This is a genomic window from Chryseomicrobium imtechense (assembly GCF_041475995.1).
Classification (GTDB): domain Bacteria; phylum Bacillota; class Bacilli; order Bacillales_A; family Planococcaceae; genus Chryseomicrobium; species Chryseomicrobium aureum.
This window is the reverse complement of the sequence record NZ_JBGOBM010000010.1, coordinates 56,843-103,743: the sequence shown is the minus strand read 5'-3', so window position 1 is coordinate 103,743 and position 46,901 is coordinate 56,843. Positions and strand designations below refer to the sequence as shown.

Below are 46,901 nucleotides of genomic sequence, written 5' to 3'. Positions count from 1 at the left end.
GAGGTAGATAGGTTCGGGGTGGAAGCGTGGCGACACGTGGAGCTGACGAATACTAATCGATCGAGGACTTAACCAAAAAACGAGATGTGAAGTGACCTGCGCAAGAAACTCCGAGTAGATCGGACGTGCACGAGAAGACGGTCTTCGTCTTATCGGGTGCGGCCGGTCTGGGAGCGTGTTTCTAGGTCACGGAACTCGACAACATTTAGATGTGGCGGCGACTGTCCAGAAATGCCGAGATAAGATGGCAGACACAGCGAGGTTCTACCTCGATGGGGCTGACAGCTTGTGGAGTGTATTTCTAGGAGCCAGAACTCGATTCCATATCTGAACACAATCAATTGTCATTCTATCCAGTTTTGAGCGAACAGCTCAAGGTCTAGTGATGATGGCGAAGAGGTCACACCCGTTCCCATACCGAACACGGAAGTTAAGCTCTTCAGCGCCGATGGTAGTTGGGGGTCTCCCCCTGTGAGAGTAGGACGTCGCTGGGCAACAGAGAAGAAGGTCATCCCGTCAGGGGTGGCCTTTTTTGTGTGCAAAAAAGTAGACATAATCTTTTCCCGCGCTGTTTGTTCATCTGAATTCATCATTTTGATTTTCATGAAAAGTCTTTTTTCATTAAAAAGAAATGCATCCTCTACAAACTTCTACCTAACAAAAGTAGAAATTTCCCTTTTTGTTAGATAGTCTACTTATTTTCTTGATAAGATTTTCATTACTAAAACTGCTAATTTGCATGTGTATAAGAATCGTTTAGAATAACAAAAGATAAAGAACTTTATTAGTAAAAACTTGAATGTCAAAGAACTCTTTCTAGGAAGACCTTAAATGTTCCAATGCCTTTCTATGTACCAACACAAACCGGATCTTACCTATCGATGAGTTGACGGAGCGTTATCATGTAGTAAATGTGTTAGAGAATAAGGGACAGCTCGCCACTGAATACAAAAAGGTAGAGGATATCGTAGAAGTGACGAAACTTGATGAAGGAAAATACGCTGTGACGATCGAAGGTGGAGAAAGCTCGCAACGGACGTTCTTTAAGAAATCCGAGGCTGAACGTTTCATCGATAAATCAGGTATTGCACAGTCTCTCAATACAGACAAATTCTTGAGTCAGACAAAGCACAAAGATGTACCAATACTTGAACAACTCAACTCGAATCATCTGAATGCTCAACTTGCGAAGGTTATTAAAGCAACCAAACCTTCAAGCCAAATCGAAACACGGGATTACGATAGGCTGGCCACTTGTTAAGAATCCTCAGATTCAATCAAAGATGGATTTTGAGAAACATTTAGAGGGTTTAAATCCCCATCTAAGCTCGACTAAAGAGTTGAAGCATACATTTTTACAATTAAATCGAGATACTAAAGAACAAGAAAGAGAGCTTGAAAGATAGTTTTCTCCCCTCAGAAAAAAATTCTGAGGGGATTTTTTTACAGATAGCTAAATCCGCTTATTCATCTAAAAGTTTAATAAAAAGATTTTATAGTAACTAAATAACATTATATAGATTTCAAGTTATATCTAGTATTCAGTTAGAGGTTATAGTTGATTATATTCACAATTAGTTTCATTATAAAATAATAATCAATGAGTTAAATAGAATTCATAATGAGAGCGTAAAATATCTTGTGTAAATAACTATGCAAGGAATTCTTATAGTGTATGAAGTTAATATATGAGGAATTATCGATAGGGAAGTGATTTTATTGAGGTCACTTCCTTTGCTGTTCGTTTAAGTGTACTTATACGAATTGTTTACTTTCAAATTAACTTACTAGATTTCAACAATAAACCGGTTCGTTCAAATTTAATCAAGTGAACAGCAATGAAGAGACAACACTATCAACTGTCTATCTTAATAAACGCTAAGTATGTGATGGTAAGCATTAAATGACGTTGCTGCGCTTACAACAGTAATCTGTGTAGTTTGTTCAATGTACATAGGAGCCCTTTTAACATTTTCATCATCTAAACAATATACATAAGATTTCCTCACAAAGTTAAACTATAGATGTTCTGTGAATTATTCAAAGCTGTATCCGCAAAATTAAAATTTTCACATTTTTTTATACATAACTTAAAGTAAAAGCAAGCTCAAGAATAGCAAGACGACTCATCTAAAACTGAAAACCAATGAGTTCATCCCTTCTATTCCAGAACTTGCTGTTAACTAAAACCAGTATTTTGTTTCATTTCTCTGGAGTGTATCAAGTCCTTCTTTTCATAATTAATCGAGTAATCGCTTTCTCTAACTCGATGATACTGAAAATCACAACTCCGAGTGCTGCTGGAATTATCCAGTACTCAATTCCAAGCGGTACGGTTCCAAATGCAGTGTTCATAAAAGGCACGTAAAGGATGAGCACCTGCAGGAGAATAAGCACTCCAGACACGAGAAATGCAACTTTGTTTTTGAAAAAGTTCTTGTTAAACGCGAAACCTGTTTCATTTCGTACATTATACAGATGGAACAACTGCAGAATGACAATCGTATGCAGCACGACGGAATTGAGCAGTGCCTGATCATTCGTTTCATTTAGCAGCAATCTATAAAACCCAAAGGCAGTACCACCGATTAAAAGAGAGACGAAGATGATGCGGAAAATATAATAAGGTGTAAGGAGCGGTGTTTTTATTGGGCGTGGCGGCTTGTCCATCGCTCCTTTTTCCAGGGGCTCAAATGCTAAAGCAAAAGAAACGGTAATTGCAATCACCATGTTAATCCAAAGAATCTGCACCGGTGTAACCGGCATAACAGTGGCTCCGATTAAAATCGCGATGATAATTAAGAGCGCCTGCGCACCGTTAGTTGGCAGTAAAAACAGAATCGTTTTCTTCAAATTTGCATAGACTCTGCGTCCTTCCTCGACTGCTCCAACTATCGTTTCAAAGTTGTCGTCTACAAGGACCATTTGTGCCGATTCCTTTGCAACTTCTGTTCCTTTTATACCCATCGCAACTCCGATGTCCGCACGCTTCAGCGCAGGGGCATCGTTTACTCCATCGCCTGTCATTGCAGTAACATTGCCTTTTTTCTGTAATGCTTTAACGAGGCGAAGTTTATTATTGGGACTTGTTCTCGCAAACACATCGTTAGATAGAACAGACTCTTCCAGTTCTTCGTCCGACATTTTATCAATTTCTCTTCCTTCAATTCCATTTTTTCCATCACCAATACCTAACTGGCTGCTGATTGCAAGTGCTGTATCAAGATGGTCCCCTGTGATCATCTTGACACCGATACCTGCTCGGTGGCAGTCTGCAACAGCGGAAATTGCTTCCTCACGTGGCGGATCGATGATGCCTGTCAATCCAAGCAAACGAATGCCGCTGGTGAGGTCCGCGTGCTCAATCTCCTCTTTCATCTTGTCCACTTCAATGACCCCAGCTGCAAGTACACGCTCTCCTTTGGATGTTCTGCTGTACATTGCTTTTTCCCAGGGCTCACGTGTGAAGTCCCCAGCTGCTTCTGCCATATCAAACAGACGATCTGGTGCACCTTTTACAAAAATCCGCTTTGTATCCGCCACTTCAATTAACACAGCCATGTACTTATAGTCAGAATCAAAGGGAATTTTAGAAATAATGGAATGTCTCGGAATTGGAGCAGAAGCTTTTTCAGCAACAGTTAATAGGCAACCCTCTGTCGGCTCTCCGCTCATTGTCCACGTTCCGTCCTCTTCTTGCTGCAGAGAAGCATCGTTACATGTTTTCATTGCAGTCAGTAGCTCATATATCTGCGCGTGTTCCTTTACTTGCAATACAGACCCATCCTCGAGTATTTCTCCATTCGGATCGTAGCCAGTGCCAGTCACTTCGTACATTTTTTCATTTGTAAGCAGGGTGGTGACAGTCATTTCGTTTTTTGTCAGTGTCCCGGTTTTATCTGAGCAGATGACAGAAACAGCGCCAAGCGTTTCCACAGAAGGAAGATTCCGCACAATGGCGTTGCGCTTCACCATATTCTGAACTCCGAGAGCCAAAATAATCGAGATGATTGCCGGGAGCCCTTCCGGAATCGCTGCTATAGCGAGACCGATAGTGTAGAGCAGCAAGTCCGTTGGAGCATAGTCGCGGAAAAAGAATCCGAATGCGTAGATGAATAGTGAAGCACCGACGATAAACAAAGCAATTGTTTTACCGAAGCGGTCCGTCTGATTCATAAGCGGCGTTTTCAACTCATCTACTTCACTGACTGACTCATTAATTTTTCCTATTTCCGTATCTTTACCGGTAGCTATGACGACACCGGTTCCGCTTCCTGACGTGATCGATGTGCTCGAGAAAAGCATGTTTGTTTGGTCACCTAATACAGTATCTTCACTCAAAGGACCGGTCTGCTTTCTTGCAGAAACAGATTCACCGGTAAGTGCGGCTTCTTCTGCCCCTAAATTCGCAGCAGTTAGAATTCGAATATCTGCCGGTACTTTATCTCCTGCATTCAGTATCACTATATCCCCTGGAACCAGATCTGCAGCTTCAATTTCCTGGCGTTTTCCTTCTCTGATAACTACTGCATCAAGAGACAGCATGTTTTTTATTCCTTCAAGCGCTTTCTCTGCCTTGCTTTCCTGCAAAAACCCAATGGTGGCATTAATTACGGCTACTAATACAATAATACCCGTGTCAATGTAAGACCTGAGCAGAAATTTAATAACTCCTGCTACAAGCAGAATATAGATCAGAATATCATTAAAGTGTTTGAAAAATTTAACGAAACTATTCTCCGCTTTTTTTTCAGGCAGTTCATTTTTTCCATACGCTTCTAATCGCTCTTCAGCATTTGAAGCGGTGATCCCCTGATCAAAATCCGTCTTTAACTCTTCTACAACGTCTTCTACTGATAGAGAAAACCACTTTTTGTTCATAACTCCTCCTTATAGTGAATTTGACTTTTGATATAATTAACCGAGTATATACAATATGACCGTATATTTGTAAATTGTCAACTCAAGTCGAACGAGGCAAGAAACTCATGAATACCTCAAATGGCGTATTGTAATTCAGTACTTTCCGGGGGACCTGATTGAATACTAGGAGAAAGTCCATAATCTCCTTCTGGGTCATTCGGCTGAAGTCGGTTCCTTTTGGATAGGTGCGGCGAACACGGCCATTGCTGTTTTCGTTGGTGCCGCGTTGGCCCGGCACGCCAGGATCGGAAAAGTAAACGGGAAGTTCCAGGGCCTTCTCCACCTCGACCCATCCGTGGAATTCCTTGCCCCGGTCGGCGGTGATGGATTTCACCATTTTCTTTGGCAGGTTTTTCAACACATGGATGATTGCCTGCGTTGTTTCACTTGCCGTCTTCGCAGCCAGCTTGTAGATAATCTCAAACCGGGTGGTGCGTTCAGTCAATGTGAGGATCTGGCTCTTGTGCGACTTGCCGATGACGGTATCGACTTCCCAATGTCCCACCTGGCTTCGTGGCGCCAGACGTGCATGAATCTTTTTCAGACGGGGCATCTTGCCTCGCGTCTCCACTTCATTGTTCTTTAACTTTCTCCCTTTGCGGATCAGAAGCTTTTGGGACAGCTTGAACAGGCCGAGTGCAGCGTACCGGTAGATGCTCGAGACACTGATAGGAAAGGGTTTCTTATGCGTTTTCCAGTACCGTCCAACGATGCTTTCGGGCGACCAGCCCAACTTCAGTTTGGACAGGATATAATCGACGTCTTCTTGATTAACCGATCGTCTGGAGCCGCAGTTTTCACGTTTGGCATCGTAGTCAGCCTGCGCCAAAAGGGCGTTATACGGCTTACAGTGTTTCAACTCATAGTTGATGGTGCTTTTACTTCGTTTCAACTGTTTCGCCATGTAGGACAGCGATTTTTCTTCTAGGCAATAACTCTCGATTAGCACACGTTCCCGTGATATAATGTGGGCATAGCTCATTTGGGGACACTCCTTTAGTTGATTCGCGTTAACTATTGTGTACCCATTTGAGCTATTTTTAATTTCTAACCGTTCGACTTAATATGATAATCTACAATTAATTAAATAATATTCATGTTTTTTGAAATGTGTGAATTTTTTATGACGTTAGAGTGCTCTTATAACAGGATTTCCAATTTAGAGTGACGCTTTTATTCGAAATAAACGAACTGCAAATGTATAATATATGTATACATATTCCTTGAAGAAAAAAGGGATACCATTCTGACTGGAGGTATAATAATGTCATTTATTCCGTTTGTCGTCGGGATCGTTTATATCATCATTCATTTTTTTGCTAATGTACTCCTCCCGTCAGAAAGATTAAAGCGGATCAGATGGTTTTCTTTTTCCGGGGGACTTGCTGTTTCTTACATTTTCGTATACCTACTCCCAACGCTTCATAAAGAGCAGGCTAATATTGAAGAGCCTTACCGTCATTTGACCATGGAATCGGAGATTTATTTTGTTGGACTTATCGGCGTCGTTGTTTTCCACGGACTTCAGATTGTTATCACACAGAATTATGTATCCCATACCTCCTCGTTTTGGTCCGCGATTTCTTTTTACGCATTATATAATGCCCTCGTTTCCTTTACAGTTCTTTCTTTTGAAGTTTCTGTTATTCAGGCAATCTTTTACTGTATAGCGATCGGCCTGCATTTCATTGCAGTAGCGCATGATATGTGGAGAGAATTCCCTGTAGAATATAATAAATACGGAAAATACGTACTTGCATTGGGAATCGTCGCCGGCTGGATTTTTGCCCTTACTGTAAACCTAAGCCCTATCCTAAATTCAATTGTTTTCGCTTTTATCGCTGGAGCAATGATGTTTCACGTATTTACACATGAGTTGCCAAGCGAAAAAGAAACTCACTTTCCTACTTTCGCAGTTGCTGTCGTCATGTACTCTGCCCTTACGATGTCTTTGAAATTTTTCTTCGAGTGGTAGAAAAAGTGCGATCGGTTTTCGTGTTGTTTTATGTACCTAAGAAAAAGGCTGTTCACATCCCGCAAAAAGCCCTACTATAATTAAGCAGACATCCTTAGAGAATGATAATCATTAAGGCAACCTGCTTATTTATTTAATGCTTGTAAGAAATTATCTTAATATCACTCAGAATTTTTAAATATTAGGTTTACATATGATAATTTATCGGTAGTAGTGTTAAATGGAATAATAGAACAAAAGAGGAAGACGGATGCTGATTGACCCTTTTAAAGTTATCAATGTCTAACGTAAAATAACCGAACAGTTCTTTATGTGATTCTATATTTCTAGTAAATACTGATCTGTCAGTGGTCGAACGCCAGTCTACAAAGATTAAATAAGAAATTAAGAGGGATGACTCCTCAGTGGCAATCAATCCCGGAGTCCAGGTCGTCATTTCCCGGGCCATCTGAGTTTTCCCGAGACCCGGCAACGAAGATGAAAGTGCTCTTCTTTCAGCTTACGTGGGGAGGCTCGGGGAAACTCACCCAGGAAATGGCGGCCTGGATGGAGGGATTGACAGCTAAGAAACACCTCCACCTATCCTCTTCGTTTTTAATTTAATCTTTAGAACAAGCATCGTAAGATGGATCTGGCTTTTTGAAATACATGCCGCTATACCAAACGTCTTAAGATGAATCTAGCAGTTGTTTTTATTCAAAAATAAAAAGCACAAGACACGCTACTCAACGTGTCTTGTACTGAAAACATATAGTGAGAGAAACATATCCGTCAATTAACGACGATCCTTCGTAACATCTTCGAAATCTTGCTGTACTTTTCCTGCCTTTTCTTGAACATTCCCTTTAAGCTGCTCTTTCTTCCCTTCACGCTCAAGTGAACGGTTATCTGTAGCATCTCCTACCGCTTCTTTAATTTTACCCGAAACTTTTTCAAGTTTACCTTCAACTTTATTCGTGAATCCGTCTTTTGCCATTGTAAAATCCTCCTTAAAAGTTCATTCTAGTTTTAATAATACCCTTCTTACCAAAAATCAAACGAAACGAACTGACATCTAAAACGTATACTTAAATAAGTACTAGACTTAGGGGGAAGAAAAATGCAAATGACACTTAGTGAAATACCGTGGGGATTGGTAGCACCTATTCTAATTTTGCAATTTATTCTTATAGTAGTTGCGCTTATTGACTTAGTTCGAATTGAAGCAACAAATGGCCCGAAGTGGGTGTGGGCGATTGTGATTGTTTTAGGTAACTTGATTGGTCCCATCATCTATTTTGCTGTAGGGAGGAATGCGCAATGACAGGAACGATTCATGTAGAGAATTTAACAAAAAAGTTTGGCCAAGAGACGGCTGTAGAAGATGTTAGTTTTACATTGACACCTCATACAGCAACGGCATTGATTGGTCCGAACGGCGCTGGGAAGACGACGACATTATCAATGCTTACGAAACTATTGGATCCGACATCGGGAACAATAGTTGTAGAGGGACGATCAGATTATGATTACCGGGATAAGATTGGTTTTCTATCACAATATCCAAAGTTCTATGGGTGGATGAATACTTTAGAATATTTGGAAATGGCCGCTCGTTTAAGCGGTGTCGATGCAAAATCGGCGCGAGTAGAATCTGAAAAAGCATTGCAATTTGTTGGCCTTGGCGATGTCATGAAGAAGAAAATTGCTGGGTTTTCTGGTGGGATGCGGCAACGACTAGGTCTAGCACAAGCTATTGTACATAAGCCACACTTTTTATTTTTAGATGAGCCTGTATCTGCGCTTGATCCGATTGGTCGAAGAGAAATGCTGAACTTAATCAAAGAATTGCAGCAATCGACCACCATTTTATACTCCACACATATTTTAAATGATGCGCAGGAGATGACGGATCAATTGCTGTTCATGCGCAAAGGGCAACTAATTGAGCAAGGGTCTTTGCGTGATATTCAGAAAAAATACGAAGATGCACATTATGAAGTGCATTTCACAACGGCGGAAGATGCGGCGAGCTTTGTAGACGCCTCGCTCCTTCCCGCACGTCAAGAAGACCATATTGTGTATATCGCAATCGAGCAGGAACAACCTACGATGCAGGAAGTTCTTCATCAACTCGTTACACAACAACATGCGATTACAAAAGTAGAACGCGCACGTGTTAGTTTAGAAGACATTTTCTTAAAGGTGGTGAACGGACGATGAACCAGTTCTCAGTGTTGGCTTTAAAAGAATGGCGCGAAGTCGTCCGCAGTTTCAAATGGCTATGGATTCCAATTGTTTTTATTTTGTTAGGGATCATGGAACCTGTGATTACATATTTTCTTCCGCAGATTTTAGAATCTGCCGGAAACATGCCGGAAGATGCGGTTTTTCAGCTTCCTGATATGACACCTGAACAGATTTTCTTGTCGACATTAGGACAGTACCAATTTATTGGGATGCTTGTAGTTGCTTTTGCTTTCTCAGGATTGATTGCGCGAGAACGAAAGAATGGCACGGCTGCATTTTTATATGTACGGCCTTTGTCGTATCCATCTTATGTTTTAAGCAAATGGGCAGTTAGTAGTGTCGTCCTTATCGGCAGTTTCATTCTCGGTATCAGTGCGAGTGCCTACTACATCATGCTGTTGTTTGGCGAGTTTTCGTTCACGAACTTTTTGGGGCTAGTAGGCGTCTACTCATTATGGATTGTGTTAGCGATTAGCCTAACCCTTCTCATGAGTGCTCTATTTACTCCTGGAATCGCGACCGCCTTGTCCCTGTTTCTTATCGTATTCTTCCCAATGATCGACGGTTTAATTTTCCGGTATTGGCCGTATACGCCTTGGAAACTTGCCAACTATGCAGGAATGATCATGGTCGGTGAAGCGTCAACCTCGGATGTTGTCTGGACGATTGCTATTGCTGTACTTCTAATTGCCGTTTGCGTTACGCTATCCATACTTATTTCAAAACGACGAGCTGCAAGCGTCACTATCTAGGGTGGGATGAAATTGGCACAGAAGAGTCCGGAACGTAATTCAGACCGATTTATTTCGGCGTACAATCGAATCGATCAAGAGATGAAAGAGATAGCAGGGGCAAAAGAACACCATTCTTTTTTCCGTTTAATCGATATGGCCAAAAAGAAAAGCGCTGTTATTCGTCGGTACGAGGCAGATTTGCGCGAATATGGGGACTTGCGAAATGCGATTGTCCACCACCGTACATCGGTAGAATATGTGATTGCGGAGCCACATGATGATGTTGTAGAGAAAATGGAAGAAATCGAGCAAGCTCTTCTTCATCCAAACTCAGTAGGTGAAATTTTTCAGCGAAACGTTCTTACATTTCAATTGGGAGATTCGTTAAGCTACGCTCTTAAAATCATTCGTGAGAAAAAATTCAATCAATTTCCGGTCTATTTAGGCTCAGAATTTAAAGGCTTGATTACGCCTGTCGGAATCACGGCATTTTTGGCCAGCAATATTAAGGAAGACACCATTTCTCTGCGAAAGACAACACTTGCAGATATTCTGGTACATGAGAACAAACGAGATAATCACCGTTTTGTCCGATCGAATACTTCAGCTTATGTGGCGGAGGAAATTTTTAAATCGGAACTTTCTAGAGGCCATCGTTTAGAAGCTTTGTTAATCACTGAAGACGGTGCGTCAGCAAGTGAACTGATTGGTATCGTCACCCCGTTCGACATATTAAAACTAAATTAGCTATTTCCCGGGAAATAATTCAACAAGGAATGACATATGAAAAAATTAGCAGTGTTCATAGCAGTACTAGCAGTTTTAGTTGGTAGTTTTTATTACAGCAATACAGGTCTTTCCGTAACAGAGAAGACACTACAGGTTGGGGAAGAAGGTACTTCCTTAGAAGGTCTTCAGATTGCGCATGTTTCGGACTTACATGACGCCACATTTGGTGAAGAGCAAGTAGATCTGATTGATGCAGTAAAACAGAAACAACCAGACCTCATTTTTATAACAGGCGATTTAATTGATAGTAATCGGTATGATTTGGAGCAAAGTCTAGCGGCAGTTCGGGGATTTGTTGATATTGCGCCTATCTATTATGTCACGGGGAATCATGAGATTGCTACAGATGAAGAAAACGCCATCAAATCAAAATTGTCGCAACTTGGCGTAACAGTGCTATCAAATGAACTCACGACAATCTCTTATCAAGGACAGTCAATTGAGATTTTAGGAATTGAAGATCCGCTGAGTGGCACCTCTGTTTCAGATGTATTATCTCTTCATCCACGGAGTGAGCTTCCAAGACTTACATTGTCGCACCGTCCTGAAGTGTTTGAGGACTATGTCGCAGCTAGAGAGCAGCTCGTGTTTTCAGGTCACGCACACGGGGGACAATTGCGCATCCCTGGAGTTGGTGGATTGATTGCACCTGGACAAGGGCTCTTTCCGTCCTATACAGCAGGTGTTTATGAAGAACAAGGGACACAAATGATTGTCAGTCGCGGGCTAGGAAACAGTCTTTTTCCATACCGTATTTTCAATCGACCAGAAGTCATTTTCATTACACTAGAACGTTAAAAGGCTAGTTCTCATAATTCCAGTTCTACTATTTACGATTTACCTCACAAAAAAGGCAAAGAACTTTGTAAAGAGTTCTTTGCCTTTGAATTTACCTATTGAAATACTACTAGCTGCCTTCTTCAGAATCAGTTTGAGTGAAGGAGTTTTTCTAAATGTTTTACCGTAGGAGTCAGGTTTAACAAGAAATAGGACTCACGCAATCTCCGTGACGGACCACTAGACATTAAATAACCTGCCCCTCCTTGATGCAACATCGTACCGTGAGTAGCTTTGGCTGCCAAATAAGCGACATCAAGCCTTAGCTTGAGTAACTCTTTCCAATCCTCAACACTAGGACCGGCTTTTGCTATAGCGTAGACGCTGTTTTTTAGCGTAACCAATTGTTCCTCAAGTTCTTCAGACTGGATCGGCAAGTAACTATTACACCCCATCTGTTTATTGCAGACTTGGAGAATCGAGTCAATGGATCCTCTCGTGACCCCAAACCCTAAGGGAGTTTGATAAAGAACAAATGCAGGTCGGATTATAGGGATGAATACGTCAGCATCTTCTGCCACAATCCAATTGTCCGGAATCCAAACCTCTTCAAACGAACATGCAAAAGTAGCACTACCGTTGACTCCCAAATACTCCGCTTTTGCCTTTAGAGACAAGCCCTCTGTTCGACAGGGAACAATAGCCATTATGCGTCTCGTGTCATCCACTTCGGCCACTATTCCAAACCAGTGGTCGTCACCTAAGTTCGAGACTGAAGGTAACTTCCCTGAAATGATATAACCGCCGTCCACCTTCTTCGCCCGCAAATGTAGCTTTTCAAGTCCTGCATAATATTTCATCGGGTTTGAGAGCCCTGTGGCACCTAAAATTGAGCCGTTTTCAAATTGTGGCAGTAGATGTTCCTTCAGATGAAGGTTTGTACTTTGACGGATGTAGGTCATCGCAGCCAAATGGCACCAAAAATTAAATGCCGTGGTCATACATACCTTCGCAATCTCCTCTACCATCATCACCTCACGTGAATAGGGAATACCTTCAGAAGAATCGAGGAACCCATTTTGCCCTAAACTTTTTAAAAAGTCAGATGCATAATACGCCTCTGTATCGATTCTCTTCACATACGGCTTTAATTTTTCAGCAATCAGCTCTTGCAAACGGTCTGTGTGTGCCACAGGAACTCCCCCATTTCCATACTTACGATAGTTCAGTCAATGTATCAATCGGTGCCATTACAGCCTCACGCGCCTTCTTAACGGTTGATTCATCAGGAGAATCATAGAAGCATAGACATTTCGTCATATCTTCACACACATAAGTGCGGGAGAACTTCACTTCAGGGACCTCATCATAGTGAACCGAGTTCTTCGATTTTCTTTCTAAGTAAGCATCCATTGTAAGGTTCTCTGGAAGGTTCCACTCTACCAAATAATTTACCGTTTCCGCCTGTTTTTTCACTTCTTCTAGTTCCGTACCGACCAGTCGAACCGGTTTGATCAGAGTGACCGGAACTTCTAGTTTGCGTAATGATTCATTCACTAAAGTTCGCTCTTCAGCTTCGATAATGAAAAAAGCACGTGATAAGTCTTTTGCTACCTGGACTTCGATCAAACCAGCACCTTGAGTGCCAATTTCGTCACGAACAGCTTCTACTTTTTGCTCGAAGGATGCCTTGTCCGTGATAGTGCCATTAAAAACAGATTCGACTAGATATAAAGTGGTCATTGAAATTCCTCCTTTGGATTCAAAATCCAACCATTGAAGTGGGATTTAGATTAAAGATTATTTTAAATGACTTAGTAATAAAAAACAACTCAGTTGTATCAAAATTTTCTATATGATTAAATTAGTAATAATGGAGGGAGCACAACATGCGCGAAACACGATACAATTTGCCTTGCAATATAGCACAGACTTTAAACTTGATTGGGGACCGCTGGACGTTACTCGTCCTCCATGAGATTTTGGTGGGCACAAAGACTTTCAATGATTTAAAAAAACAACTGCTAGGAATCTCATCGAATATACTTTCTGACCGATTGAAGCACTTAGAAAAATCGGGACTCGTCCGTTCATCTCTTTATTCGGAGCATCCACCTCGATACGAATACGCTCTCACAGAAAGCGGGAAGGCACTAGAACCCGTATTTAATGCCATGGTTCTATGGGGAAGCGAGCACCTGGACCCTTGCTATAAAAAGCTAGTCCATACTACTTGTCAACATGAAGTGGAGATTGCCTATTATTGCCCCCATTGCGAAGAAAATGTAACACAGCTCGAAACGACTGTTTTGAGAGATGAAGTAACAGAGTAGAGCAGAGATGCTCTACTTTTTCATGTGGCCCGAATACCCCATTGTCTATTGATCCATCTTTCGAATACCCCTACTACCTTATCTAAAAGCAAACCTAAGACCCCTATAAATACAATTCCCGCCATCACAAAGTCTAGCCGCATGGAATTTCGTGCATCCACAATGAGATAGCCAAGTCCAGATTGTGCCCCGACCATTTCACCAGCTACTAAGAATATCCACGCTGTTCCCACTGCTATATGAAGTCCATTCGCAATGAATGGAAAGGCTGCAGGGAAGATCACCTTAAAAAGGAGCGGAAACCCTTTCACCTCAAAATTCTCAGCCACCTTTAGATAACTGGCATCTACTTTACGGACTGCCCCAACTGTTGATAACAGAACAGGGAAGAAGGCAGCAATAAAGATGATGACGATGGCTGGAATATCCCCGATTCCAAACCATAGGACAATAAATGGGGACCAGGCGATGGGAGATACAGGTCGAATCACTTGGGCAATCGGGTCGAGTATGCTCCAAAGCAGTGGTAGTCTTCCCAATAGGAGTCCTAGACCGACAGCAATAACAACAGCAGATAAATATCCTAGCAGGAAACGATAGAGGCTAACTTGAATGTGTGTTATCAGTGTCCCATCTTGTATGAGACTCAAAATGGCTGCACCCACTGCTAGTGGCGGTGGGAACAATACAGCATCGTAATTGCCAAAGGTATAGACCATTTGCCACACAGCGATGAGGAGTATAAAGCCAATCCCTGCCGGCGCTAAAAATTTTAGTTTCATTTGTCGTCACATCGCTTCATCTAGTAATGAGTGGTCTACAAAATCAGTGTAACTTGGTGGATTGTCCATAAGCCCCATTTCTATGAGACTTGCACGTAATGCTTCATACTCATCTTCTCGAATCACCAGATCATCATACGCGATCCACTCAAATGATAAATCCAATACCTCTTCTTCGACGTTCATATATTTTGATGACATTTCATGTGTATGTTCATCTTTTGCTTCTGCCACTTCGCCGGCAGCCACATAGTAATTGACGAACTCCTGAGCGACCTCTTTCTCGTTTTGAATGAAATCATTACGCAGCACAAGAGTACAATCGATGGAGTTTTCCCAGACATCTTGATCCTGATACAGGACTTTGCCCTTTTCAAGCGAGACGGAAATAGCACCAAATGGCTCAGCCACCACGTAGCCGGCAATACGACCCTCAGCAAGAGCTGCTGGCATCTCTGCAGGTGGTAGTTCGATGACATTCACATCTTCATACGCCATCTGGTTTTGCTGTAGCATTTGGTACAGCAACACATTATGCGTAGAAAATTTATGAGGTATGGCAAAGTTTTTTCCTTTCAAGTCCTGAGCTGTATCGATTGAAGGGTCTGTAACAAATACATTGCCGTCACGATGTCCCAGTGCTACTGCTTTAAGGTCGATTCCCTGCTCTTTTGCTCTCATCGCTAGTGTGACGAGGACAGAAGCCCCATCAATACGGCCTGTATTCAAGGCATCCATCAACTCAGGCCATGAACCAAACTTCACTAATTCCAATTCGAAATTTTTATAGTCTTCTAGCTCTTTTTCGATGTACAACGGTACAGCATGAGTTATGGGTAAATACCCTATTTTGACCACGCGTTTTTCATCGTCTGAACCAGAGGATGAGCTATTCTCCGTACCGCAAGCCGTGAGGACCAGGGCAGATACCAAAAGTAGTGTGAGTAGCAATGTGAATGATTTTTTCATCGGATTCTCCTTATTGAGTTTAGTCATTGGTCAAATATGAAATTCTATGGCCGATTCCTGTCGGCTGAAATGGAATTCATCCAAAATTTGTTTGCGGTATGCATAAAAATCCGGATGACTTCGATCGCGAGGTTTCGACAGTTCAACATGGATCTCATGGTGAATACGACCTGGATTCGAATGCATAATAAAGATGCGATCAGCTAGATAGATAGCTTCATCAATGTCGTGAGTCACCAACACGATAGTAGTTTGTTCCTTGGCTTGTATGTTGAGTAGTTGATCTTGCAGATGGTATCGATTAAATGTATCCAACGCAGCAAATGGTTCGTCCATCAAGATCAGTTCGGGCTGTGGTGCGAGTGCTCTCGCTATCGCGATACGTTGTTTCATACCGCCTGACACTTCATGGGGAAACATTTGGCTCTTGCCTGAAAGACCTACCAGGTCGAGATAATGGCGTGCTCTTTCTGCGCGTTCTTTGGCTGATAGAGAAGAACTTTCGAGACCGAATTCCACATTTTTTAATGCGGATTTCCACGGAAGCAATCCGTAGTGCTGAAAAAGCATGATTGCTTTTCGGCTAGGTTTTGTAATGGGCTCATTCTGCAGCTTCACAAAGCCGTGATCTGGTTTTTCAAATCCTCCAATAATATTTAGAAGGGTACTTTTCCCACATCCACTCTCTCCCAACAGAGCAATAGTCTCTCCCCGTTGGATAGTGAATGAAATGGAGTCAAGAACCTGGTTCACTACTTGGTCAGAGTGAAAAGTCTTTGAAATTTCTTCTACCGATAAAAACGGTGCATCTCCCATACCTATGATCCCAACCTCCCGTTAATTTATTATTCCTATTGATATACTATGATTTAACTTTAGGTTATTTTATTATACTCTGTTGTTTTTTACAACTCATTATTCAGAATATATTAATTAATGTATTAAAATAACCCTAGGGTCTAACGAGGTCTAGGTGTAATCAAGACTTCGGTAGACTCTAGGGTCTTACTGTAGTTATGGGTATATTTGTATCTTCTATAATTCTTTGTTTTTCATCGCCCACCTCATTTGAACCAGCCTTTTTCTTTTGCGCGGGACAGTGCTTCGATTCGGTTGTTGACTTGCAATTTATCGAGGATGACAGATATATAGTTGCGTACAGTTCCGGAAGATAAGAAAAGTACTGACGAGATTTCTTTTGAACTTTTTCCTTCTGCCATCAGTTCCATAATTTGAAGCTCGCGCTCGGTCAAAGGGTTTGGCGCATCGTAAGCAAGCTCCATCAGTTCTGGAGAATACATCTTGCGGCCGTTTAGGATAGAACGGATTGCGTAGGCGAGCTCTTCACTCGGGCTATCTTTGATCAAATACCCGTCGACATCCGCTTGTCGGGCTTTTTCAAAATAGCCAGAGCGAGCAAACGTTGTCAAAATGAGGACTTTGCATGAATGGCCTTTCAACTTCTCTGCGAGCTCTAGGCCGGTCATTTTCGGCATTTCAATATCTGTGATACAAATGTCTGGAGAAAGGTCTTGAACGAGCTGTAAGGCCTCTTCTCCGTCGCGTGCAAGGCCAACGACCTCCATATCTTCTTCAAGCTCAAGCAGGGAGCCCAGTGCGCCTAAGAGCATACGCTGATCTTCGGCTAATACAATTCGAATCATACTCTCTACTCCTTCCGTGGGGCAACATGTGGAACAGCAATTGTGAGACGTGTTCCGTGATGAAGTTCAATCGTTAATGAGCCGTTTACGAATTCAATTCGTTCCCGCATACCAGCGAGACCATTGCCTTCTGTAAAACGTTCTCTATCACCGCTACCTACACCATCATCTTCAATCTGCAGGACGGTCAGTTGTGGGGAGCTGTTTAAAACTACACGACAATAGGTCGCTTGACTGTGCTTGACCACGTTTGTCACGGCTTCTTTTAAACACATACTTAAGATAGACTCCATCAATAGGGGTAAATTTTCATGGACGCGTCCACCTTCTCGGATGAGCTGGATATCTGCGGCTTCGAGCAGTTGCGCGGCAGATTCCACTTCATCTTCAAAGTGGATGGTGCGGATTGTGGAAACGAGCTCACGTACTTCTTTTAATGCAAGACGCGCAGTTTGATGCACTTCTTTTAATTCTTTTTTCGCGCGGTCGGGATCTTTATCTATCAATTTTGAAGCTAGCTCACTTTTTAAACCAATCAGAGAAAGTTTTTGACCAAGCGTATCGTGAAGGTCTCGGGCGATCCGTTGACGTTCCTCGACTACACTCATATGGGCGATTTGTTCATGTGCAGTTTCAAGTTCTCCCGTAAGATAGTCTTGCCGTGCTTTTGAAAACGTCGCAAATGGCAACAAGACGATTCCAATTAATGTAATGATAACAAAAGGCAAGTAGGACATAAAGACATCAAATTCTAAAAAGAAGCCAAACACGACGCTAAGCGTTACGATTAAAACATGAATCCCGTAGAGAATAAAAAATCTTGTCTTGCTTTCGATAAAGCCGATAAAGAAGGACAAGAAGATACTCAAATAGACGTACCCGAACAACAAGGTCATCGCGGCGGCTATTGCCATTTCCAAAAAAACAGCTATGTAAAAGAGTGTGCCTTTTAAAAAGAACGTAAATCGGTACAACAAGAAAAACAGACCAAGTAGACTTAGGCCTAAAACGATTTCTTCCCAGCCTGTCGAGCGAAACAGGAAGAAGAAAGGCAAGACGCAAAACACGATCCAGGCGTAGAGACTGAGCCATGGGGACCGAGGGAATAGCTGATACCATTTGGGCATGATTCGGACCTCCAACTAAAAATTGCCTGGCCAGAGAGCGGCCAGGCAAGCAATTCTCTGCTTCCTCTAGTATACGGTTTGCTTCTTGGGAGGGAAAGGCTTAGCTCTTTACCCCTGAAGTGGAAGTGCGTAGTTGACGTTGCTTCCAGTCTTTGAACGAAATGAATGTTTTTGCTGCTTCGTCATAGAGACGGAACTTTAAAGATGTCAAACTAGTTGCCAAAGTGATTGTTGTCGCTTTGTGTAGAGGTGGAGTCTTTTCATGCGCTTCTTCAAGTAAGTAGTTCGGGACACGCGGGCTTAAGTGATGCACATGGTGGTACCCAATATTTCCTGTCAGCCACTGAAGGACTTTCGGTAGTTGGTAGAACGAGCTTCCGTCTACAGCTGCTTTGACGTAATCCCACTCTGACTCTTCTTCGAAATACGAATCTTCGAATTGATGCTGGACGTAGAATAACCAGATACCAAGAACTCCAGCAACATAAACTGTTGTACCTTGGATAATCGCGAACTCTTTCCAGCCTAATAAGAAACCAGCTAGTGTGTAAAGAATAACCACACTTAGTGTGATGAAGTGTGTGTTCCAACGCTCTTTTGGACGTGCATCCTTACGGTTGATACGGCTTGATACTAAGAATAAGTAAAGGGGTCCAATCCCAAACATGACGATTGGATTGCGGTAAAGACGATACGCTAAACGCAAACCTGGAGAGGCTGCAGTATACTCTTCAACTGTCATGACCCACATATCGCCAGTGCCTCGTTTGTCTAGGTTACTGCTCGTTGCGTGGTGAATCGAGTGCTCGCGTTTCCATTTCTCATAAGCAAATAGAGTCAAAATTCCTGTGATATTTCCCATGATGTTGTTGGCTTTTTTGTTTTTAAAGAATGATCCGTGTGTACAGTCGTGGAAGATGATGAATGTACGTACCATGAATCCTGCTGCGATGACTGCAAGTCCAAGGCTTAGCCAGATTGATACGTCGAACGCCATATAAGCAAGTGCCCATACTAAAAAGAGGGGCGGAATTGTGTTTAGGACCTGTGTAACACTTTTGCGAAGCTGTGATTTTTCAAAGGGAGCGACTTGTTTGCGTAGCTCACGAATGCGTTGCTTATCCATGTGAAGCCTCCTGGTCGTAATGTAGTACTCTAAGTTTACGAAAGATTAGGACCAGATAGTAGAAACAGATGTAAGCAAAGGGAGATGACAGTTGTCATAAAAAAATCTCCGCCGGGGCGGAGATTAAGAACAATTATTTATTTTCGTTGATTAAACGGTTTGTTTCATCAAACTCACGTTCAATCTCTAGGTTTGGTTTATACGTTAAGATACTTACTATGATTGCAACAAGTAAGCTTAGGATGAAACCAGGGACAATTTCATACATGGCGTCTTTCAAGACAGGTACGTTTGCCCAAATGATAACAACAATTGCACCAACAAGCATCCCTGCTAATGCACCTTCAGACGTCAGCTTTCTCCAGTAAAGAGAAAGTAGGATGACTGGACCGAATGAAGCACCGAATCCTGCCCATGCAAACTCAACTAAACCTAAAATTGTTTCATTTTGTTCCCAAGCAAGAGCTCCGGCAACAAGTGCTACTAGAAGAACAGCGATACGTCCAAGTAAGACGTATGTTTTATCCTCTGCATCTGATTTCACAACTTTTTTATATAAGTCTTCAACTAAAGCTGAAGACGTCACAATCAATTGAGATGAAATTGTGCTCATGATTGCCGCTAAAATTGCCGCTAGCATAAGCCCAGCGATGAATGGATGGAATACAGCTTGTCCGAGGACGATGAAAACTGTTTCAGCAGTCGCCTCTGTTAGAGGTGTTTGCCCAGCTTGGTTGAAGTAAGCAACCCCAACTAATGCTGTAGAAATCGCACCTAGTAAGCTGAAAATCATCCAACCAATTCCAATGCGACGAGCAGATTTTGCTTCGCGCACAGATTTGATAGCCATGAAACGTACGATAATGTGTGGCTGTCCAAAATAACCAAGACCCCAAGCGGCTGTTGAAATAATGCCAAGTACAGTTGTACCTGCAAATAAGCTAAAGTGGTTTGGTTCTACAGCTTGAATCGCCTCTACAGTTTCGCTAAATCCACCGAGTGCAATTACACCAATAGATGGTACCAAAATCAAAGCTATAAACATCATAAGACCTTGTAAGAAGTCCGTGTAACTTACAGCTAGAAATCCACCGAACAATGTGTACGCGACTACAACAGCCGATACAATCAGAAGTCCTGTGTGGTAATCGAGACCAAATGAACTGTCGAAGAATTTCCCACCAGCTACCATTCCAGACGATACATAGAACGTAAAGAATAGTAAAATGATGATACCTGACGCAATTCGAATAAGAGAAGATTTACCTTTTAGACGGTTATCCAAGTAACTTGGGATCGTGATAGCGTTACTGGATACTTCTGTGTAGACACGCAGGCGAGGGGCTACATACACCCAGTTTAAATAAGCTCCGATTGTAAGTCCGATGGCAATCCAAGCACTTGTTAAACCAGATAGATAGATTGCTCCTGGTAGACCCATGAGCAACCAAGCGGACATATCTGCTGCCCCGGCACTTAATGCAGTTACTGCTGGACCAAGATCACGTCCACCTAACATATAGTCATTTAAGTTTGTTGTTTTGCGGTAAGCGTAGTAACCAATAGCAAGCATTGCAATCATATAAATGATAATGGCAATAATTTGATAAGTTTCTGCTGACATGATAATACCCTCCTTTTCAAATTTCATAGTAACAAGTATAGTGCATTCTGTATAGAGCATTTTGACTATTATAGTCATATAGGAAATAACCCGATAAAATCTACCTGACAGAAGGAGACATGATATGAAAATTTTACATACAGCCGATTGGCATTTAGGTAAATGGTTACAGGGAATATCATTACTTGATGATCAGCGCCACATGTTGTGGAAGTTGTTAGAAGTTATCGACGAAGAACAACCGGACGTCATTGTAATGGCGGGTGACATTTATGACCGAGCAATTCCTCCTGTAGAAGCGATTCAGCTCTTTGGAGAGTGGTTGCAGGAAGTCATTGAGGTGCGTAAAATCCCTTTCTTAGCAATTACGGGTAACCATGATAGTCCGGGGCGTGTCCATTTCGGTTCGGCATTTATGAAATCGACGGGGCTGCATCTTGCTGGAGACTGGCTGCCCGGAAATCATATCGTCCGTCTTGAAGACGAAGCAGGACCAGTAGACTTTCACCTCGTTCCGTATATGGACCCCGCGCAAGTCAAATTTCGTTTGCAGCAAGAACAATCAATGAGCCATCAACAAGCGATGGAGAATATCCTGGAGACATGTCTGCCGCTAGATAAAAATGTACGGCATGTATTTGTCGGTCATGCGTTTGTCACGCCATACGGAGAGCCGGAAGACAACACGAGTGAAGCGGAGCGACCCCTCGCAATCGGCGGGGCGGAATATGTCTCTGCTCAACTGTTCCATGACTTCAACTACACTGCTCTCGGACATCTTCATCGTGCCCATCATTGTGGGACGGATCATGTACGCTTTGCCGGAAGTCCGATGACCTATGCCATCTCAGAAGCAGGAACCGATAAAGGTGTTTTGCTCGTGGACTTAGCAGCAGATGGAAAAGTGGACGTCTCGTTTCATGCCCTCGAACCGCGTAGAAAAATGCGTCGGATTGAAGGGAACTTACAGGAGGTATTGCAACACGAAGTTAGTGAGGACTATGTCATCGTTAAATTACTCGACGACGGGCCTATCCTTTCCCCGATGGAGCAACTACGCACGGTGTACCCGAACACGCTTCATGTCGAACGCCAATTGGTGGCGATGGATGCTAAACCGTCTGTTGCACTTGCTGAACGAAAGCAGTTAAGTGAAAAAGCGTTGTTCACAGCGTTTCTTCATGAACTGGCGAGTGAAGAGCCGGATGAAGATACAATGGCTCTCTTTCAAGAGGCATGGCACCATGCAGAACAGGAGGGCGACAACTGATGCGACCACTTCATTTAAAAATGACCGCTTTTGGTCCTTACCGCGAACAAGAGACAATTGAATTTTCGGAGCTAGGCGGGCATACATTATTTGTGATTGCAGGTCCAACTGGTGCTGGGAAGACGAGCATTTTTGATGCGCTGTCTTTTGCGTTGTTTGGTACAGGAAGCGGGGAAGACCGACAAGATACGCGCATGTTACGTAGTGACTTTGCACCAGATGATTTGCATACAGCAGTTGAGCTAACGTTCGAAATCCGTGGACGCACCATTCGGATTTATCGGCAAATGGCTCATATCAAAGCTGGAAACAAGACAGCGACTGGTGAGAAATATGAACTTGTCGAAATTACAGAAGAAGGTGAAATTCCTCTTGTCGAGCGGTATACGATTCGGGAAATCAATGCAAAACTGATGGAACTTGTGGGGATGACAGCCGATCAGTTCCACCAAATCGTCATGCTCCCTCAAGGAGAGTTCCGCAAGTTCTTGACGTCGTCCACCGATCAAAAAGAAGTGATTTTACGGAAACTCTTCCGAACAGAACGTTTTCAAAAGATGACCGATTACTTGCGGGAGAAGCGACAGCATCTCGTGGACGTATCTGCACAGCACCGCGCTGTTCAAGGTACACTCGTCAGTCAAGCAGCAGGTTTGTTCCCAGAAGAACCTATATTTATGCAGCAAGAAGTGAACTTGTATCAAATCGAGACCGCTTTGCAAAAAGGAATGGATGAGACCACTGCGCAACACGCTACTTCCAGACAGCAAGAAGATAACGCATGGAACCTGTTTCAGTCGGAACAAAAAAAGCTTCAACAGCTCGAATGGTTAGCTGCTAAACAAGCGAGACTTCAGGACCTTTTAAAGAAGCACGAGACACTTACGAATCAACAACCGCTCATGAAGAAAGTACAAGTGCGTATAGAAGCAGCTGTGCGTGCCGCCGCCATTTCGCATATTCATGGGATGAAACAAAAAGCTTCTAAAGAGTTGTTGGAAAAACGTACACATGTTGAAACTCTTCGCCAGAAGCTTGCACAGACAACGGACACCTTTACAAAGCTGGAAGAAGAATTTCAGGAGTTAAAAAACCAAGAACCAGCACGTCAGGCTTTGCGCCAACAAATCGAGCGATTAAATGAACGGATAGGGCAGCTTGAAAAGCTTGAACACCTCATGAAACAAGAACAAGAACTCGCCACCACTGTTTCGGAAAAACAGGCAGAACACAAGAAGCTTCAACAGACTGTCGAGCACAAAGAGCAGCGACTACAGCATTTGCTGGATCAGTACCAAGAGCTGCACAGCGAGAGTAATGCATTACCGGAAGTGAAAGCAGCGTACCAGTCTCTCGGTGAACAGATTCGATTGGTCGACCGGTACAATGAACAAATGATGGAACGAAAAGCAGCCCAAGAAAAGGTAGAACGTGCGACCGCAGCTAAACAACAAGCCCATCACGACTGGCAAGCCTTTCAAGCAGAGCAAGCTAACCAACTTGCACTGCAGCTTGTGGGACACCTTCATGATGGAAAAGCCTGCCCAGTATGCGGATCTATAGAGCATCCGGACCCGGCTCGGCCAACCACTAATACGGGGAACGGTGATGGACGCGCCCTCGAGCAAAAGCTAGAACAAGCTAAAGCACAAGAGCTACGCTTTACTTTAGAGATGGAACGGCTTGACCAAGATCTTACCAATTTTCAAGCCAACCATTCCGAACTCGTTGATAGTCGGGAACAGGTAGTACTAGAGCAGGAACAAAAAGCGCAACAGATTCAAGTGCTTGAAAACAAGCGCCAACAAGCAGAGGCCTGCATCAAAGAAGGCAAGCCACTTCGTCAAGAAGTAAATGACTTAAAAAAGGCGCTTCCTGAAAAAGAACACCAACTGGCAACCGTCATGCAACAGTGGCAGCAGTTACAAGGCCAACTAGTGGCGCTCCAAGAGTCACAGGACGGGGCATCCCTTCAGGAGACGAAACAACTGTCTGCTTCTAAAACAGCGGAACTGAATGAACAATTGACACGTTGGCAGCAAACGGAGCGGACTTATGGGGAAGTGCGTGATGCCTATCAATCTCTGACCCAACAAGTGAGCTGGGAGACCGAGCAACTCAAGCGTGTTGAAGCGGAAGGCACGCAACTTGAAACAGACTGGGAGCAAGCCCTTGCCGAGCAACACTTCCAGACAGAGGACGACTACCGACAGGCTGTCCTGCCAACTGGAGATATTTCACGTTACCAGAAGGAGCTTCGGGACTATGAACAACAAGTGCAACAAGTCACAACCGAACGTCAACTTTTAGAGAACGAACTGGAAGGATACAAAGAAGACGGCTCTCTAGAAGTACAGAAAGGCTTGGTGAGCCAAGTCAAAACGCAGTGGGAAACGTACAAACAGGAGACGCAACAACTAGCGAACAAGCTACAAACGGCGAATCGCCTCGTTGTTCAGTTCGTTGAATTGAAAGAGAGAGTCGGGGATACAGAGAACAAACTTGCGACAACCACAGCCCTATACGATGCACTCCGGGGACAAAACGCAAAGAAGCTTTCATTTGAGCGCTATATGTTGGTTGCCTATTTGGAGCAGATTACAGAAGCTGCGAATCAACGGTTAGAGTCACTTTCCGGTGGGCAATTCCGTTTGGTCCGTAGCGAGAGACAAGAAAGTCACGGCAAGCAAAGTGGTCTGCAACTCGATGTCTATGACGGATATACGGGCCAGTTCCGTGATGTCAAAAGCTTGTCAGGTGGCGAAAAGTTCCATGCTTCCCTTAGCCTCGCACTTGGTATGGCGGACGTTATGCAAGAGATGAACGGTGGTATTCAAATCGATACGATGTTTATCGATGAAGGCTTTGGTTCACTCGATGAAGAATCGCTTCAAAAAGCAATCGATGCACTGGTACAACTGCAACGAACCGGCCGTTTGATTGGTGTCATTTCACACGTCAAAGAATTACAAGCGGCCATTCCAGCCAAACTGAAAGTCCACAAGTCTGCGAGTGGGACGAGTTCTACTCGCTTTGAAATAAGCTAGGGGGAAAATGATGCGAATTATTGTAGATGCAGACGGATGCCCCGTCGTTTCAGAAGTCATTGAAAGTGGGCAAAAACTTTCTCTACCGGTTCTCTTGATTTGTGACACAGCACACGTCATGGAACGAGAAGGAGCCGAGACGCTTACTGTTTCAAAAGGGGCGGATGCCGTCGACTTTGTACTAGTGAATCAAATGAACAAAGGAGATGTCGTCGTCACCCAGGATTACGGGCTTGCAGCGATGGTGCTAGCACGGGGTGGCTATGTCATGGATCAAAATGGGCATGAATACACGAATGACAACATCTTGGGTATGCTCGAAAGACGACATGTCGCGAAAAAGATTCGCCAAGCAGGCGGGCGAATGAAAGGGCCGAAAAAACGGTCTAAAGAAGCCAACGCACATTTTCAACAAAATTTTGAACACTTACTTTTGCGCTTACAAAATGAGGAATACATCTAGAAATTTTGATAAACCTTTGGTATACTGTTTTGATGAATAAAACTAAAGGTGGAACAAGCTAACATGAAAGAGTATCGTGTATTACTTTATTATAAATATGTCGCAATCGAAGACCCGGAAACATTTGCAGCAGAACATTTGGCTGCGTGTAAGGAAATCGGATTAAAAGGACGCATCCTCGTGTCGCATGAAGGAATCAATGGAACGTGTTCAGGAACAATTGAACAAACCGACGCCTACATGGATATGATGAACAACGATGAGCGCTTCAAAGACATCATGTGGAAGATGGATGACGCAGATGAGCATGCCTTCAAAAAAATGCATGTTCGTGCGAAAAATGAAATCGTTCACCTCGGCCTTGAAGAGGACATCAATCCAAATGAATTAACAGGCACGTATCTGTCGCCTAAAGAATTCTTCGAACAGATGCAACAAGAAGATACGATTGTATTAGATGCACGCAATGATTACGAATATGACCTTGGTCACTTCCGTGGTTCTGTGCGTCCGGACATTCGCAATTTCCGCGACTTGCCACAATGGATCAAAGACAATAAAGACAAATTAGAAGGTAAAAAGATCCTTACGTATTGCACAGGCGGAATTCGTTGTGAAAAATTCTCTGGCTGGTTGAAACGTGAAGGGTTTGAAGATGTGGGTCAATTGCACGGTGGAATTCACACATACGGGACAGATCCAGAGGTGAAAGGACAGCTTTGGGATGGTCAAATGTACGTATTTGATAACCGTATTGCTGTACCGATCAACCGCGTCGAGCATGTAATCGTCGGGAAGGACCACTTTGACGGAACGCCATGTGAACGCTACGTAAACTGTGCGAACCCAGAGTGTAATGACAAGATTTTAACTTCAGAAGAAAACGAACACAAATACATGCGTTCTTGTTCACACGAGTGCCGTACGCATCCACGCAACCGCTATGTCGTCGAGCACAACATGACACCGGAGCAAGTGGAAGAGCGTTTAGCAGCAATTGAAACAGCAGACGTAAACTAATACTGCTTAGGAAGCCCCTCTTATTTGGAGGGGTTTTTCTTATAACCTAATTTATACCGAATTGTCAGAAAAGTGGCTTATTATACACAAGTGTTTGATAAATTGCAAATGCGGATATAATAAGAGTGCTAAGCGGGAATAGACCCTCCGCAACATAAGGGTCTGGCAGGAGTGAACGCAATGGAGAAAATCGGATTTTTTATTCAAAATTTTATGGAAGTGCTAATGGATCAAGCGGCAATTGTAGACCCGGACGGCACGATACTATACACAAATCCTGAATGGGATCTTTACCACTTAAATCAAGTGGAAACAGCGCCGCTATTTACTGGAGAGAATATCTTTACATTGACAACATCACGGCAAGTGGAGGAATTATCAGTAGGGTTAGAAGGTCTGAAACAGCGCAAGATTGATGAAGTGAGGATTGACCTCGATTCTGCACACCAACTGATTGCACGACGTTGTCTACTAGACTCAGACAAGGAAGGATTTGTACTTTTCAACCGTGAACACACATCATATCCAAATTAATCGAACCTAGCTCTTTCTCATGAATTCATTCATGCTGAGGGAGCTATTTTTATTTTCTTAAAAATAGTAAATATGTTGGAAATCATCGTATAATGAGACAAAAGGAGGGGGGATTATGGATCAAGTGTTGCTCGACTCGTTTCAAGAGAACCTGGCGCTTATACACCCAGACGGCAAGATTTATGCGACAAATTTGGCATGGAAAAAATTTGCTCTAGAAAATGGTGCGGACCCTTCTTATTCTGATATTGATCGCAACTACATAGAATTATTGTCTGCTGTCCAAACGAAAGAAATAGTTCCTTACTTCCAGCCGGAAATTGATACGGTGATTAATAAAGTGGTTTTTTTAGGTACCTGTCCCACAAACTATTCTGATATTCATGACTATTCACTAAGTATGCATTGTGAACCCGCATTCCTGCGTTGATTTCTACATTTTCATAAATTGTGTTGGAATTGTGCGGGTACCAGGTACCTTTTGGAAGTTGATTCCAATTATTCACAAACGACTACTTAGCTAACAAAAAAACTCCGACACACACCAAATCGGTGTATGCCGGAGTTTCTAGAGTGGCGTTCTCCACATCTAAAATTAAGCGTGAACGCGTACTTCTTTCATTTTGTCGCCATTCGACATATTGCGTGCAACATCCACGCCAGACGTTAATTTGCCGAACACTGTGTGGACGCCATCTAAGTGTGGTTGTGACTCATGCACGATGAAGAATTGGCTTGACCCTGTATCACGGCCAGCGTGTGCCATAGAAAGGCTGCCTGGCTCATGCTTATGTGGGTTGCCTTCTGTTTCGCATTTAATTGTTTTGCCGCTGCCGCCCATACCTGTACCAGTTGGGTCGCCACCTTGTGAAACGAAACCTGGGATAACGCGGTGGAAGATGACACCATCGTAGAATCCTGAGTTTGCAAGTTGTTCAAAGTTTGCTACTGTGTTTGGTGCTTCGTTTGGAAATAGTTCGAATTCTAGCTTGTCGCCAGATTCCATTAAAAAGTAACCTGTTTTCGCCATTGAAAAGTCCTCCATTTCAAATTATCATCAGTACTAGTATAGCACGGATAGAGAGCGATACAAAAAGGGGGAGCACGATGACAAGAGTACAACAGATTTTAGAGTGGTACACACACTTTCACACACATGCTGAGGTCAGCTGGAAGGAAATCAAAACGACGAACAAGCTTGCGCAGATCATGGACGAGCTTGGTGTTCGCTATCAAACCTTCGACGATGTGACAGGACTTGTTGCAGAAATCGGCCAGGGGGAGGAGGTCATTGCTATCCGAGCGGACATCGATGCTTTGTGGCAGGAAGTGAACGGCGCCTTTCAAGCCAATCATTCCTGTGGTCACGATGCCAATATGGCGATGGTGCTGGGTGCGCTCGCAGAACTCAAAGATGAAGACTTCCAAAAAACAATCCGGTTCATTTTCCAGCCGGCAGAAGAAAAAGGGAACGGAGCGAATGCGATGATCGATCGCGGTGCTGTAGACGGCGTAACGCATCTTTTTGGTGTGCACTTGCGACCTGCAGAAGAGCTAGACTTCGGTAAGTTTTCACCAGCCATCCATCATGGGGCCGCGATGTTCTTGAAAGGAAAGATACATGGTGTGGATGCGCACGGTGCACGACCGCATCAAGGGAAAAATGCGATTGATGTCATCGTAGCGATTCATCAGATGCTGAATACGATTTACTATTCTCCATTCGAGTCGTACTCTGTAAAACTGACAAATATTCATGCCGGTGGAGAGAGTTTAAACATCATTCCAGGGCAAGCATCTTTCGCTATTGATGCGAGGGCACAAAAAAATGAGGTGCTGCATCAGATGAAAGAGCAACTCGAGCGCAAGTTACGTGCAGTCGGACAACAATTTGACGTGACGATTGACTGGGAATGGCAAGACATTACACCAGGAGCAGAGGTCGCAGATGAAGCAGCTAATCTAGCGCGCGAAGGAATACTTGACTCAGTTGGAGACGAGGCCTTAGAACCAGAAGTCCACACGTCGGGAAGCGACGATTTCCATTGCTATACGGTGCGACGCCCTGACTTGAAAGCAGCTATGATTGGTGTGGGTGCTGGTATGACACACGGCTTGCATCATCCGGACATGTCGTTTGATACATCAATTTTACCGGAAGCTTCGCGTGTACTAGCGCAAGTCCTCCGTCACGCAACAAAATAGAGTTAGAAAGGAGGTCCCTGAATTCACGAAACAGGGACCTTTTTTCTGCATATTTTCTATTGACAAAATTCTGTCACACTCGTATGATTACTCCATTACCGACATATTACCGACATAAGGGGTGTTGAAATGGAAAAACCAACAATCGAGAAAAAGGAAATGGCACTGGGATGGGCTGTTCTTCCTCTATTTCTCATGATTCTTGTGATGTTTTACACGATTGTTGTCCTCGAACAAGGACCGCATATTCCATTGATTATTGGAACATCCATAGCTGCATTAGTAGCATGGAAACATGGCTTTAAGTGGAAAGAAATCGAAGAGATGATGTATAAAGGGATTCGCTTAGCGCTCCCAGCTGTCGTCATCATTATTTTGGTAGGGCTTACAATTGGGGCTTGGATTGGTAGTGGCGTCGTTGCTACGATGATTTACTTCGGGCTGAAAATTATTTCACCGGCGTTTTTCCTTGTCACGATTACACTCATCTGTGCGGTCGTAGCGCTTGCGATCGGTAGTTCGTGGTCAACGATGGGAACGATCGGTGTAGCCGGTATGGGAATTGGTCTTAGTATGGGGATTCCTGCACCGATGATTGCAGGTGCAGTTATTTCTGGTGCTTATTTCGGAGATAAAATGTCTCCGCTTTCCGATACGACGAACTTGGCTTCTGGACTGACTGGAACTGATCTCTTTGTACATATTCGACACATGTTGTTTACAACGATTCCGGGAATTTTGATTGCTCTTGCGGTGTACTGGGTACTTGGTCAGAATTTTGCAGACGGAGCAATTGACCAACAGGCGATCAATCAAACGATTATCGAATTGAATCAGCAGTTTGATATCTCCGCTTGGTTACTCTTGATTCCTTTAGCGGTTATTGTATTGGTCGCTCTAAAAGTACCAGCTATTCCAGCGCTGATTGTTGGAATTGTGCTCGGTGTTCTCGCTCAAATTTTTGTGCAAGGTGGATCTTTAGCTGGTGCAGTTTCGGCACTGCAAGCAGGTTATGTGATTGATAGCGGGAACGAACTCGTAGATGATTTGTTCAACCGTGGTGGTCTTGATTCCATGATGTATACAGTATCCATGACGATTGTTGCGATGACGTTTGGTGGGATTCTTGAATATTCAGGAATGCTTCAATCTATCATGTCGCACATTCTTCGTCTGGCGAAATCGACCGGATCTCTTATTGCGGCTACGATTGCTGCTGCAGTCACAACGAATGCAACATGTTCTGAGCAATATATATCGATTGTTGTTCCGGCACGTATGTTTGCAGATTCATACGAAGAGAAGGGTCTCGATTCACGTAACTTGTCTCGTGCGCTTGAAGACGGTGGAACATTGACATCCGTTTTCTTCCCATGGAATACGTGTGGTGTGTTCATACTTGGAACACTAGGCGTTGGTGCATTTGAATACGCACCTTACGCAGTATTAAACTTTGTTGTTCCAGTAATTTCGATCTTGTATGCATTTACTGGATTTACAATTGTCAAAATCCAACAACAAGTCGCGGTTCAAAGCGCATAAAAAATCCGGCCCACTAGTGGGTCGGATTTTCTCTCAACTAAGGTAATCAGGTAGTGTAAACGTGTAAATTGTACGAGGTCGTCCTTGTTGGTATGTCATTTCCTCACCGCTAGCTATAATAAGGCCATGATCTACACATTTTTTGATGATTCGTTCCGTGGAGCGACGCGTGACTTGTAAATGGTTTTCGAGATCTTGCGCTGTAAATTGATTTGATGGATGAATCGCATGGAATCTGAGAAGTTTGGATAAGTTTGCAGGACTCAGTCCCATTCGTTTGGCAAGTTGCACTTGATTCGGTTCCGTGAGCTTCAACGAAATGCGTGCGGAAGAGATCGGACTGGATAAGTTCTTTTGGGCATCCATCATGAAAATTTCGCCAGGTCCACTGTAATCAAGCGCGTCTTCTGCGTGTTTTGTGGCAGAAAGAATATCGAGTCCATAGCCGATTCCGGTCTGTGCTCCAGAAGTTTCAAGGTACTCACGAAACTCGGAAAGGCCGATGACATAATCGACATGCTTACGTGTCGTAATGAATTGAGCTGTATCCGCGTCGTAGGAAAACCAAGGACTTTGGAGATACTGACGAAGCATTGTTGTAAAATGTGGATCGTTTCCGGAATGACGAGCAAGTAAGACCGCTGGCTCTGCTTTTTGGCTTTTGGCTAGTCGTGCAAGATACGCTGTTTGTGCAAGTGCTCGTGACAATGTGCGACGCAATTCATGCATGAACAGAGAAGGCATTCCTCTGCTTGAGAGTTCTTCATGCACCGCATGTATGCTCGTAACAGCGACTTTTGCGCGACCACTCGTTTGCGCGCGTGTGTGAAATTGAACGATTGCTGATAAAGGCATTTCCGGCGTGATTTGCAGCACGGGGCCAACAGGGTGCGAAGGAGAAATTTCTCCGATTATTTCATGAACTAGTTGTGGCTCCGTCACATCAATTGAAATTTCATCAGACGAAACTTGATAAGTCCAGCTCGCTTGTAACAGAGACGCCGTAATGACCGCTTCATCTTGGCGCATCACATAGACGGGAATACCTCGTTCTTCAATAATAGGTTTAGCGTGGTAGTACGGAAACGTTCCGGCAAAAAAGATAGCATCTACTTCACGCATCGTTTGGGCAATCTCTCTTGCGTCGGAGGCTTGTTTATACGTATAATAATAAAAGTGAACATCAGAAAATTCTGAAGATACCTCCTGAATTCTTGGAACAAATAACTCAGAACTGACAATGCCGATTGCAAATGCCATGAAAAGACCCCTTTCTTTTTATATAACGACTATTTAACGACAACTATAAACAACCCAACTCTTTTTGTAAAGGATGATTGTTATGAAAATTACTCAAATTGACCTCTATGCTATTCGACTGCCACTCATCAGTCCGTTTATTGTGAGTTATCACACGTATGATGATATGCCATCGATTATCGTGAAAATTACTACAGATGAAGGGATTGTGGGCTACGGAGAAGCTGTTGCGGATGATCATGTGACGGGTGAATCTTGGGAGAGCACATTCGCACTTCTTCAACACTCCTTGGCACCAGCTCTGATTGGCCACAATCCGATGCACTTTGAGACGCTTCATGACAAGATGGATGCCATCGTCTATCAAGCACCTGCTGCAAAAGCTGCACTGGATATTGCGTGTTATGACGTTGTCGGTAAAAAACTAGGTGTACCCGTTTATGATTTACTAGGCGGACGTTTCCATGAACGTTTCCCTATTACACATGTGCTAAGTATCGGTGAGCCAGAAGCAATGGCACAAGAAGCTCGTGAGCGAATGGAACAAGGGTATTCCTCATTTAAAATGAAAGTGGGGCGTGATGTGACAAGTGATGTCGCGCGCATTCGTGCTGTACGTAATGAAGTGGGACCTGATATCGCCATTCGCGTAGACGTGAATCAAGGATGGGTCAATGCGTCGTCCACATTGCAAGCTATTGAACAGATGAAAGACCTAGGCATTGATTGGTTAGAGCAACCTGTAAAAGCGGATGACCTAGACGGAATGGTAGAGATCAAGTCAAAGTCTGCTATTCCATTGATGATTGATGAAGGGCTCAAATACAAGCGGGAAATGTTGCAAGTTATTAAGCTAGGCGCAGCACACAAAGCGAACATTAAACTCATGAAGTGCGGAGGGATTTATCCAGCGATGAAACTCGCGCATATGGCGGAGATGGCAGGGATTGATTGTCAGATTGGCTCGATGGTCGAGTCTTCAGTGGGGTCAGCAGCTGGTTTCCATGTGGCCTTTGCTAAAAAGATTTTCTCTAGTGTAGAACTGACTGGCCCATTAAAATTCTCAAAAGATATTGGCAATCTCCACTATGACGTTCCGTTTATTGCACTAAATGACCAAGCAGGCCTTGGCGTCGATGTAGACGAGTCGGTGCTTGAGGAGTTAACAGTACGTCACCAAACGGTCATTGCGCCATGATATCACTAGGTGATAAAAAAGGTGTTATGAGACTCTTGGGAAATCAAGATCGAGATGCCCTGTATGAATTGCAAGAAAAAGTAGCGCAGTCCTTAGATGATCCGTCGAGACTGCAAAAGCTCACCACGGATGAAATAAATACGATTATTGAACAAAAGTTATTTGCAGGTGTGTGGGAATCTGAAAAATTAGTCGCAGCACGGGCCTTTTTAGTACCACCACCAAATGACCCGGAACACTTAGCACTCGATGCACACATTCCCAATGAGTTGTGGCCCCAAGTGATTTATTCTGAAATCTCATTAGTTGATCCAGACGTACAAGGATTTGGTCTACAGCGCCAGATGGGAGAGTGGTGGATGGAGCAACTTACCACTACTCCGTACCGCTACGTTTGTGCGACGGTTGCACCTTTTAATATTCCCAGTTTAAAAGACAAATTTTCACTCGGCATGCACATTATCGCATTGAAAGAAAAATACGGCGGGAAGATGCGCTATGTATTTTTAAAAGATTTCCAGAACAAAGTGGAGGAAGCCTTTTTCGAAGACATCCCGATGGCAGACATAAAACGCCAACAACAGCTGTTAAAACAAGGCTATGTTGGACTCGCACTTTTACAAAAAGATTCTGAATGGGTTGTACGCTATTCCCACTACCCAATTTCATAACAATCCGGTAAACTGAAGCTAAACGCAAAAAGGCGGTGGCAAACGAATGACGACCCGATTCTCGATGGTGATGTTTGGTCTTATTTTGTCTGTTGCTGCCTTTTTCTATTCTTTTTTTGGAGCGGATCTTCCTACGTATCACATCGCATTAGATGTTGCAGGGGCAGGGGCAATTGGAGTGGTGATTGGGTGGTTGGTGTCTTCCCGAAATCGCTTGTCAAAAGAGAAGGTTCTGACCTATTACGACTTGGAAGGTAAACAGGCCGAACTAGAAAAAGTTCAAACAGAACTGGATGCACTTTATTTTAATTCAAGTGCTTGGATTTGGAGCATAGATGTAGCGACCAAAAAACTAAGAGTATCTACAGGTATTGTGCAATTGTTTGGCTATTCAGAGGAAGAAATAGATGAAGATTACCAGATTTGGTATACCCATGCTGTAGAGGCTGACAAGCATATCGTGAAACGTCAATTTGATCGATTGTTGAGTGGCGAGCGCTCGGAAGCAGAGTGGCGTCTTCACAAAAAAGACGGATCAATTGCCCACGTTCGCTCTGTTGGAGAACCTATTAAAGATGATGCAGGGAAGGTCATACGAATTGTCGGCGTTAAATTTGATTTCACGAAAGAAGTTGAACTGCAAGAAACGATGCGTCGAATTGCGATGACAGATACATTGACGCAACTACCGAATCAAGTCTTTTTTAATCGCCAGTTAGAGCAGCAATTAGAACGAGCAGAAGATGGAGAGCAAATTGCACTTCTTTATTTCAATGTAGACCGATTAAAGTTTATTAATGAAATGATGGGCTTCGAGACAGGCGATGAAGTTTTACAACTTATTGCAGAACGAATCCCTATGTATTTTGGTCAAGAGACATTGATGGCACGTTATGGTGGAGATGAATTTATTATTGCTTATCCATTCTATGACCGGGAAGCAATGGGACTGAAAATCCAACAGTTTATGGAGTCCTTTCAAAGCCCGTTCCTTGTGAAGCAAGAGGAGTTATTTGTTAGTGTAAGTATGGGGGTTGCAAGCTTCCCTGAGGATGCTACAAACGTAGATAGCTTATTATCGAAAGCAAATGCAACACTTAAGAGAGCCAAGCGAAAAGGAAAAAACAATGTGCAATACTACGTACGGGAAAATGAAGAGCTACAAAAACGACGCTTGCGTATCGAACACGATTTGAAGCGGGCGCTTGATTTTCAAGAGTTTGAGCTGTACTATCAGCCGAAAGTGTCTTTAGTCTCCAATAAAATTCAAGGCGCTGAAGCACTGATCCGTTGGCACCATCCGATACTCGGAGAAATCTCACCTGCAGAGTTTATTCAGATTGCAGAAGAATCTGGCCAAATTGTAGCGATAGGAGAATGGGTATTAAAACAGGCTATTCGCCAAGTGAGCATTTGGGATAAAGCGGGAACACCACTCCGTATAGCAGTAAATGTATCGAGCGCACAGTTAGAAGTGTCGAACTTTATGGACCGATTGGAATTGATGCTGATTGAAAGTGGCATTCCCCCAAAACTGTTAGGCATCGAATTAACGGAAGGGATGGTACAAAATATTGATGCGGCAATTCCTATTTTGTTTAAACTCCGTCAACTTGGTGTGAGGATTTACATTGATGACTTTGGGACAGGGTATTCATCGCTCGGTATTTTGAATCAGTTACCGATTGATTTTATCAAGATCGATAAGTCGTTTATTAAAGAAGTACCCGCTAACAAAGGACAAGCTACCCTAGTTAAAACAATTATTGAAATGGGTAGAAATCTTGGATTTGAACTGGTCGCAGAAGGAATTGAGCGTGAAGAGCAAGCCGAATTCTTATTGCAAAACGGGTGTACAAAAGGGCAGGGCTTTTATTTTTCGCATCCACTGCCCGTTCAACAATTTGAGCAGCGCTACCTAGGCTGACCTCTCCGTCTGGGGAGGTTTTTTGGTACAATGAAAGAGATGAAGGATATAGAACGGAGGATTCACTTGACTAGTACACGTGATGCGATGCGTGTCTTAAAAGAGACGAGCCGCACATTTTACATACCGATTACCTTTTTACAACGTGATTTAAAAAAAGCAGTTGCATCCGCTTATTTATGTATGCGGGCAATTGATGAAATTGAAGACCATGAAGAGATTCCGAAAGAGCTAAAGGCAGATATCTTGATGAAAACTGCTGCCTTATTAGAAGGGCCGTTTGATGACGTGGCTTATCAACAAGTACTACAACCCATTCTACCTTTGATGCCAGAAGTGACACGCCGTCTGGGAGATTGGATCGACTACTGCCCAGCAGGAGCTCGGATGCGAATGCAACTGGCAACAGCTGAAATGGCAGAAGGTATGGCCAAATGGGCACTAAAAGAATGGAAAGTCGAAACACATGAAGATTTAGACGATTACACGTACTACGTCGCAGGTCTTGTAGGGGTCATGTTATCGGATTTATGGGAATGGGATTCCGGGATCCGTACAGACCGTGACCTTGCCATTGGTTACGGACGTGGCCTACAAGCCGTGAATATTTTGCGCAATCAAGAAGAAGATTCTGAACGTGGAGTAGGTTATTTTCCGAAAGAATGGACGCGAGCGGATATGTTTTCTTATGCAGAAGGGAACCTTGCGAAGGCGGATGCGTATATGGAGGATATCTCAAAAAGGAGTATCCGCTTGTTCTGTCAATTGCCACTGACGTTTGCGCATAAAACATTAGATGCGATGAAGTCCGGTCGCGAGAAGATGACGCGCGCTGAAGTCGAACGAACTGTGCAAGAAGTCGCAGGCGATGATTGGGAGGAGAACGCATGAAAAAAGTGAAATGGCTCGTTCCAATCATGGTGATTTCTGCATTTTTCTCTGTCTTAATCTTACGTGATCATCCGGACGTAACTTTTCAAAACAAAGTACTCATTACGATGGGTGCATCTTTAGTATCTGCAGTCATTGGCTTTATCTTATTAAAACAAGATATTGATAAAGTGGACCCAAAACCACCAAAGGAGTAGATGGAATGACAAAAAAGCTTTGGTTCCAAGTAGGCGTCGCGATTCTTTTGACGCTTCTGATTATTCGAATGGTAATAGAGGTGCAAGCGATATTCAGTCCGCTGTTTATTGTCCTTAGCACAATTTTCATACCTGCCTTATTAGGTGGCGTATTATTCTATCTGATGCGCCCGTTAGTCAAATTTTTAGAAAAGCGTAAAGTCCCTCGTTGGGGATCTATCTCGATTGTTCTGCTTTTACTTGTAGGTGCGATCTCTGCATTTGTTGCTGTAGTCGCTCCTCCACTTACAAAACAGGTGAATCAATTAGTAGAAAACACACCTGTTATTATACGGGAAGTAGAGAATATGGCGGCCTATTTGTTAGATCAACGTGATCGACTCCCTGAAAATATGCAAGACTCTATTCAAGAAGCAATTGGTCGTGTGAACGAATTTGCAGTTATGGGTGGATCCGTACTAATCAACTTCTTCCAAAGCTTGTTCCAAGGAATCTTTATGCTTGTCTTAGTTCCGTTTTTCCTAATTTATATGTTGAAAGATCATGAACGCTTTGCACCGTTTGTTGCAAAGTTCTTCAAAGGTGAGCGCAAGACATGGATTCGCAAAACGCTAGCGGACATTGATGAAACATTGAAAACATACATACAAGGTCAGTTACTTGTTAGTTTTTTAGTAGGAGTTATGCTGTACATCGGATACTTGATTATCGGATTAGAGTACTCTCTATTGCTTGCTCTATTTGGAATGCTGACGAATGTTATTCCATTCTTAGGTCCATATTTAGCTGTTATTCCAGCTATGGTGATTGCATTTATCGAAGATCCTTTTCAAGCGGTTTTAGTGGCAATTGTTATGTTGGTGGCACAACAGATTGAAAGTAACTTGATTACACCGAACGTCATGGGGAAATCTTTGGACATCCACCCATTGACAGTCATCACAATTATCTTGTCTGCAGGAAGTTTAGCGGGTCTTTGGGGAATTATTTTAGCTATCCCAACTTACGCGGTTATCAAAGCAATTTTAAGTAATATTTACGCACATCGAACGGAAATACGCGACACAGCGAACAAAGACGTTTAGACCTATAGGAGAGATGGAGGAAAGACGATGACACATGTACCGGAGTATTACATTGGTATTGGCGCATCTGCTGGTGGGTTAGAGGCACTTGAACAATTTTTTCGAAAACTTCCATCCTCAACGGGAATGGCGTATATCGTTGTGCAGCACTTGTCCCCTGACTTTAAAATTTTAATGGATGAATTACTCGCCCGCTATACAAAAATGCCGGTCTTGCTCGCAGAAGCCGGAATGAAAGTAGAAGCCGATCACGTCTACTTGATTCCGCCCAAAAAGAATTTAACGATTTTTCATGGCAAGCTCGATCATGCTGGATATGTTTCGCTAGAAAGGCGAGCTGGGGAGTAAGCAGCTTGAGCTTGGCAAATTAGTTTCAATAAAACGACTTCGGGCACAAAGTCGCTCGATCAGGGCACAAAACCTTTAGCTACCCAATCCGTTACTAGTAAGATTTTAAGAAATTAAGGGTTTGACTTGCGAATTAGTTTCCATAATATGACTTCGGTAGAAGAAATGTGGATTTGGGTAGAATAAATCTCAGTTTCGGTAGAAGAAAGTATGGTTTCGGTAGAAGAACGACCGCTCAGTTCGCAAACAAAAAACCGGCATACACCCAAATTGGTGTATGCCGGCGTTCTCCACATCTAAAACTAAAGTTGAGTGGAATGGAGGGGTTGACTCCAGTGGGATCACAGTCTGCCGTGAGATCCCGCAGGAGCCTGCGACGAGGAAGCTCACGCAGCGCCCACGGAAAGCAGCCTCGCAGTGGAACTCAACGTCTTACTTTGCACAATTTCTGGACAGTCGGCTCCACATCTAAATGGAATCGAGTTCCGAACGCCAGAAACACGCTCCGGAATCAGCCGCACCCGCAAAGGCTGAAGAGCGCCTTCACGGGCACGCCGGATTTCCTCGGAGTTTCTAGAGTGGCGTTCTCCACATCTAAACTACGCCTCATGACTAATCTGCCACTGAATCCCATACCGATCTTGAACAATACCGTAAGCTTTACTCCAAAAAGTTTCCTGGATAGGCATGAGTACGCGCCCGCCTTTAGCTAGTTGATGAAATTGCGAAGTCAATAACTCAGCATCATTGCCCACAACAGCTAAAGTAATCCCGTCTCCGTGTGTCACGGGATTCTGGGGCATAGAGTCCGAAAAGAACAAAGGTGTTCCATGGACAGTAATGCGTGCATGAAGGACGCGGCTTCCTAATTCCGGATCTGCTTCATGTCCAGGCATATCTTTGAAATACTGAATCTGGGGAGCATCCGTTTCAAAAACTTGATGGTAGAACTGAACAGCTTCTTCCGTGTTTCCATTGAAGTTTAAATACGCAATGATTGGCATACAAGTTCCTCCTTAAGGTAATGGGCAAAAGCCACAAGTAAGTTGCCCAGGAATATCTTTTGCAAGACAACAAGTAGAGCGTACCGGCATGCGGACGAGTTCACCCGGTGTGCGACCTTGAACAAACGCTTCAAATGGATTGTCCGTTACCCAGGAATCGGCATGTTGAAGCAATAACCAATCGGTCAAAGCTTTTTCACGTAAATCGGATTGCTGCATGAAAATAGAGTAGTGCCAAACGATATACCCAAAAACATTTTCCCAGTGAATGCGCTGCAATGCCTTCGAGCTTGACAGAGATTCAATACAAATCCGAGCAAACTTCCAAATCTCAGCTACCACTTCTTGCCGACTCTGATCAGAAGCAAGAGACCTCCACTCTTCCTCCTCACAAAATGCACTAATTGCAGGATAGCCATACTCTCTGACGGCAATCCAATTTAAATCTTCTGGTCTACCACTCCAATACTCATCATAAAGAGTGAGATTCCAAAATTGCATCGAAACAAACATCCCTAAACGGCGTGTCAGATAGGAGGCTGCAGCCGTGCGGTGAGGGGCCTGGATGATTTCTTGAACGACTGTAAGATGCTCTTTCCATTCTCCTGTATGAAAGAGTACCGGACCTGCTGGCTGCATATAGACACTGTATTGTCGGAGTTGTTGGCGTTGGTATGAGGTTAACATAGCTTCAGTATAAGAGATTTTTAAGAAACTTGCTTGACTTTATAATTGAAAATGATTATCATTACCATAAGGTCAACAAACCATCGTGCTTTTCTCCAAAAACACGATTCTCACACCCCCCTCAAATGTGAGAAAAGGACGCTACCCATTATCGGCTAACGTCCTTTTATTATGCTTTTTTTGTTTGCTTACGTACCCACAGAAACAGAATTGATGCCTGGAATTTTCTCAAGAGCTGGGATAACTTCTGAATCTAGAAATTCATCTAAATCTACTTCGTCTTTCCCGAATAAGGAGATATTAAAAATTGGGAAGGCCCCAAATGATAAACAGCTTACCTCAACCGCTGCTTCATCTGGAAGACCCGCTTCCGCAATCGTGTCGTAAGAAGCACTCTGTATTTCTTGAACACCTTCTAGACCTTCAAACGCCTGCTCGAGCGGTGTGATCACTTGTTCATTTACCGCATCAAGAGAAGCTCCTGGATAGACGATTTGTGCAGAGAGTTGTGGAAACTCAATGTTTGGAAGTAGATCGATTTTCAAACGACTGAATGAAAAGATTCCTAGCAAAATTAATAAGAACGAAAAGATAAAGATAGCTACAGCATTGCGTAAGCTAAATCGCGTGATCCACCCCATAGTGGCTCCTTCTTAAAGTGAAAGTTTAAAATCCGTTGATAACAATTTGATCGATTTGATTTTGAATTTCTTCTAACCTGGCTTCGTTGAAGGTAGGGTCCATAAAAATCTCATTACGAAAACTATCAAGCATTCCCGTATACAGTCTGGCCTTCATGTCTGCGTTTTCAATCCCGTGTTTCTCAAAAAATTGCTGAATAACAGCGATGTACTCTTCAATAAAGGCCATGAGAGCATCCATCGCCTCTTCATGTTTATGATTGAGTTGCAGATACATACCAGACCGGTGTCGCTGTTTCCACGTATTTTGAAGATGTGTCTTTGTAATGGCTTGAAGTGTCTCTTCAAATGAATGGTTTTGATTGATCTGGTGCTGGATGTTGGATAAAAAAAGTGAAAATGTAAATTTCATCATCTCCGTATAAAGGTCTTCCTTTGAAGGAAACATCGCATATAAAGTTGATTTTGAAATTTTTGCGAGCTTGGCGATCGTCAGCATTTTAGCCTCGAAAAACCCTTCTTTTCCGAAGGTTTCAAGAGCTGCAAAAAGAATGCGTGAACGCAGTTCTTGCTCGGTCATGAAACTCCTCCTTTCTTATCAGTACCCATGAGTACTCTGAATGTACACCCTCTGTATAACTTCTGTCAAACAAAAACCACATTTCTTTTAAGAAGAAATGTGGTGACTTGTCGACATATTAATTTTGCGCTGTTCCCAAACCGTATGAAGACTGTGTGCCACTAAACCAATGATGATAATGCCCATCCCTGCGAGTGCGATCGGAGCAGGAAGCGGGAGGCTAAGTAGGAGCATTTCACCCGCAACGACGAACAAGATTTCTGTAGACTGAGTAGCTTCAACAGAAGCAAGGCGGCTCTGGTTGTGTCGTGCTAAATCAGTTGCCATGAAAAACAAGACAGTCGCAATGACACCCGAGCTAATTCCGACTAAAAATGATTGGAAGACTTGACTGCTAGAGGGGAGGCCGACTGTAAACAGTGCATAGCCAGCCAGCACAAGCCAAGCAGGAAGCGAAGCAATCGTCATTCCTAAAACCCGTTGGTAGGAGTCCAGGCGACCGCCGACGTGTTGCATCATCTTCCGGTTCCCAAGTGGATATGCAAATGCGGCGACTAGAACCGGCAAAGCACCTAGGGCTAAAGTCGAAAGGGGAACAGATTCAGCTTGTGGAAGATGCAACAACACGATTCCGACAACAATGATTCCTGAGATGAGTAGAGCTGCTCGTGGAACTGTCTCGCGCTTTCCATTTGCTGATAGAAACAGTGGAGCCAAAAGAATACCCGCAATAATCGTGAATTGCCACATACCAGCTACTAACCATCCAGGGCCAAATGCCGCGGCATACGTAAGAGGTGCGTAAAACAGCACAAATCCAACAAAGCTCCAAAGCAACCAAGGCTTTGGAGCGGATTTCATATCGTTAGTAAGGGCAGGTAGTCCTTTTCGGAAGTAGACGATGGCAATCAGAAAGGGCACCATGAAGAAGTAGCGAAGAGAAGCGCTCCACATCCAACTTCCTCCTGACAGCTCCATTGCATGATTTAAAATGAATGTCACTGCAAAAAACAGTGCGGACAAAATTCCTAAGCTGATTGCCTTCATTGCTTCATCCCGCCCTTTAATTTGTTGGTTGTACGGCGCGTTTCACGATTTCTTGTACGACTTGTGTCGCTTTTTCCATGTTTTCAATTGAAATATATTCATATTTGCCATGATAGTTTTCGCCGCCTGTGAAAATGTTTGGCGTCGGCATGCCCATGTAAGATAGTTGTGAGCCATCCGTACCACCGCGGATTGGAATAATAAGAGGTGCAATTTCTAAATCTTCCATGATTGCTTTCACATGATCGACGATATGCATAACAGGCGTGATCTTCTCACCCATGTTGTAGTACTGGTCGTTTAGTTCAACTGTGATTGCGTCCTCTCCATACTGTGCACGGATTGCATTTGCCGCATCATGGAAACGTTGTTTTTTCTCTTCAAATTTTGCTTTATCAAAGTCTCGGATGATATAGTCCATCACAGTTTTTTCGACTTTGCCGTGAATGTCCATCAAGTGAACGAACCCATCATAGCCATCCGTCTTTTCTGGTACTTCTTGTGGAGGCATATGCGACTGGAATTTCATCGCCATCGTGATGGCATTGACCATCTTATCTTTCGCAGAACCTGGGTGAACGCTGACTCCATGTGTTGTCACGCGAGCTCCGGCTGCATTAAAGCTCTCAAATTGTAGTTCGCCAAGAGGGCCACCGTCCATCGTGTACGCATAATCTGCACCAAATGCTTCCACGTCAAACTTGTGCGGGCCTCTACCGATTTCTTCATCCGGTGTAAAACCGACACGAATCTTACCATGCGGAATATCTGGGTTTTGTAAAAAGTAATCCATCGCTGTCAAGATGATGGCGATACCTGCTTTATTATCTGCTCCTAGAAGGGTTGTTCCATCCGTCGTCATCAGTGTGTGGCCTTTGTAGTTTTTGAGTTCTGGGAAGTCGGCCACTTTCATGACCGTTGAGTCGTTTAACGGAAGATCTTCGCCATCATAGTTTTCGACGAGTTGAGGCTTCACATCTTTCCCCGTGTAATCTGTCGCAGTATCCACGTGTGCTAAGAAGCCGATTGTTGGAACGTCTTCAGTAGTTGTCGCAGGAAGAGTAGCAAACAGATAGCCGTTGTCATCAAGCGTGACCTCTGTCATTCCCATCGTTTCGAGTTCTGCCTTGAGTACATGAAGCAGATCCCATTGACCTTCAGTTGAAGGGGTGGACGTGCTTGCTGCGTCAGATTGTGTATCAATTTTCACGTAACGCGTCAGGCGTTCGATTAATGTGTGTTTCATCTAAATCCTCCTTATTTTTCAGTGAACAGACGCTGAACAGCGCGTTCAATTGTAGAGATCGTGTTGACATCTTGGAAGCTGATGCCGAGTTGAACAGCTGTTTGGGCAATCTCTGGACGAATTCCCGATAGTGTCGATTCAACACCTAGAAGGCGTAAAGCCTCAATCAATTGGAAAATCTGTTGGGCAACCATTGTATCGATGATGGCCACTCCAGAAATATCTATGAGTAAGCTGTGGACACGCTTTTGTGTACATTGAGAAAGTGCGTTTTCAAATATGTATTTCGCGCGGTTTGTATCAATATCGCCAACGAGTGGTAATAGAGCAACCCCTTTACTGAGCGAAATAACTGGCGTGCTGAGCTCATTGATCATCTCTTGTTGTGCACGTAACTTAGAAAGTGAGTAGTTATGATGCTCTTCTGTGAACCATGTCATGAGCTTGCCAAACATTTTTGTGACACTTGCAATCCACTTCTGTACAGTCTCATGCGAAAGGTCTTCAGCTTGTCGTTCATATTTAAACAATAACTCTATATATTGTTGTTGGGTATTGAAAAATTCTTGCAGGATATGGTGAAGCGGTGTGTTTAAATGTTCTGGGTCACGTGCAATCTCTAACACCCATTCTTCAAAGTGTTTTACGAATACCTCTTCGTCTTCAATAAAGAGTTTACAAAAACGCTCATGAAATCCGTGGTTTTGCTCTTTGATTGTCTGAATCACTTTAGGGTCGTTCGATGCGTAGACCCCGCTTGTCGAGTTTTTATCAAGGGCTGCATACCACGCTTCTGTTAAGTCCCATGTGTTGTTCACTAGATAGTCGTAGAGCTTTTGTTCGGGTGTCATTACACAATCTCTCCTTTAAGGTAGAATCACTTAACTCCTAGTGTAGAGGACAATCATGAAAATAGGCAAGTCCGCGCGGGACCTGCCTACTTACAAGTTAAAGTGCCTCGTCATTCACGCTGTTTAAATACGCTTCGATTTCTTCAATGACGCCTTCGATGCTGCCTTGTTCAAACGGTGATTTCAGGTTTGCCGCTTCTACTAACTTTGTGAATGGAAGAGATCCTCCAAGAGTACAAAGGTGAAGGTAGTCTTTCCAAGCGCCCTCAAAATCTTCACGTGAACGTTTCCAGAACTGGAATGCACAGATTTGCGCGAGTGTATAATCAATGTAGTAGAAAGGTGATGCATAGATGTGGCCTTGGCGCTGCCAGAATGACCCTTCTTCTAAATATGCATTCCCATCATAGTCGCGATGAGGAAGATACGTTTGTTCGATCTTTTTCCAGGCTGCTTTACGCTCAGCGGGTGTCATTTCAGGGTTTTCATAAACAACATGCTGGAATTCATCGACAGCTACCCCATAGGGTAAGAACAATAGCCCGCTCATCAAGTGCGAGTACTTATATTTTTCTGTCTGATCTTTAAAGAAGTTTTCCATCCATGGCCATGTGAAAAACTCCATACTCATCGAATGAATTTCTGCAGATTCATAAGTCGGCCAAATGTACTCAGGAATTCCAATGTTGCGGCTTGAGAATACCTGGAATGCGTGACCCGCTTCGTGTGTCAACACGTCGATGTCCCCAGATGTCCCATTAAAGTTTGAGAAGATGAACGGAGAATCGTGGTTTTCGATAAATGTACAGTATCCGCCTGCTTCTTTCCCTTTTTTCGCGACAAGGTCCATCAAATTACGGTCGAGCATGAACTGGAAAAACTCGTTTGTCTCAGGAGACAGCTCTTCGTACATCTTCTTTCCACCTTCAATGATCCATTCGGGCGAACCTTGTGGCGTTGCGTTTCCTGTTAAGAAGGTTAGTGGCTCATCGTAGTGTTTTAATTTCTCTACACCGATGCGCTTTGCTTGTTTCTCATACAGTTTAGTCGCGACAGGTACAATATAGTCGCGCACTTGGTCGCGGAACGTCTTTACCATCTCCGCATTGTAATCGATACGGTTCATACGGATATAGCCAAGTTCGACGAAGTTTTTATAGCCCATCTTGTGCGCAATCTCTGTACGTACTTTTACAAGCTCATCATAAATTGCATCGAATTTCTCTGCGTGAGATGCGAAGAAACCAAACGATGCTTCTTTTGCCTTTTTACGCGTTTCACGGTCTGTCGATTCTGCAAACGGTCCTAGTTGAGCAAGTGTCAGCGTTTCGCCGTTAAATTCAACTTGAGCAGAAGCCACAAGCTTTGAATAATCCGATGCCAATTTATTTTCTTTTTGAAGAAGTGGCATGATCTCTGGTGAGAACGATTTGATTTGGAACTCGGCTAAATCAAACAATTGTTGTCCCCAACGTTCTTCTAAATTTGAACGAAATGGTGAGTCTACAAGGGCTTTGTAATAGTCTGTCACGATCTCTTCCATCTCAGGAGAGATTTCATCAAAATAATCCCGTTCACTTTGATAAAATTCATCGTTCGTGTCAATGGATGCGCGGATGTAGACAAGGTTTGCCATTGTCGAAAAGTCTGCACGCAGTGTGTTGAGAGTTTGAATCGCTTCATTTTGCTCTTCATAAGAAGACGCGGCCTTGAATGCTTCTAATGCCTCTTTTGCGCGTGATTTGAGAGCACCCATATCGGGACGTTCGTATGTATACTCTTGGAATTGTGTTGTCATGCAAAATCCTCCTTGGATTCTTCGATAATCGAAGGTCTCACCGTCTATTCTTTCGCAATTCAGAGTGTTTGGCAAGCGATTTCTGGCTGAAAAAACAGAAAATTTCAAATGGGGTGTTGACAGATGTTTCCTTGCTGTTTTATACTTCAATGCAATAGACAGACGTATATGTACTCTTATCCAGAGTGGCGGAGGGACTAGGCCCTGCGAAGCCCGGCAACCAACAAGCAATTTTGCTTGGAAAGGTGCTAATTCCTACAGATCGATTTCGGTCTGGAAGATAAGAGGAGGACAAGCTGAGGCTCCTCTTCTTAATTGAAGAGGGGCCTTTTCATTG

At 43.4% G+C, this 46,901-nt stretch carries 45 protein-coding genes, 1 rRNA gene and 1 riboswitch; of the genes, 24 read left to right on the top strand and 22 right to left on the bottom strand.

All coding sequences use genetic code 11. From position 1 onward, the window contains the following. The first annotated feature begins 378 nt into the window (after window positions 1-378). Both rrf and AB5N96_RS10545 read left to right on the top strand, forming a co-directional pair. A 5S ribosomal RNA gene (gene rrf, locus AB5N96_RS10550) occupies window positions 379-494 on the top strand. A gap of 479 nt (window positions 495-973) precedes the next feature. Continuing rightward, a complete protein-coding gene (locus tag AB5N96_RS10545) occupies window positions 974-1,261 on the top strand; it encodes a hypothetical protein (RefSeq protein ID WP_499705478.1) in 288 nt (95 codons plus the stop codon). A gap of 959 nt (window positions 1,262-2,220) precedes the next feature. Here the strand turns inward: AB5N96_RS10545 and AB5N96_RS10540 are convergent. Beyond that, window positions 2,221-4,881 (bottom strand): HAD-IC family P-type ATPase, encoded by a 2,661-nt coding sequence (locus AB5N96_RS10540; protein ID WP_499705477.1) that lies wholly within the window; start codon window positions 4,879-4,881, stop codon window positions 2,221-2,223. Window positions 4,882-4,963: 82 nt separating this feature from the next. Continuing rightward, window positions 4,964-5,905, bottom strand: a complete 942-nt coding sequence (locus AB5N96_RS10535; RefSeq protein WP_204589854.1) for an IS30 family transposase — start codon at window positions 5,903-5,905, stop codon at window positions 4,964-4,966. Window positions 5,906-6,187: 282 nt separating this feature from the next. Here AB5N96_RS10535 and AB5N96_RS10530 point away from each other — a divergent pair, with 282 nt between their 5' ends. Next, a complete protein-coding gene (locus tag AB5N96_RS10530; RefSeq protein WP_204589855.1) occupies window positions 6,188-6,898 on the top strand; it encodes a DUF3270 family protein in 711 nt (236 codons plus the stop codon). A gap of 775 nt (window positions 6,899-7,673) precedes the next feature. On the opposite strand, the gene AB5N96_RS10525 is transcribed toward AB5N96_RS10530, so the two are convergent. Beyond that, complete coding sequence (locus AB5N96_RS10525) at window positions 7,674-7,874, bottom strand: CsbD family protein (protein WP_204589856.1); 201 nt, start codon at window positions 7,872-7,874, stop codon at window positions 7,674-7,676. 123 nt (window positions 7,875-7,997) lie between these two features. Between AB5N96_RS10525 and AB5N96_RS10520 the strand changes: the two genes are divergently transcribed. Genes AB5N96_RS10520 through AB5N96_RS10500 form a run of 5 tightly spaced genes read left to right on the top strand, consistent with a single transcriptional unit; the run spans window position 7,998 to window position 11,448 of the window. Further along, window positions 7,998-8,201, top strand: coding sequence for a PLD nuclease N-terminal domain-containing protein (locus AB5N96_RS10520; protein ID WP_204589857.1), 204 nt, complete (start codon window positions 7,998-8,000; stop codon window positions 8,199-8,201). Continuing rightward, entirely contained in the window at window positions 8,198-9,100 is a 903-nt protein-coding gene (locus AB5N96_RS10515; RefSeq protein ID WP_392455105.1) for an ABC transporter ATP-binding protein, read from the top strand. The genes AB5N96_RS10520 and AB5N96_RS10515 overlap by 4 nt, the downstream gene beginning before the upstream one ends. Continuing rightward, a complete protein-coding gene (locus AB5N96_RS10510) occupies window positions 9,097-9,879 on the top strand; it encodes an ABC transporter permease (RefSeq protein ID WP_204589859.1) in 783 nt (260 codons plus the stop codon). The genes AB5N96_RS10515 and AB5N96_RS10510 overlap by 4 nt, the downstream gene beginning before the upstream one ends. A 12-nt stretch (window positions 9,880-9,891) precedes the next feature. After that, window positions 9,892-10,608, top strand: a complete 717-nt coding sequence (locus tag AB5N96_RS10505; RefSeq protein WP_392455102.1) for a CBS domain-containing protein — start codon at window positions 9,892-9,894, stop codon at window positions 10,606-10,608. 36 nt (window positions 10,609-10,644) lie between these two features. Beyond that, window positions 10,645-11,448: a metallophosphoesterase gene (locus AB5N96_RS10500; protein ID WP_499705476.1), complete on the top strand. Its 804-nt coding sequence runs from the start codon at window positions 10,645-10,647 to the stop codon at window positions 11,446-11,448. Between the two features lie 128 nt (window positions 11,449-11,576). Here the strand turns inward: AB5N96_RS10500 and AB5N96_RS10495 are convergent, their stop codons facing one another. Both AB5N96_RS10495 and AB5N96_RS10490 read right to left on the bottom strand, forming a co-directional pair. After that, entirely contained in the window at window positions 11,577-12,620 is a 1,044-nt protein-coding gene (locus tag AB5N96_RS10495; RefSeq protein ID WP_392455099.1) for an acyl-CoA dehydrogenase family protein, read from the bottom strand. A 22-nt stretch (window positions 12,621-12,642) separates the two neighbouring features. After that, on the bottom strand, window positions 12,643-13,170 hold the full coding sequence (locus AB5N96_RS10490; protein WP_392455098.1) for a DUF4242 domain-containing protein: 528 nt from the start codon (window positions 13,168-13,170) through the stop codon (window positions 12,643-12,645). A gap of 146 nt (window positions 13,171-13,316) precedes the next feature. Between AB5N96_RS10490 and AB5N96_RS10485 the strand changes: the two genes are divergently transcribed. After that, window positions 13,317-13,760: a winged helix-turn-helix transcriptional regulator gene (locus tag AB5N96_RS10485; RefSeq protein ID WP_392455097.1), complete on the top strand. Its 444-nt coding sequence runs from the start codon at window positions 13,317-13,319 to the stop codon at window positions 13,758-13,760. A 20-nt stretch (window positions 13,761-13,780) separates the two neighbouring features. Here the strand turns inward: AB5N96_RS10485 and AB5N96_RS10480 are convergent, their stop codons facing one another. From AB5N96_RS10480 to putP, 7 genes are all read right to left on the bottom strand, one after another. Next, the gene (locus tag AB5N96_RS10480) at window positions 13,781-14,542 is read right to left on the bottom strand and encodes an ABC transporter permease (RefSeq protein WP_204589865.1); all 762 of its coding nucleotides are present in this window, start codon (window positions 14,540-14,542) and stop codon (window positions 13,781-13,783) included. Window positions 14,543-14,548: 6 nt separating this feature from the next. After that, the gene (locus AB5N96_RS10475) at window positions 14,549-15,511 is read right to left on the bottom strand and encodes an ABC transporter substrate-binding protein (protein WP_392455096.1); all 963 of its coding nucleotides are present in this window, start codon (window positions 15,509-15,511) and stop codon (window positions 14,549-14,551) included. 30 nt (window positions 15,512-15,541) lie between these two features. After that, the gene (locus tag AB5N96_RS10470) at window positions 15,542-16,327 is read right to left on the bottom strand and encodes an ABC transporter ATP-binding protein (protein ID WP_392455094.1); all 786 of its coding nucleotides are present in this window, start codon (window positions 16,325-16,327) and stop codon (window positions 15,542-15,544) included. A 248-nt stretch (window positions 16,328-16,575) separates the two neighbouring features. Further along, window positions 16,576-17,175: a response regulator gene (locus AB5N96_RS10465; RefSeq protein WP_499705475.1), complete on the bottom strand. Its 600-nt coding sequence runs from the start codon at window positions 17,173-17,175 to the stop codon at window positions 16,576-16,578. 5 nt (window positions 17,176-17,180) lie between these two features. Next, window positions 17,181-18,302 (bottom strand): sensor histidine kinase, encoded by a 1,122-nt coding sequence (locus AB5N96_RS10460; RefSeq protein WP_392455092.1) that lies wholly within the window; start codon window positions 18,300-18,302, stop codon window positions 17,181-17,183. A 100-nt stretch (window positions 18,303-18,402) separates the two neighbouring features. Then, window positions 18,403-19,428, bottom strand: coding sequence for a Delta(5) desaturase DesA (gene desA, locus AB5N96_RS10455; RefSeq protein WP_204589870.1), 1,026 nt, complete (start codon window positions 19,426-19,428; stop codon window positions 18,403-18,405). A gap of 133 nt (window positions 19,429-19,561) precedes the next feature. Next, window positions 19,562-21,052 (bottom strand): sodium/proline symporter PutP, encoded by a 1,491-nt coding sequence (putP, locus tag AB5N96_RS10450; protein ID WP_499705474.1) that lies wholly within the window; start codon window positions 21,050-21,052, stop codon window positions 19,562-19,564. 124 nt (window positions 21,053-21,176) lie between these two features. On the opposite strand from putP, the gene AB5N96_RS10445 reads away from it, so the two are divergent. From AB5N96_RS10445 to AB5N96_RS10420, 6 genes are all read left to right on the top strand, one after another. Beyond that, window positions 21,177-22,322, top strand: a complete 1,146-nt coding sequence (locus tag AB5N96_RS10445; RefSeq protein WP_392455090.1) for an exonuclease SbcCD subunit D — start codon at window positions 21,177-21,179, stop codon at window positions 22,320-22,322. Next, window positions 22,322-25,369: an AAA family ATPase gene (locus AB5N96_RS10440; RefSeq protein WP_499705473.1), complete on the top strand. Its 3,048-nt coding sequence runs from the start codon at window positions 22,322-22,324 to the stop codon at window positions 25,367-25,369. The genes AB5N96_RS10445 and AB5N96_RS10440 overlap by 1 nt, the downstream gene beginning before the upstream one ends. A gap of 7 nt (window positions 25,370-25,376) precedes the next feature. After that, the gene (locus tag AB5N96_RS10435) at window positions 25,377-25,832 is read left to right on the top strand and encodes a YaiI/YqxD family protein (RefSeq protein ID WP_392455088.1); all 456 of its coding nucleotides are present in this window, start codon (window positions 25,377-25,379) and stop codon (window positions 25,830-25,832) included. Between the two features lie 63 nt (window positions 25,833-25,895). Then, window positions 25,896-26,852, top strand: a complete 957-nt coding sequence (gene trhO, locus AB5N96_RS10430) for an oxygen-dependent tRNA uridine(34) hydroxylase TrhO (protein WP_204589875.1) — start codon at window positions 25,896-25,898, stop codon at window positions 26,850-26,852. Between the two features lie 180 nt (window positions 26,853-27,032). Beyond that, window positions 27,033-27,386: a hypothetical protein gene (locus tag AB5N96_RS10425; protein ID WP_204589876.1), complete on the top strand. Its 354-nt coding sequence runs from the start codon at window positions 27,033-27,035 to the stop codon at window positions 27,384-27,386. Window positions 27,387-27,501: 115 nt separating this feature from the next. Continuing rightward, window positions 27,502-27,816 (top strand): hypothetical protein, encoded by a 315-nt coding sequence (locus AB5N96_RS10420; protein WP_392455085.1) that lies wholly within the window; start codon window positions 27,502-27,504, stop codon window positions 27,814-27,816. Window positions 27,817-27,981: 165 nt separating this feature from the next. Here the strand turns inward: AB5N96_RS10420 and AB5N96_RS10415 are convergent, their stop codons facing one another. Further along, window positions 27,982-28,416 (bottom strand): peptidylprolyl isomerase, encoded by a 435-nt coding sequence (locus tag AB5N96_RS10415; RefSeq protein ID WP_204589878.1) that lies wholly within the window; start codon window positions 28,414-28,416, stop codon window positions 27,982-27,984. 77 nt (window positions 28,417-28,493) lie between these two features. Between AB5N96_RS10415 and AB5N96_RS10410 the strand changes: the two genes are divergently transcribed. Continuing rightward, the gene (locus tag AB5N96_RS10410; RefSeq protein WP_499705472.1) at window positions 28,494-29,591 is read left to right on the top strand and encodes an amidohydrolase; all 1,098 of its coding nucleotides are present in this window, start codon (window positions 28,494-28,496) and stop codon (window positions 29,589-29,591) included. A gap of 129 nt (window positions 29,592-29,720) precedes the next feature. After that, window positions 29,721-31,133, top strand: coding sequence for a Na+/H+ antiporter NhaC (gene nhaC / locus AB5N96_RS10405; RefSeq protein ID WP_204589880.1), 1,413 nt, complete (start codon window positions 29,721-29,723; stop codon window positions 31,131-31,133). A 33-nt stretch (window positions 31,134-31,166) separates the two neighbouring features. On the opposite strand, the gene AB5N96_RS10400 is transcribed toward nhaC, so the two are convergent. Then, window positions 31,167-32,393, bottom strand: coding sequence for a hypothetical protein (locus AB5N96_RS10400; RefSeq protein WP_499705471.1), 1,227 nt, complete (start codon window positions 32,391-32,393; stop codon window positions 31,167-31,169). A gap of 82 nt (window positions 32,394-32,475) precedes the next feature. Between AB5N96_RS10400 and AB5N96_RS10395 the strand changes: the two genes are divergently transcribed. The 7 genes from AB5N96_RS10395 to AB5N96_RS10365 all read left to right on the top strand — a co-directional run bounded on the left by AB5N96_RS10395 (window position 32,476) and on the right by AB5N96_RS10365 (window position 38,710). Next, window positions 32,476-33,591 (top strand): mandelate racemase/muconate lactonizing enzyme family protein, encoded by a 1,116-nt coding sequence (locus AB5N96_RS10395; RefSeq protein ID WP_204589882.1) that lies wholly within the window; start codon window positions 32,476-32,478, stop codon window positions 33,589-33,591. Window positions 33,592-33,626: 35 nt separating this feature from the next. Then, complete coding sequence (locus AB5N96_RS10390) at window positions 33,627-34,262, top strand: hypothetical protein (RefSeq protein ID WP_392455079.1); 636 nt, start codon at window positions 33,627-33,629, stop codon at window positions 34,260-34,262. 46 nt (window positions 34,263-34,308) lie between these two features. Further along, window positions 34,309-36,189, top strand: coding sequence for a putative bifunctional diguanylate cyclase/phosphodiesterase (locus tag AB5N96_RS10385; protein WP_499705470.1), 1,881 nt, complete (start codon window positions 34,309-34,311; stop codon window positions 36,187-36,189). An 87-nt stretch (window positions 36,190-36,276) separates the two neighbouring features. Continuing rightward, on the top strand, window positions 36,277-37,080 hold the full coding sequence (locus AB5N96_RS10380) for a squalene/phytoene synthase family protein (protein WP_499705479.1): 804 nt from the start codon (window positions 36,277-36,279) through the stop codon (window positions 37,078-37,080). Next, a complete protein-coding gene (locus AB5N96_RS10375; RefSeq protein WP_204589885.1) occupies window positions 37,077-37,277 on the top strand; it encodes a hypothetical protein in 201 nt (66 codons plus the stop codon). The genes AB5N96_RS10380 and AB5N96_RS10375 overlap by 4 nt, the downstream gene beginning before the upstream one ends. Before the next feature lie 5 nt (window positions 37,278-37,282). After that, complete coding sequence (locus AB5N96_RS10370) at window positions 37,283-38,362, top strand: AI-2E family transporter (protein ID WP_499705469.1); 1,080 nt, start codon at window positions 37,283-37,285, stop codon at window positions 38,360-38,362. 27 nt (window positions 38,363-38,389) lie between these two features. Next, the gene (locus AB5N96_RS10365; protein WP_499705468.1) at window positions 38,390-38,710 is read left to right on the top strand and encodes a chemotaxis protein CheB; all 321 of its coding nucleotides are present in this window, start codon (window positions 38,390-38,392) and stop codon (window positions 38,708-38,710) included. A 599-nt stretch (window positions 38,711-39,309) separates the two neighbouring features. On the opposite strand, the gene AB5N96_RS10360 is transcribed toward AB5N96_RS10365, so the two are convergent. From AB5N96_RS10360 to AB5N96_RS10325, 8 genes are all read right to left on the bottom strand, one after another. Next, window positions 39,310-39,714, bottom strand: coding sequence for a VOC family protein (locus AB5N96_RS10360; RefSeq protein ID WP_499705467.1), 405 nt, complete (start codon window positions 39,712-39,714; stop codon window positions 39,310-39,312). A 12-nt stretch (window positions 39,715-39,726) separates the two neighbouring features. Further along, the gene (locus AB5N96_RS10355; protein ID WP_499705466.1) at window positions 39,727-40,401 is read right to left on the bottom strand and encodes a hypothetical protein; all 675 of its coding nucleotides are present in this window, start codon (window positions 40,399-40,401) and stop codon (window positions 39,727-39,729) included. 188 nt (window positions 40,402-40,589) lie between these two features. Continuing rightward, window positions 40,590-41,042 carry an efflux RND transporter permease subunit gene (locus AB5N96_RS10350; protein ID WP_499705465.1) on the bottom strand — a complete coding sequence of 151 codons (453 nt, stop codon included), beginning with the start codon at window positions 41,040-41,042 and terminating at the stop codon, window positions 40,590-40,592. Between the two features lie 25 nt (window positions 41,043-41,067). Further along, window positions 41,068-41,622, bottom strand: a complete 555-nt coding sequence (locus AB5N96_RS10345; protein WP_204589890.1) for a TetR/AcrR family transcriptional regulator — start codon at window positions 41,620-41,622, stop codon at window positions 41,068-41,070. Between the two features lie 87 nt (window positions 41,623-41,709). Further along, window positions 41,710-42,669, bottom strand: coding sequence for a DMT family transporter (locus tag AB5N96_RS10340; protein ID WP_499705464.1), 960 nt, complete (start codon window positions 42,667-42,669; stop codon window positions 41,710-41,712). 16 nt (window positions 42,670-42,685) lie between these two features. Next, a complete protein-coding gene (gene pepT, locus AB5N96_RS10335) occupies window positions 42,686-43,915 on the bottom strand; it encodes a peptidase T (protein ID WP_499705463.1) in 1,230 nt (409 codons plus the stop codon). A gap of 11 nt (window positions 43,916-43,926) precedes the next feature. Then, window positions 43,927-44,766, bottom strand: coding sequence for an STAS domain-containing protein (locus AB5N96_RS10330; RefSeq protein WP_204589892.1), 840 nt, complete (start codon window positions 44,764-44,766; stop codon window positions 43,927-43,929). A gap of 97 nt (window positions 44,767-44,863) precedes the next feature. Then, complete coding sequence (locus AB5N96_RS10325; protein ID WP_204589893.1) at window positions 44,864-46,564, bottom strand: M3 family oligoendopeptidase; 1,701 nt, start codon at window positions 46,562-46,564, stop codon at window positions 44,864-44,866. A 173-nt stretch (window positions 46,565-46,737) separates the two neighbouring features. Then, window positions 46,738-46,851, top strand: a riboswitch (SAM riboswitch). Window positions 46,852-46,901 lie beyond the last annotated feature (50 nt).

Coding starts and splice junctions, on each gene's coding strand:
- AB5N96_RS10365 (WP_499705468.1), top strand. CDS start 38,390: ATGACACATGTACCGGAGTATTACATTGGTATTGGCGCATCTGCTGGT.
- trhO (WP_204589875.1), top strand. CDS start 25,896: ATGAAAGAGTATCGTGTATTACTTTATTATAAATATGTCGCAATCGAA.
- AB5N96_RS10440 (WP_499705473.1), top strand. CDS start 22,322: ATGCGACCACTTCATTTAAAAATGACCGCTTTTGGTCCTTACCGCGAA.
- AB5N96_RS10540 (WP_499705477.1), bottom strand. CDS start 4,881: ATGAACAAAAAGTGGTTTTCTCTATCAGTAGAAGACGTTGTAGAAGAG.
- AB5N96_RS10530 (WP_204589855.1), top strand. CDS start 6,188: ATGTCATTTATTCCGTTTGTCGTCGGGATCGTTTATATCATCATTCAT.
- AB5N96_RS10465 (WP_499705475.1), bottom strand. CDS start 17,175: ATGATTCGAATTGTATTAGCCGAAGATCAGCGTATGCTCTTAGGCGCA.
- AB5N96_RS10360 (WP_499705467.1), bottom strand. CDS start 39,714: ATGCCAATCATTGCGTATTTAAACTTCAATGGAAACACGGAAGAAGCT.
- AB5N96_RS10445 (WP_392455090.1), top strand. CDS start 21,177: ATGAAAATTTTACATACAGCCGATTGGCATTTAGGTAAATGGTTACAG.
- AB5N96_RS10470 (WP_392455094.1), bottom strand. CDS start 16,327: ATGGGAGATGCACCGTTTTTATCGGTAGAAGAAATTTCAAAGACTTTT.
- AB5N96_RS10395 (WP_204589882.1), top strand. CDS start 32,476: ATGAAAATTACTCAAATTGACCTCTATGCTATTCGACTGCCACTCATC.
- AB5N96_RS10325 (WP_204589893.1), bottom strand. CDS start 46,564: ATGACAACACAATTCCAAGAGTATACATACGAACGTCCCGATATGGGT.
- AB5N96_RS10500 (WP_499705476.1), top strand. CDS start 10,645: ATGAAAAAATTAGCAGTGTTCATAGCAGTACTAGCAGTTTTAGTTGGT.
- AB5N96_RS10370 (WP_499705469.1), top strand. CDS start 37,283: ATGACAAAAAAGCTTTGGTTCCAAGTAGGCGTCGCGATTCTTTTGACG.
- pepT (WP_499705463.1), bottom strand. CDS start 43,915: ATGAAACACACATTAATCGAACGCCTGACGCGTTACGTGAAAATTGAT.
- AB5N96_RS10485 (WP_392455097.1), top strand. CDS start 13,317: ATGCGCGAAACACGATACAATTTGCCTTGCAATATAGCACAGACTTTA.
- AB5N96_RS10410 (WP_499705472.1), top strand. CDS start 28,494: ATGACAAGAGTACAACAGATTTTAGAGTGGTACACACACTTTCACACA.
- nhaC (WP_204589880.1), top strand. CDS start 29,721: ATGGAAAAACCAACAATCGAGAAAAAGGAAATGGCACTGGGATGGGCT.
- AB5N96_RS10350 (WP_499705465.1), bottom strand. CDS start 41,042: ATGGGGTGGATCACGCGATTTAGCTTACGCAATGCTGTAGCTATCTTT.
- AB5N96_RS10345 (WP_204589890.1), bottom strand. CDS start 41,622: ATGACCGAGCAAGAACTGCGTTCACGCATTCTTTTTGCAGCTCTTGAA.
- AB5N96_RS10380 (WP_499705479.1), top strand. CDS start 36,277: ATGCGTGTCTTAAAAGAGACGAGCCGCACATTTTACATACCGATTACC.
- AB5N96_RS10525 (WP_204589856.1), bottom strand. CDS start 7,874: ATGGCAAAAGACGGATTCACGAATAAAGTTGAAGGTAAACTTGAAAAA.
- AB5N96_RS10510 (WP_204589859.1), top strand. CDS start 9,097: ATGAACCAGTTCTCAGTGTTGGCTTTAAAAGAATGGCGCGAAGTCGTC.
- AB5N96_RS10480 (WP_204589865.1), bottom strand. CDS start 14,542: ATGAAACTAAAATTTTTAGCGCCGGCAGGGATTGGCTTTATACTCCTC.
- AB5N96_RS10385 (WP_499705470.1), top strand. CDS start 34,309: ATGACGACCCGATTCTCGATGGTGATGTTTGGTCTTATTTTGTCTGTT.
- AB5N96_RS10460 (WP_392455092.1), bottom strand. CDS start 18,302: ATGCCCAAATGGTATCAGCTATTCCCTCGGTCCCCATGGCTCAGTCTC.
- AB5N96_RS10375 (WP_204589885.1), top strand. CDS start 37,077: ATGAAAAAAGTGAAATGGCTCGTTCCAATCATGGTGATTTCTGCATTT.
- AB5N96_RS10425 (WP_204589876.1), top strand. CDS start 27,033: ATGGAGAAAATCGGATTTTTTATTCAAAATTTTATGGAAGTGCTAATG.
- desA (WP_204589870.1), bottom strand. CDS start 19,428: ATGGATAAGCAACGCATTCGTGAGCTACGCAAACAAGTCGCTCCCTTT.
- AB5N96_RS10435 (WP_392455088.1), top strand. CDS start 25,377: ATGATGCGAATTATTGTAGATGCAGACGGATGCCCCGTCGTTTCAGAA.
- AB5N96_RS10330 (WP_204589892.1), bottom strand. CDS start 44,766: ATGACACCCGAACAAAAGCTCTACGACTATCTAGTGAACAACACATGG.
- AB5N96_RS10535 (WP_204589854.1), bottom strand. CDS start 5,905: ATGAGCTATGCCCACATTATATCACGGGAACGTGTGCTAATCGAGAGT.
- AB5N96_RS10420 (WP_392455085.1), top strand. CDS start 27,502: ATGGATCAAGTGTTGCTCGACTCGTTTCAAGAGAACCTGGCGCTTATA.
- AB5N96_RS10415 (WP_204589878.1), bottom strand. CDS start 28,416: ATGGCGAAAACAGGTTACTTTTTAATGGAATCTGGCGACAAGCTAGAA.
- AB5N96_RS10355 (WP_499705466.1), bottom strand. CDS start 40,401: ATGTTAACCTCATACCAACGCCAACAACTCCGACAATACAGTGTCTAT.
- AB5N96_RS10515 (WP_392455105.1), top strand. CDS start 8,198: ATGACAGGAACGATTCATGTAGAGAATTTAACAAAAAAGTTTGGCCAA.
- AB5N96_RS10340 (WP_499705464.1), bottom strand. CDS start 42,669: ATGAAGGCAATCAGCTTAGGAATTTTGTCCGCACTGTTTTTTGCAGTG.
- AB5N96_RS10400 (WP_499705471.1), bottom strand. CDS start 32,393: ATGGCATTTGCAATCGGCATTGTCAGTTCTGAGTTATTTGTTCCAAGA.
- AB5N96_RS10475 (WP_392455096.1), bottom strand. CDS start 15,511: ATGAAAAAATCATTCACATTGCTACTCACACTACTTTTGGTATCTGCC.
- AB5N96_RS10520 (WP_204589857.1), top strand. CDS start 7,998: ATGCAAATGACACTTAGTGAAATACCGTGGGGATTGGTAGCACCTATT.
- putP (WP_499705474.1), bottom strand. CDS start 21,052: ATGTCAGCAGAAACTTATCAAATTATTGCCATTATCATTTATATGATT.
- AB5N96_RS10490 (WP_392455098.1), bottom strand. CDS start 13,170: ATGACCACTTTATATCTAGTCGAATCTGTTTTTAATGGCACTATCACG.